Source organism: Gracilibacillus halotolerans (assembly GCF_014206945.1).
Classification (GTDB): Bacteria; Bacillota; Bacilli; order Bacillales; family Amphibacillaceae; genus Gracilibacillus; species Gracilibacillus halotolerans.
The window spans coordinates 1-57,671 of record NZ_JACHON010000016.1 but is presented as its reverse complement, the minus strand read 5'-3'; the positions used below and the strand labels follow the sequence as shown (position 1 = coordinate 57,671).

49 protein-coding genes, 1 tRNA gene, 1 other RNA gene, 1 pseudogene and 1 riboswitch (1 of these 53 running past the window's edge) are annotated in these 57,671 nt (G+C 37.4%); of the genes and pseudogenes, 11 read left to right on the top strand and 41 right to left on the bottom strand.

What is annotated here, in order from left to right:
* The 4 genes from GGQ92_RS12755 to GGQ92_RS12740 form a co-directional block, all read right to left on the bottom strand.
* A protein-coding gene (locus tag GGQ92_RS12755; protein WP_184249539.1) for an ABC transporter substrate-binding protein crosses the window boundary here: on the bottom strand, positions 1-250 show its start. The gene continues 1,079 nt to the left of window position 1, outside the view; only the first 250 of its 1,329 coding nucleotides appear in the window; the start codon lies at positions 248-250; its stop codon lies beyond the left edge, outside the window.
* A gap of 205 nt (positions 251-455) precedes the next feature.
* The gene (locus tag GGQ92_RS12750) at positions 456-1,970 is read right to left on the bottom strand and encodes a response regulator (RefSeq protein ID WP_184249537.1); all 1,515 of its coding nucleotides are present in this window, start codon (positions 1,968-1,970) and stop codon (positions 456-458) included.
* Positions 1,945-3,726 carry a sensor histidine kinase gene (locus GGQ92_RS12745; RefSeq protein WP_246384433.1) on the bottom strand — a complete coding sequence of 594 codons (1,782 nt, stop codon included), beginning with the start codon at positions 3,724-3,726 and terminating at the stop codon, positions 1,945-1,947. Before GGQ92_RS12745 ends, GGQ92_RS12750 begins: the two co-directional genes overlap by 26 nt.
* 166 nt (positions 3,727-3,892) lie before the next feature.
* Positions 3,893-4,042, bottom strand: coding sequence for a hypothetical protein (locus GGQ92_RS12740; protein ID WP_184249535.1), 150 nt, complete (start codon positions 4,040-4,042; stop codon positions 3,893-3,895).
* A gap of 301 nt (positions 4,043-4,343) precedes the next feature.
* On the opposite strand from GGQ92_RS12740, the gene GGQ92_RS12735 reads away from it, so the two are divergent.
* The gene (locus tag GGQ92_RS12735; RefSeq protein ID WP_184249533.1) at positions 4,344-4,676 is read left to right on the top strand and encodes a hypothetical protein; all 333 of its coding nucleotides are present in this window, start codon (positions 4,344-4,346) and stop codon (positions 4,674-4,676) included.
* A 111-nt stretch (positions 4,677-4,787) separates the two neighbouring features.
* On the opposite strand, the gene ssrA is transcribed toward GGQ92_RS12735, so the two are convergent.
* From ssrA to GGQ92_RS12720, 3 genes are all read right to left on the bottom strand, one after another.
* Positions 4,788-5,150, bottom strand: a transfer-messenger RNA (tmRNA) gene (ssrA, locus tag GGQ92_RS12730).
* Positions 5,151-5,372: 222 nt separating this feature from the next.
* Entirely contained in the window at positions 5,373-6,005 is a 633-nt protein-coding gene (locus GGQ92_RS12725) for a hypothetical protein (RefSeq protein ID WP_184249531.1), read from the bottom strand.
* 125 nt (positions 6,006-6,130) lie between these two features.
* On the bottom strand, positions 6,131-6,994 hold the full coding sequence (locus GGQ92_RS12720) for a TetR/AcrR family transcriptional regulator (protein ID WP_184249529.1): 864 nt from the start codon (positions 6,992-6,994) through the stop codon (positions 6,131-6,133).
* A 264-nt stretch (positions 6,995-7,258) separates the two neighbouring features.
* Here GGQ92_RS12720 and GGQ92_RS12715 point away from each other — a divergent pair, with 264 nt between their 5' ends.
* On the top strand, positions 7,259-8,791 hold the full coding sequence (locus GGQ92_RS12715) for an MDR family MFS transporter (RefSeq protein ID WP_184249527.1): 1,533 nt from the start codon (positions 7,259-7,261) through the stop codon (positions 8,789-8,791).
* A gap of 49 nt (positions 8,792-8,840) precedes the next feature.
* On the opposite strand, the gene smpB is transcribed toward GGQ92_RS12715, so the two are convergent.
* The 4 genes from smpB to secG all read right to left on the bottom strand — a co-directional run bounded on the left by smpB (position 8,841) and on the right by secG (position 12,815).
* Positions 8,841-9,299 carry an SsrA-binding protein SmpB gene (gene smpB, locus GGQ92_RS12710; RefSeq protein ID WP_184249524.1) on the bottom strand — a complete coding sequence of 153 codons (459 nt, stop codon included), beginning with the start codon at positions 9,297-9,299 and terminating at the stop codon, positions 8,841-8,843.
* 61 nt (positions 9,300-9,360) lie between these two features.
* Complete coding sequence (gene rnr / locus GGQ92_RS12705) at positions 9,361-11,625, bottom strand: ribonuclease R (RefSeq protein ID WP_184249521.1); 2,265 nt, start codon at positions 11,623-11,625, stop codon at positions 9,361-9,363.
* A 30-nt stretch (positions 11,626-11,655) separates the two neighbouring features.
* Complete coding sequence (locus tag GGQ92_RS12700) at positions 11,656-12,396, bottom strand: alpha/beta hydrolase (RefSeq protein ID WP_184249518.1); 741 nt, start codon at positions 12,394-12,396, stop codon at positions 11,656-11,658.
* A gap of 188 nt (positions 12,397-12,584) precedes the next feature.
* Positions 12,585-12,815: a preprotein translocase subunit SecG gene (secG, locus tag GGQ92_RS12695; RefSeq protein WP_184249516.1), complete on the bottom strand. Its 231-nt coding sequence runs from the start codon at positions 12,813-12,815 to the stop codon at positions 12,585-12,587.
* A gap of 124 nt (positions 12,816-12,939) precedes the next feature.
* On the opposite strand from secG, the gene GGQ92_RS12690 reads away from it, so the two are divergent.
* From GGQ92_RS12690 to ptsP, 3 genes are all read left to right on the top strand, one after another.
* A complete protein-coding gene (locus GGQ92_RS12690) occupies positions 12,940-13,833 on the top strand; it encodes an alpha/beta hydrolase (protein WP_184249513.1) in 894 nt (297 codons plus the stop codon).
* 109 nt (positions 13,834-13,942) lie between these two features.
* Positions 13,943-14,212 carry a phosphocarrier protein HPr gene (locus tag GGQ92_RS12685; RefSeq protein WP_184249510.1) on the top strand — a complete coding sequence of 90 codons (270 nt, stop codon included), beginning with the start codon at positions 13,943-13,945 and terminating at the stop codon, positions 14,210-14,212.
* Between the two features lie 6 nt (positions 14,213-14,218).
* A complete protein-coding gene (ptsP, locus tag GGQ92_RS12680; RefSeq protein WP_184249507.1) occupies positions 14,219-15,934 on the top strand; it encodes a phosphoenolpyruvate--protein phosphotransferase in 1,716 nt (571 codons plus the stop codon).
* A 325-nt stretch (positions 15,935-16,259) separates the two neighbouring features.
* On the opposite strand, the pseudogene tnpA reads toward ptsP, so the two are convergent.
* Positions 16,260-16,598: pseudogene (gene tnpA / locus GGQ92_RS16435) on the bottom strand (IS200/IS605 family transposase); the annotation flags it as partial.
* A 494-nt stretch (positions 16,599-17,092) separates the two neighbouring features.
* Here tnpA and GGQ92_RS12670 point away from each other — a divergent pair.
* Together GGQ92_RS12670 and GGQ92_RS12665 are read left to right on the top strand one after the other, a co-directional pair.
* The gene (locus tag GGQ92_RS12670) at positions 17,093-19,042 is read left to right on the top strand and encodes an aconitate hydratase (protein ID WP_184249505.1); all 1,950 of its coding nucleotides are present in this window, start codon (positions 17,093-17,095) and stop codon (positions 19,040-19,042) included.
* A complete protein-coding gene (locus GGQ92_RS12665) occupies positions 19,042-19,212 on the top strand; it encodes a hypothetical protein (RefSeq protein WP_184249502.1) in 171 nt (56 codons plus the stop codon). Before GGQ92_RS12670 ends, GGQ92_RS12665 begins: the two co-directional genes overlap by 1 nt.
* A gap of 620 nt (positions 19,213-19,832) precedes the next feature.
* Here GGQ92_RS12665 and modA read toward each other — a convergent pair.
* The 8 genes from modA to GGQ92_RS12625 form a co-directional block, all read right to left on the bottom strand.
* Complete coding sequence (gene modA / locus GGQ92_RS12660; RefSeq protein WP_184249499.1) at positions 19,833-20,591, bottom strand: molybdate ABC transporter substrate-binding protein; 759 nt, start codon at positions 20,589-20,591, stop codon at positions 19,833-19,835.
* Between the two features lie 122 nt (positions 20,592-20,713).
* Positions 20,714-22,000, bottom strand: coding sequence for a phosphopyruvate hydratase (gene eno / locus GGQ92_RS12655; RefSeq protein ID WP_184249496.1), 1,287 nt, complete (start codon positions 21,998-22,000; stop codon positions 20,714-20,716).
* A 28-nt stretch (positions 22,001-22,028) separates the two neighbouring features.
* A complete protein-coding gene (gene gpmI / locus GGQ92_RS12650) occupies positions 22,029-23,567 on the bottom strand; it encodes a 2,3-bisphosphoglycerate-independent phosphoglycerate mutase (protein WP_184249493.1) in 1,539 nt (512 codons plus the stop codon).
* Positions 23,564-24,322 (bottom strand): triose-phosphate isomerase, encoded by a 759-nt coding sequence (tpiA, locus tag GGQ92_RS12645; RefSeq protein WP_184249490.1) that lies wholly within the window; start codon positions 24,320-24,322, stop codon positions 23,564-23,566. Before tpiA ends, gpmI begins: the two co-directional genes overlap by 4 nt.
* Positions 24,323-24,340: 18 nt before the next feature.
* Positions 24,341-25,522 (bottom strand): phosphoglycerate kinase, encoded by a 1,182-nt coding sequence (locus tag GGQ92_RS12640; protein WP_184249487.1) that lies wholly within the window; start codon positions 25,520-25,522, stop codon positions 24,341-24,343.
* A gap of 71 nt (positions 25,523-25,593) precedes the next feature.
* Complete coding sequence (gene gap / locus GGQ92_RS12635; RefSeq protein WP_184249485.1) at positions 25,594-26,601, bottom strand: type I glyceraldehyde-3-phosphate dehydrogenase; 1,008 nt, start codon at positions 26,599-26,601, stop codon at positions 25,594-25,596.
* Between the two features lie 49 nt (positions 26,602-26,650).
* The gene (locus GGQ92_RS12630; RefSeq protein ID WP_281380463.1) at positions 26,651-27,670 is read right to left on the bottom strand and encodes a sugar-binding transcriptional regulator; all 1,020 of its coding nucleotides are present in this window, start codon (positions 27,668-27,670) and stop codon (positions 26,651-26,653) included.
* Between the two features lie 115 nt (positions 27,671-27,785).
* Positions 27,786-28,046, bottom strand: a complete 261-nt coding sequence (locus GGQ92_RS12625) for a glutaredoxin family protein (protein ID WP_184249482.1) — start codon at positions 28,044-28,046, stop codon at positions 27,786-27,788.
* Between the two features lie 143 nt (positions 28,047-28,189).
* Between GGQ92_RS12625 and GGQ92_RS12620 the strand changes: the two genes are divergently transcribed.
* The gene (locus GGQ92_RS12620) at positions 28,190-29,146 is read left to right on the top strand and encodes an L-lactate dehydrogenase (protein WP_425486411.1); all 957 of its coding nucleotides are present in this window, start codon (positions 28,190-28,192) and stop codon (positions 29,144-29,146) included.
* Between the two features lie 419 nt (positions 29,147-29,565).
* On the opposite strand, the gene acsA is transcribed toward GGQ92_RS12620, so the two are convergent.
* The 5 genes from acsA to GGQ92_RS12595 all read right to left on the bottom strand — a co-directional run bounded on the left by acsA (position 29,566) and on the right by GGQ92_RS12595 (position 35,795).
* The gene (acsA, locus tag GGQ92_RS12615; protein ID WP_184249480.1) at positions 29,566-31,254 is read right to left on the bottom strand and encodes an acetate--CoA ligase; all 1,689 of its coding nucleotides are present in this window, start codon (positions 31,252-31,254) and stop codon (positions 29,566-29,568) included.
* 17 nt (positions 31,255-31,271) lie between these two features.
* A complete protein-coding gene (locus GGQ92_RS12610) occupies positions 31,272-32,009 on the bottom strand; it encodes an ABC transporter ATP-binding protein (protein ID WP_184249478.1) in 738 nt (245 codons plus the stop codon).
* Between the two features lie 14 nt (positions 32,010-32,023).
* On the bottom strand, positions 32,024-32,854 hold the full coding sequence (locus tag GGQ92_RS12605; RefSeq protein ID WP_184249475.1) for an ABC transporter permease: 831 nt from the start codon (positions 32,852-32,854) through the stop codon (positions 32,024-32,026).
* 12 nt (positions 32,855-32,866) lie between these two features.
* A complete protein-coding gene (locus GGQ92_RS12600) occupies positions 32,867-33,874 on the bottom strand; it encodes an aliphatic sulfonate ABC transporter substrate-binding protein (RefSeq protein ID WP_184249472.1) in 1,008 nt (335 codons plus the stop codon).
* Positions 33,875-33,998: 124 nt separating this feature from the next.
* A complete protein-coding gene (locus GGQ92_RS12595; protein WP_184249470.1) occupies positions 33,999-35,795 on the bottom strand; it encodes a PLP-dependent aspartate aminotransferase family protein in 1,797 nt (598 codons plus the stop codon).
* A 172-nt stretch (positions 35,796-35,967) separates the two neighbouring features.
* Positions 35,968-36,079: riboswitch (SAM riboswitch) on the bottom strand.
* A 257-nt stretch (positions 36,080-36,336) separates the two neighbouring features.
* Between GGQ92_RS12595 and GGQ92_RS12590 the strand changes: the two genes are divergently transcribed.
* Positions 36,337-36,409: transfer RNA gene (locus GGQ92_RS12590), tRNA-Arg, on the top strand.
* A 253-nt stretch (positions 36,410-36,662) separates the two neighbouring features.
* A complete protein-coding gene (clpP, locus tag GGQ92_RS12585) occupies positions 36,663-37,259 on the top strand; it encodes an ATP-dependent Clp endopeptidase proteolytic subunit ClpP (RefSeq protein ID WP_184249467.1) in 597 nt (198 codons plus the stop codon).
* 51 nt (positions 37,260-37,310) lie between these two features.
* Here the strand turns inward: clpP and GGQ92_RS12580 are convergent, their stop codons facing one another.
* The 6 genes from GGQ92_RS12580 to GGQ92_RS12555 form a co-directional block, all read right to left on the bottom strand.
* On the bottom strand, positions 37,311-37,562 hold the full coding sequence (locus GGQ92_RS12580; protein WP_184249464.1) for an HPr family phosphocarrier protein: 252 nt from the start codon (positions 37,560-37,562) through the stop codon (positions 37,311-37,313).
* 134 nt (positions 37,563-37,696) lie between these two features.
* Positions 37,697-38,644 (bottom strand): DNA-binding protein WhiA, encoded by a 948-nt coding sequence (whiA, locus tag GGQ92_RS12575; RefSeq protein ID WP_184249461.1) that lies wholly within the window; start codon positions 38,642-38,644, stop codon positions 37,697-37,699.
* Positions 38,645-38,678: 34 nt separating this feature from the next.
* Complete coding sequence (locus tag GGQ92_RS12570; RefSeq protein WP_184249458.1) at positions 38,679-39,638, bottom strand: gluconeogenesis factor YvcK family protein; 960 nt, start codon at positions 39,636-39,638, stop codon at positions 38,679-38,681.
* A gap of 5 nt (positions 39,639-39,643) precedes the next feature.
* Positions 39,644-40,525, bottom strand: a complete 882-nt coding sequence (rapZ, locus tag GGQ92_RS12565) for an RNase adapter RapZ (protein WP_184249456.1) — start codon at positions 40,523-40,525, stop codon at positions 39,644-39,646.
* A 333-nt stretch (positions 40,526-40,858) separates the two neighbouring features.
* On the bottom strand, positions 40,859-41,803 hold the full coding sequence (gene trxB / locus GGQ92_RS12560) for a thioredoxin-disulfide reductase (protein WP_184249453.1): 945 nt from the start codon (positions 41,801-41,803) through the stop codon (positions 40,859-40,861).
* A gap of 75 nt (positions 41,804-41,878) precedes the next feature.
* Complete coding sequence (locus GGQ92_RS12555; RefSeq protein ID WP_343068829.1) at positions 41,879-42,898, bottom strand: tetratricopeptide repeat protein; 1,020 nt, start codon at positions 42,896-42,898, stop codon at positions 41,879-41,881.
* Positions 42,899-43,096: 198 nt separating this feature from the next.
* On the opposite strand from GGQ92_RS12555, the gene GGQ92_RS12550 reads away from it, so the two are divergent.
* Complete coding sequence (locus GGQ92_RS12550; RefSeq protein WP_184249447.1) at positions 43,097-44,014, top strand: ketopantoate reductase family protein; 918 nt, start codon at positions 43,097-43,099, stop codon at positions 44,012-44,014.
* A gap of 123 nt (positions 44,015-44,137) precedes the next feature.
* Here GGQ92_RS12550 and GGQ92_RS12545 read toward each other — a convergent pair whose 3' ends face one another.
* From GGQ92_RS12545 to uvrB, 10 genes are all read right to left on the bottom strand, one after another.
* The gene (locus tag GGQ92_RS12545; RefSeq protein ID WP_184249445.1) at positions 44,138-46,780 is read right to left on the bottom strand and encodes a cation-translocating P-type ATPase; all 2,643 of its coding nucleotides are present in this window, start codon (positions 46,778-46,780) and stop codon (positions 44,138-44,140) included.
* Positions 46,781-47,046: 266 nt separating this feature from the next.
* Positions 47,047-47,562, bottom strand: coding sequence for an acyltransferase (locus GGQ92_RS12540; protein ID WP_184249442.1), 516 nt, complete (start codon positions 47,560-47,562; stop codon positions 47,047-47,049).
* 1 nt (position 47,563) lies between these two features.
* A complete protein-coding gene (gene ppaX / locus GGQ92_RS12535) occupies positions 47,564-48,205 on the bottom strand; it encodes a pyrophosphatase PpaX (RefSeq protein WP_184249439.1) in 642 nt (213 codons plus the stop codon).
* 54 nt (positions 48,206-48,259) lie between these two features.
* Positions 48,260-49,111, bottom strand: a complete 852-nt coding sequence (lgt, locus tag GGQ92_RS12530) for a prolipoprotein diacylglyceryl transferase (protein ID WP_184249436.1) — start codon at positions 49,109-49,111, stop codon at positions 48,260-48,262.
* 124 nt (positions 49,112-49,235) lie between these two features.
* Complete coding sequence (gene hprK, locus GGQ92_RS12525) at positions 49,236-50,192, bottom strand: HPr(Ser) kinase/phosphatase (RefSeq protein ID WP_184249433.1); 957 nt, start codon at positions 50,190-50,192, stop codon at positions 49,236-49,238.
* 151 nt (positions 50,193-50,343) lie between these two features.
* Positions 50,344-50,685, bottom strand: a complete 342-nt coding sequence (locus tag GGQ92_RS12520; protein ID WP_184249430.1) for a phage holin family protein — start codon at positions 50,683-50,685, stop codon at positions 50,344-50,346.
* 110 nt (positions 50,686-50,795) lie between these two features.
* Positions 50,796-51,455 carry a bacillithiol biosynthesis deacetylase BshB2 gene (bshB2, locus tag GGQ92_RS12515; protein WP_184249427.1) on the bottom strand — a complete coding sequence of 220 codons (660 nt, stop codon included), beginning with the start codon at positions 51,453-51,455 and terminating at the stop codon, positions 50,796-50,798.
* An 18-nt stretch (positions 51,456-51,473) separates the two neighbouring features.
* Complete coding sequence (locus tag GGQ92_RS12510; RefSeq protein ID WP_184249423.1) at positions 51,474-51,827, bottom strand: YojF family protein; 354 nt, start codon at positions 51,825-51,827, stop codon at positions 51,474-51,476.
* Positions 51,828-51,976: 149 nt separating this feature from the next.
* Positions 51,977-54,832 (bottom strand): excinuclease ABC subunit UvrA, encoded by a 2,856-nt coding sequence (gene uvrA / locus GGQ92_RS12505; RefSeq protein ID WP_184249420.1) that lies wholly within the window; start codon positions 54,830-54,832, stop codon positions 51,977-51,979.
* A gap of 5 nt (positions 54,833-54,837) precedes the next feature.
* A complete protein-coding gene (gene uvrB / locus GGQ92_RS12500; protein ID WP_184249417.1) occupies positions 54,838-56,826 on the bottom strand; it encodes an excinuclease ABC subunit UvrB in 1,989 nt (662 codons plus the stop codon).
* Positions 56,827-57,671: the final 845 nt, after the last annotated feature.

Here is a 57,671-nt window from a genome sequence, read left to right as displayed (position 1 = left end):
TGACATGAGGATTTTGTTCCTCATACATTTTGATTACTTCCATTGTGTAATCATGACGTGGTTGATTTCCCCACCACGCTACACGAATCGTAACATCTTCACCAGATGCCTCTTCGCCAGTTCCTTCATTATTACTGCTTGTTTCATCTGTATTCGCATCTCCATCACTTGAGCTGTTATCATCCCCGCCACAAGCGGCTAAGAATAAAACAGTCATCATTGTAAGTAAAACAAGTAAGAATTTTTTCATCGCTTTCAACCCCTCTTTTATAGTAGTAAGCGTTTACACATTTAATATATCATGTAACCGCTTTACATCATGATAGAAAAAACAGTGTTGAATGTTTAAAAAGCAGAGTTATTTAAACATCCTAAGTAACGAATTAATAAAAATCTTAAACTCAGATAACAATTGAACAAAAAAATGCACCCTACTCAAAGGGTGACAGAATTTATTAATTCGGCTGAATGATTTGAGATGGTGTAAAACCTTTTATCCTTTTAAATAGCTGACTGAAATATTGTGGGTTATTACCAAATCCAATTCGTTCTGCAAGCTCAAACACTTTAATATCTTGCTCCTTTTCAGCAATTTCTACTGCTTTGTCAATTCGATAATTTGTTACAAATGTTGAAAACCGCTGTCCCATTTCTTTCTTAAAGATTTTACCTAAATAATCCGCATTCATAAATAATCGATTAGATGCAAGCCACTGTAGAGATAAATCAGGATTACCGAATTCTTCTTCAATATAATCTAGCATATCCTGCACAACAGGAGACAGCTTTCGTTCCTCCTTACCATGATGAATCAAACGATCAAATAGTTGTTCGAAATAGATGACAAAGGATTCGATATGAATAAATTGTTCCATTTGACTAACTACTTGAAGTCGATCTTCTACTTCACGGTGAGGAAACTTACTCATTAACAGTAAGAATAATTGTATCAAATACCCTTTTGCAAGCTTTGGAGTTACCGTATTTTCAGCCATTTGGTGGCATACTTTCTTCACACAATTTAGCGCCTCGATGGATTGGCGTTTTTTAAGGTGTATGACTATTTCTTCTACCGGTAACATATTGCTACTAGAAGTTTGGAACTCAACCCATTCAGTTGGCGGTAAGAAGGATTGTTTTGATTGATAAAATAACTGATCTAAAAGTTGGTGTAAGCTGAGCCTTTCCTCACCATCCCGCTTTTGCTCCGATAAGACAATAGAAAAGGATAATGTTTTATTATGTGCTTTATGAAACAACCGACTTTGTTCTATAAGCTCGTCACTATAACGAGCAAACCCGACGATATGGTTTTCGATAACAACTGTAAGCGGATGAAATTCTTTTAAGCTCTTCTCGATAAGTAAGGAAAACTCATTGATTTTATTAAACTCTTTTTCCTCTTCTACCGTAAATAGAAGAAAAGCGAACGAATTTCGATAGTTTTGTTTTGTCATTTCCTTCATTGCCTGTACGGTATCTTTCGAAAGGTTCTGATACATAAAGTATTGCTTTAGCATATTTTCGAATTGAAGCATTGTTGATTTAGTTGCTTTCTCTTCAATTAAATGAATATATTCTTCAGCTGCTTGTTCTTTCTTAATTTCCTTAATCACTTCCAAGATCGCTTCGCTTATTTGTTCCTCGTTACATGGCTTGAGCAAGTAATGCTTTACCCCATATCGCATCGCTTGTTGTGCATAATCAAACTCACTATAGCCTGATAAGAAAATCCATTTTACGTTTGGGTATTTTTCTTTTGCCTTTGCTACTAGGCCAATTCCATCCAATCCAGGCATGGTAATATCGGTTATAACGATATCAGGAGTGTTCTTGTCCATTAACTCTAATGCTTCTAGACCATTCATCGCTTTGCCAATTAATTCTGTTTCTAGCTTATGCCATTCTACAATGGAGGATATGCCATCAAGAATCATTCGTTCATCATCGACTAACAAAACTTTGAACATACTCTTTCTCCCCCTCGATAGGAATCCGAATTGTAATAAAGGTCCCTACGCCTTTTTCACTGTTTATTGTGAGTCCATATTCTTCCCCGAATAAAATCTTAATTCTATCATTAATGTTTCTCAAACCTAATCCTGTCCCCTTAGGTTCATAATTTCCTTGTTTAATTTGCTGTAGATAACTTGCATCCATACCAGGACCATTATCCGTAAGTCGTAATTCCAATATTCCGGCTTCTTTCTCACCAGTAAGTGAAATTTTACATATACCGACCATCTCTTGTAGACCGTAGCGGATTGAATTCTCTATAATCGGCTGTAAGATAAACTTCGGTACATGAATGCTGAGTAATTCATCTGGTACATTCTTAGAAAATTGTAGCCTATCTTCAAAACGATAGCTTTGAATCGTAATGTAATGCTCAACAATGGAAAGCTCTTCTTCTAGTGTGATTAACGTATCCGTCATATTTATCGATGACCGCAATACATACCCTAATGACTCAGCCATTTGTGAAATTTTCTTTTCCCCTGCTATTTTTGCAGTCCAGTTAATGGATTCTAATGTGTTATACAAAAAATGTGGGTTCACTTGTGCTTGCAATGTTTTGTATTCTGACTCTTTAATCAACAACTGCTTTTTATAGTTTTCACCGATTAAATATTGGATCTGTTGCATCATTTTTTGAAAGTTTGCATGCATCTCTCCTGCTTCATCTTTTGGAAAGTCCGTTTCCTCTTGAATATCTATTTGTTCCAAATTGCCTGTTTGAACCTTCTTCATTTTTCGATTTAAACTTTCAATGGGATTTACAATCGAACCAGTAAACTTGGAACCTAGAAATATCATCATAAAAAACAAAAGAAGATACGTTATAAAGACTGCTGTTCTAGCCTTTGTAATGACTGTAAACAAATTATCGTAAGGCACTAATATGACATATGTCCACCCTAAATTATTCGCTTCAGAATGAGTTGCAAAATATGGATGATTATCCCACTCGATAATTTGATAACCTTGATGTTCGTTGCTTAATTGCTCTGGGGAAAAATCATATAAGCTGTCATCACTTTCATAAATCTTTTGACCACTATCATCGTAAATTAAAAATACTGTATCTTGTTCAGCAAGACTTCTCGTTAAATCACTCACCATTGTATCCATATCAACACGTATGCTAACGCTTCCAATTCTATCAAACTTTAAATCTAGATAGTTACGAATATCCCGAACTGCCGCAAGACTTTTATCTGTTTCATGAGGCAGTAACCAATTAACACCACCCTTTTTCTCATTTGCACGCTGTTTCAATTCTTGAAGTCGTTCATCTGTAATCTGAATCATTGAATTTCCACTAGCATACTCTCTATTCTGCTTATCATAAACCTGGATAGATAGTACATATTTATTCAATGCACCAACATGCAATAAACGTGTTCTCAGATCGCTACCAATCATATATGTATCGTAATTTGTTTCAGCTTCGGTTAAGTTCTCTAGATAGGATTGGACATATGTGTCAGTAGCAACTTGATAGGATAAGCGTTCCATTTTCTTTAATTCTGCTTCAATGGAATCCGAGCTAACTTGTATAGCTTGTGCATATTGGCGATAAATCTCTTTATTATACAACTGAAAAGCATACTGCAAAATAAATAATCCACCTATACTAAACGCTAAGAGTACGAGTGAAGTTAGTAACACCATTTTATGCTTTAAACGGAGGTCCATGAACCACCTTTTCCACTTTCGGAACAAAAAACCTCACTCCTTAAGTAAACGCTATCAATGTTTTTATTATAAAGTAATCAAAATAGCTGGTCAATGTAACGAGCCAGATGCTAAATATTTTTACTATTCTATCTACCAAAATCACAAACAAAAAACATCACCGAATTGTGATGATGTATTAAATGATACTTATTTATTTTGTTTTTAACTCTTCAATTTCTTTCTTTAATTCAATCGTTATTTCTTGCCATTTTTTATTATCCTTCTTTAGCTTTTGCACCTCAGAAATAGTGAACAACAATGCAGATAAAGTTAATAATATTAAAATTAATTCAAAACTCATGTAATGAACCTCCTATACTTCCCTTTACTTTAAGTATACTAAATCTACAGAAAAAAATTTATGTAAATTTAGCAAGTTTAGGATTTTGGTGTCATTTTGTTAAGATTCTATTGATTAGAGTAATGGCAATAATAGATGTAAGAATGCCTAAAAGATTGCTGTTTAGATAAAGAATCTATCTACAGATAATCGTTTTTTATCTCTAATCTAAATTTTTTATTTTATAATACGTTTTCATTAGATATATGGTATATTTTAACTTATTCTATTGTTCCTATTTCGTACACTGGAGGATTTAACTTTGAAGAAGACTAAACAATTTAAAGTGACTTCTATAACATTGGGTGTTTTACTGCTTGCTAGTATATTTTTTTCAATAACACTGTATTTTTCTACCGTTTCTAAACAAGAGGTAATAGAGAGAATAGAACTTTTAACTATATCTTTAGAGCATTTATATAATGCAAACCATACTATTAGCATTGGAGAGATTGAGGAAATTAAAGTACTAAAAGCTAAAGCAGGCGCACCACCAATGAATTATAACGTAGCTCTTAATATGAAAAACAGAGACCAAATTCTTTATAGTTGGTTAGATGATAGGAAATCAGGAGTAACTCATAATGCAAATTAAAAAGAAGTCGTCTCTAATGGAAGACGACTTCAAACCTGCTAAAATGATTTAATTTAGATAAAATGTTACTATTCTTTCAAAAACCTTATCACACCAATATAAATTATGTATTGGTGGAGACGGTGGGAGTCGAACCCACGTCCAAAGGTATCGGCACTTAGGCGTCTACACGTGTAGTTGGTATACTCGCGATTCGCTAGCTTTTATGCCTACCAACAGGCGTCCAAGCAGCTAGTCTGATTAATCTCTTCTGTCGGTCCCCAGACGGAGGATAACAGCGTAGCCCACTGATAAGTGAGACCCTTCTATCTACCACATGGGCGATGGTAGGAAGGATCCTTTAGCATTGCTTACGCAGCTGCTAAAGAGTAATTGTTTTCTTTGCCAGTTATTATTGGCAGTAACGTTTTACGAGCCGTAACCTCGACGCGCAGCCTAAGCTCGACCTACCCCTGTCGAATCCGTAACGTCCCCATGTATAAACATAGAGTACGGATAAATACCGTATTAAATTGTATATTTATTATAACATATTACGCATGTAAATCAAGCTATGACCACTGGTAATATTTAGTGTTGTCATAGCTTCAACAGATATCTTTGCGAACATGAAAGATGACCCCGGGATAGCTAGTTGGTATTGGTAAAAAACAACCTTCAAATCCTACCCCTTGAAATCATCTATATACTAATACTTTATTGTTCTAGTTCTTCTGTATTTAAATCCTCAGGGAATTTAATCGTATCAAATACTTCTCCTGTTTCTGCATCTTCAATATCAATCAATATATTGAAATCATCGGATGGTGTTTGTCCATCAAATACGATGTACATTGCACCAGCCATACCTAACGTAATGGAAGCAAATCCATCGAAACTCTCTTCATATAAATTCTTATCTACAACCATTGTAAACTCTGTGAAATCTTTATTTGGCTGTATATCTTGAATAGATGGGAATTCTTCACTATTTACAAACTCATTAAAGGTTTCCTCAAAGTTGGTTCTCATATCTGTCATCAACTCTTTGTGTCTCGATTTAGACATTTTATACGTAAGACTTCCATCATCATTCTCTGTAATTTCAAAACCTTCTTCTTCACCTTGTGCAATCGTGGTTTCAATATCATCTACCATGTTGGCTGGAATATCGATTTCAACGCTCAGTAGATTTTTATCTACTTCAATGTCAGAAGCTTCCTCTTCTTCAGTTGATTCTACAGCTGTTTTCTCTTCTTCTTGTTCCGTTTCGCTACTGCTTGACTCCTCAGTTGATCCACATGCTGCAACAAAAATTAGGCTCAACAAGATAAATAGTATTTTTTTCATAAATTTGAAATCCCCCTTCTGTATGTTATCTTATCTTTGTTTAAGTTTTCGATAATAAGACAACAATTAAGATTTTAACATTTCATATAGGTGGTTCCAAACAATTTCCCTTGTACTACCTTTATTTAATGGTTTTTCCACTTCCAGAATAATTGGATAATATGACGAACATCCTCTTGATATCTATCTGAATCCAATATTTTTTTCAGTGACTCACTAACGCTTTCCATTACATACAGCTGCGGATTTTCATTGGATAGCTCGTCCAATAAGAATTGGATATATTCCTCTGCTCGTGAATCCACTTCATTTTCTTTTACATTAGACAGCAATTGATTCAAATGATTTTGTAGTTCTTCCTTCACACTTTTATCATTTGTCTGTTGAAATAATATCGGGCTAAAGAACACCTCCTCGTTCATAGGTTGATTTTTAATAATGAGTTTTAATCGTTGCAATGAGTATTTGATCACTTCTTCAATCTTTACTTGTTCATTTAATAATTTAGCAACATGCAAAAAATGATGGTTAATACTTAATAATATAATAGCTAAATCTACTGAATTCTTTTCTGTACAATTTTCATACATGTCACATAACCGCTTGCTAACCCAGTTTATTTCCAATAAATATTGATTTTTCATAAAGTTATTAAAGGTTTCATCTGATGAGAAAGCAACTGATTCAAATAATGAAAGTAAATTATATTCTCGATTCATATTCATCCGAACTGCTACTTGATGTATAAACACTTCCTCGTCCGTTTTCTTCTTCCCTATCGCTAATTCTACACGTCTTTTATCACCTTTTTCTTGTACATATTCCATGATTGCCATTAAGCATTCATTCTTTGACTTAAAGTAATTATAAAATGTCCCCTTTGCTACATTTGCCATATCAATAATATCTTGAATAGAGGTTTGTCTAAATCCTTTATTTACAAAAAGATGTAGTGCAGCATTTACTATTTGCTCCTTTTTCGCGTTCATCTGTGTTCATCCTCTTCATTTTATACTTTTGTTCTAGTTGATAAAACCTTATATATCAAGTTTTACAATTATTTAAAATGTTATTATTGCATATTTTAGACTAACGGTATAAAATATGTAAAGTGTCTAGAGATACTAGCTTTTTGTTTTGCATATGGATGAGTGACTAGCCAATCGTTTAAAACTGCGGTCCAGCATCTAACGTAATACTACCAAACAAGATAACAATTATATAGCTTGATGATATAGAAAGAAGGTTATATTATGACAGAAACACATTCAATACAAGCAAAACCACCTTATGGTATGATTGCTATTTTATTTATCGGGGCTTTTGTAGCTATTTTAAATGAGACATTACTTAATGTCGCTTTACCGTCCATCATGAAAGAATTTCAGGTAGGACCGACAGAGGTACAATGGCTAACTACAAGCTATATGCTGATCAACGGTATCTTAATCCCAGCAAGTGCGTTTTTAATTCAACGATTTACGAATAGAACTCTATTTATATCTGCTATGGCACTTTTTACAATCGGTACTGTATTAGCTAGTTTTTCACCAACTTTTTCCGTGCTAGTTGCTGCTAGAATGATCCAAGCATCTGGCTCTGCTGTCATGATGCCATTGTTAATGAATATTATGCTCGTATCTTTTCCGATTGAAAAAAGAGGTACAGCAATGGGTTTCTTCGGCCTAGTTATGGTAGTTGCACCTGCATTAGGACCTACCCTTTCTGGTTATATCGTAGAACATTATAGTTGGAGAACGTTATTCGATATTGTAATACCATTTGGAATTCTGACACTTCTTTATTCTGTTTTCCGTTTGAAAAACTTAACACCACAACGTGAAATAAAATTAGATGTCTTATCTATTATTTTATCAAGTGCAGGTTTTGGCGGATTATTATACGGGTTTAGTATAGCTGGTGATAAAGGTTGGGGAGATCCATTTGTATATGGAACGATTATAATAGGGGCAATTTCATTAACTTGGATGATTTTCCGTCAATTCAAATTAGAAGAACCAATTTTGGAATTCCGGATCTTTAAATATCCTATGTTTGCTTTATCGCAAACCATTGCGATAGTACTCGCTATTGCTTTATTTTCGGCTATGATTTTACTTCCTATTTATGTGCAAAATATTCGTGGATTCACTCCAATAGAAGCCGGTCTATTAATGTTACCAGGAGCTCTAGTGATGGGGCTTATGTCGCCAATCACCGGAAGATTGTTTGATAAATATGGACCGAAAAAACTTGCTGTTACAGGACTTTCCATTACAATTATCACTTCCTTCATGTTTAGTCGATTGGATATGGAGATCGCCTTTTCTAGTCTTGTTATCTTATTTGCTATCCGAGCATTAGGAATGTCAATGGTGTTTATGCCAATCATGACAAATGGTCTAAATGAGTTACCTGCCAAGTTCTATCCGCATGGTACTGCCATGAATAATACAATGCAGCAAGTAGCAGGAGCAATCGGATCTGCATTGTTAATTTCTATTATGAACGCACGTGCAGAGAGTAAAGCGATAGAGCTTTCTGAAGAAGCGATGGCCAGCAGTACTGGATTAAGTGAAGATGAACTAGCAATGCTACAAATGCAAATCGAAAATGAAGCAACATTAAATGGGATTAATTTTGCTTTTTTTACGTCCACCTTCATTATTATGCTAGCTTTAATCTTAACGATATTTATGAGAAGAATCACAGCTGAGGATGCGAAGAAATCTGAAGCAAATAATCCATCAGAAGAACCACAATTTGATTCTTCAACAAAATCATAAGGATAAACTAAAAAATCTCACAGGATATTTTTTCCGTGAGATTTTTTTATTATCTATCTTTAAGTGCGCGTTCCATATCACGCTTAGCTTGCTTCTGTTTCAAATCTTCTCGTTTATCAAACTTCTTCTTCCCTTTACCTAACCCAATAAGCACTTTAGCAAAGCCATTTTTAATATATACCTTAATTGGTACTAATGCATATCCGGCTTGCTGAGTTTCTCCAATCAATCGATCAATTTGCTTACGATGAAGCAATAACTTTCGTGCTCTTGTTGGCTCATGATTGTAACGATTCCCTTGTTCATAAGGGGAAATATGCATATTGTTAATATACACTTCCCCTTGCTTAACCGTTGCAAAGCTATCTCTTAAGTTCACTTTTCCCGCTCGAATTGACTTAATTTCCGTTCCTTGTAACACAATTCCCGCTTCAAACGTCTCTTCGATGAAGTAATCGTGGTTAGCTTTTTTATTTTGTGCAACGAGTTTTCCATTGTGCTTCGCCATTTCCCGTTCCTCCCCTACTTACTTCTGAACGTTTTAGTGGTTTCTCCTCTATGCACACGCCTTACTTCTTGCCTTTTTTCTTCCGTGAACGGCTTTTCTGTGCCTTTTTAGCAGTGCGTTTTAGTCCACTTTTATCTTTTTTAGGTTTATCAAATGTTGCTTGAGTTGTTAGCTCTCTTCTTTTCCGAGGACGCATTCCGACAATTTCAAAATCGATGGCTCTTTCTTCTATATTTACTTGTGCTACCTTAACTGTGATTGTATCACCTACTTGATAAACCGTTCCCGTTCGTTCACCTATCATAGCATAGGCACGTTCATCAAAGTGATAAAAATCATCCGTCATGTAACTAACGTGTACCAATCCTTCCACAGTGTTTGGTAGCTCAACAAATAAGCCAAAATTTGTAACCGAGCTAATGACTCCCTCGAATTCTTCTCCGATTTTATCTTGCATAAATTCTGCTTTTTTCAAATCATCAACTTCACGTTCCGCATCTACTGCTGTTCTTTCTTTCATCGAAGCTTGTTGCGCTATTTCAGGCATTTTTTCCTTCCATGTGGCACGTGTTTCCTCGTCAAGCTTACCTTCAAATAGATACGTCCTAATTAAGCGATGGACAATCAAATCCGGATATCGACGAATTGGAGAAGTAAAATGCGTATAAAATTCGGTTGCTAGTCCAAAGTGTCCAATTCCTTGAGGATCATACTTCGCTTGTTTCATTGAACGAAGCATTAACTTTGAAATAATTAAGTCTTCGTCTGTTCCTTTAACCTCTTCTAACACCTTTTGCAAAGCTTGTGGATGTATTTCGTTAGCAGTACCTTTAACAATATATCCAAATCTCGCGATAAATTCAAAAAATGCTTGTAGTTTTTCTGGATTAGGATCCTCGTGAATTCGATGGATAAATGGTACGTCTAACCAATGAAAGTGCTGTGCAATTGTTTCATTGGCACAAAGCATAAATTCCTCAATTAATTTTTCAGCAATAGATCGTTCCCGAATCACTACATCTGTTGCTTTACCTGCATCATCCACTAGGACTTTCGCTTCTTTGAAATCAAAGTCTATTGCTCCACGCCCGAATCGTTTTGCTCTTATTATTTCAGCCAAGTCTTCCATACTCTCAAACATCGGGACTAACGATTCGTATTTACTTTTTATTTCCTCGTCTTTATCCACAAGAATCTGATTGACTTCCTTGTACGTCATTCTTGCTTTTGATTGAATCACACCTTCAAAAATTTCATGGCTTACGACAGCTCCATTTTTATCGATTTCCATTTCGCATCCGATAACTAGTCTGTCAACCGCTGGGTGTAAGGAACAAATACCATTCGATAATTTGTGAGGAAGCATAGGGATGACTCGATCTACTAGATAAACACTTGTCGCTCGTTCAAACGCTTCTCTACCAATTGGTGAATTTTCTTTCACATAATACGATACATCCGCAATATAGACGCCAAGCTTAAAGTTTCCGTTAGAAAGCTGTATAACCGATACAGCATCGTCTAAGTCTTTCGCATCTGCTCCATCAATGGTTACGATAACTTCGTCTCTAAGATCTCTTCTACCAGCTATATCTTCCTTAGATACGGTTTTCGGAATATTTTCTGTTTGTTCCAAAACGTCTTCTGGGAAGTCAATTGTAATTCCATTTTTGTAGATGATCGATAAGATGTCCATTCCAGGATCATTTTTATGACCAAGAATTTGTAAGACATTTCCTTCTGCACTCATTCTACCTTCTGGATATTTTGTGATTTCCACAATTACTTTATGGCCAGTTACTGCACCTTTCGTTTGCCCTTTAGGTACGAAGATGTCATGAGGAATTCGTTTGTCATCTGCAATCACGAAACCAAAGGCACCGTTGTCTTCAAAGGTACCAACAATTTCAGTAATATGACGTTCAATAATTCGGACGACTACACCTTCTGCCCGCTTTCCATTTTCGTCTCTATTATCTACGCGAACAAATACGATATCTCCATTCATAGCAGAAGCTAGGTCTGACTGGTTTATATAGACGTCCTCCATCCCTTCCTCATCCGGTATTAGGAAGGCAAAACCTTTTTGGTGCATTTGGATTCTTCCGCGGGTTAGATTCATTTTTTCAGGCAAACCGTATCGATTTTTCCGTGTCCGAATTAGTTGTCCACTTTCTTCTAGAGCATTTAATGATTTCATTAAAACAGGGAAATCTTCCGCCTCTTCTATCTCTAAAGCTTCCTCTAGTTCGTTTACAGATAATGGTTTATCTGCATGTGTTTCGATAAAAGTTACGATTTCTTTTTCCATTGTTTTTTGATCCATGGGCTCACCCCCAATATTTAGTATGACCTTTTACCAGTCGAGTGATTCTAAAAAATGCTCAATATCTTCGTGCAATTCATCTTTTTTTCTACTAAATGTTATCGCATGACCTGTTCCTTCGTACCACTTGATTTCTTTCTTATCTGTTTCCACATTTTCGTAAATGTAATCAGCACTTTTTGGGTTAATCATTTTATCCTCAACAGATTGAATGACAAGTGTTGGAGTGTAAAGCATATCCACCGATTGTTTTACTTTATCAATGGATTCTTTAATCTCTTGAAACAAGTCGGATGACTTTGTTAGTAAACTCTCAAGCTCTTTGTTAATTGTTTCCTCGTCTTTCTTTTCTAACTGCTTGTAATCCTTCACAAACTGTCGGAAACCACTTGTTAGCTGTTTTTCGTTATCAAAAAACATCGGTGAACACATCGTAATGACCGCTTGGACAGGATTGTTCGTAGCTAAACGTAAACCAAGAACTCCACCTAATGACAATCCTGCTACTGCTATTTTTTCATAGCCTTTCTTCTGTAGAAATTGATAGGCCTCTTGCACGTCCTCCCACCATTCCTCCGCAGTAGCATCGATAAGTTCTTCTGGTGTTTTTCCATGACCTCGGTAGATTGGTGCATAACACGTATATCCTTTACTATTTAAATATCTTCCTAACATACGCACATCTGCTGAATGTCCTGTAAATCCATGTAGTAAAAGTACCGCTCGTTCTCCACCTTCAAAGAAAAAAGGCTCCGGTTGTTTAATTTGCATCATTTGTTGCTCCTTTTCTATCATACATCTATATCTATACCCTCTATTTTACCCGTAGTTTTCATTTGCAAGCAAATTATACGAAAAAAATTGGAAATTCTTCAGTTATGCCTATATAAAATATTCATTGCTCGTAAAAAAGAAAGCATCCTTTGCACAACTGCAAAGGATGCTTTTTGTCTTATTTATTATATAATATACGCAATGGCAAAAGTGAGAACAAAAAACAGGACACCTGTTATGATAGTTCCACGGTGTAAAACTAAATCAAGACCTCTCGCTTTTTGCTTCCCAAATAATTGCTCAGCACCACCAGAAATCGCGCCTGACAATCCAGCACTCTTTCCAGATTGTAATAATACAAAGACAATTAAGATAATAGCATCAATAATAAGTAATGTAATAGCAACTCCTAACACTTGCTTTAACCCCCTTCAGGACGAACAAATACATATTAACAATGTAGCAAAATTCTCTTCTTTTAGCAAGAAAAATTAGAAAAAAGAGGTGATTCTCATTCAAATAAAAACTAAATGGTTGAAAATGTCGGATGGAGTTTCGGTTTTTATAAAAATTTGGGAACCAACAAGTACAATTAAAGCGATTGTTCAATTGTCCCATGGGATGGCTGAACATATCAATCGTTACGATGATTTTGCATCTTATTTAGTTGAAAGAGGAATTCTTGTTATCGGGAACGATCATCGCGGACATGGTCAAACAGGAGCGAAAAATCTTGGGTTTATTGCCGAGTCAGATGGTAGTAACCGCATGGTAGAAGATATAATCGCTATCACTACGTATATTCAAAAATCATACCCTACTCTTCCAATATTTCTTATTGGTCATAGCATGGGTTCTTTTATCGTGAGATCTTATTTAACGAAAGAAAGTAAGCGACTGAGCGGAGCGATATTAATAGGAACTGGTACAATGCCTAGTACCGTATTGAAGCCTGGTATCCAATTAGCGAAGTTTATTAGTAGGATAAGAGGGAAAAGACAAAAAGGAACCTTTTTAAATAAGGTTAGTTTTTTCGGTTACAATAAACGTACTCGTAAGAAATCAGATTTTGATTGGCTGTCTGTTAATGAAGATAATGTACAAGCTTATTTAGAGGATCCTTATTGTGGTTTTATACCTAGCAATCAGTTCTTTGTCGACTTATATCAGTTATATTTATCTGCGCAGGATAAAGTAAAAGCAGACAACATTTCAAAATCGTTTCCTATCCTACTGTTAGCTGGTGAAGAGGATCCAGTCGGAAATTACGGAAAAGGTATCAATAAGGCTGCCTCTTTTTACCAATCCAAAGGGTTGACCAATGTCCAAACAAAGTTATATCCAAACATGAGTCACGAAGTTTTGAACGAAAAAATGAATGTAAGTGTTTACGATGATATTTATCATTGGTTAAAGGGCGAAACGCTTGAATAAGTAAGGAAAAGCGCATATAATTTTCTTGTTTGATATGGTTTATTGAAAACCATATAGCTTTCATAGTACAATTATAAATAAGTACAAACAATTTTAGGAGGTTTTATAAATGGCAGTAAATCAAACTGTAACAATTACAGACGAAACAGGAGTACACGCACGTCCTGCAACAGTATTAGTAAATAAGGCTGGGAGCTACACTTCCGACATGACAATCGAATATAATGGCAAGTCAATCAACTTAAAATCCATTATGGGCGTTATGTCTTTAGGTATCCCTCAAGGTGCTTCTATTACAATCAGCGCAGATGGTCCAGACGAAGAAGAAGCATTAGCAGGAGTTGTTGAAGTAATTAAATCTGAAGGCTTAGGAGAGTAATTATTAATGAAGCAACTTAGTGGAATTGCTGCATCAAATGGAATCGCAATTGCAAAAGCTTTTAAGTTAGCTGTGCCTGATTTATCTTTTGAGCAACGCAAAATCGAAAATCCATCAGATGAAATCAGTCGATTACATGATGCAATCAATACATCAAAGACAGAACTAGAGAAAATTAAAGAGCATGCTCGTAAAACTCTTGGGGACGAGCATGCAGAAATTTTTTCTGCTCACTTACTCGTATTAAGTGATCCAGAGCTAATTAATCCAATGACAGATAAAATTGAATCCGAAAAAGTGAATGCAGAAGTTGCGTTAGATGCAGTTGCACAAACATTTATTCAAATGTTTGAAAGTATGGACAATGAATATATGAGAGAACGTGCTGCTGACATCAAAGACGTAACGAAACGAATTATGGCTCATTTATTAAATGTGACATTTCCAAATCCTGCATTAATTGATGAGGAAGTTATCGTTATTGCTGATGATTTGACCCCTTCTGATACTGCTCAATTAAATAAGCAGTTTGTAAAGGGTTTTACCACGAACATAGGTGGCCGTACATCCCACTCAGCTATTATGGCTCGTTCTCTAGAAATTCCAGCTGTTGTTGGAACGAAGACTATTACAGCAGAAGTGAACGAAGGAGATATGATTATCGTTGATGGCATGGATGGTACAGTAATTATCAATCCAACTTCTGACGAAATCAGCCAATATACATCAAAACAAGAACAATTTGAACAACAGAAACAAGAATGGGCGAAATTAAAAGATGAGCCAACTGTTTCAAGTGATGGTGTTCATGTTGAACTTGCTGCAAACATTGGTACACCGGATGATATTGAGGGTGTTATTAATAATGGCGGTGAAGGTGTCGGTCTATATCGTACAGAATTCCTTTATATGGGTAAAAATGAGTTACCAACCGAAGACGAACAATATGAATCATACAAAAGCGTACTTGAACAAATGGGAGACAAACCAGTTGTTGTTCGTACATTAGACATTGGTGGAGATAAAGAGCTTCCTTATCTTGATCTACCAGAAGAAATGAACCCATTTTTAGGGTATCGAGCGATTCGACTATGTCTCGACCGCGATGATATATTCCGAACGCAGCTTCGTGCATTATTACGAGCTAGTGTATATGGTAACTTGAAAATTATGTTCCCAATGATTGCTACTTTAGATGAATTCCGTCAAGCTAAAGCTCTTCTATTAGAAGAAAAAGATAAGCTTGTACAAGAAGGAACAAAAGTAAATGACGATATTGAAATTGGTATTATGGTAGAGATTCCTTCTACTGCAGTTATCGCTCGTCAATTTGCTAAAGAGGTAGACTTCTTCAGCATTGGAACAAACGACTTAATTCAATATACAATGGCAGCTGACCGGATGAATGAACAGGTAAGTTATCTGTATCAACCATACCACCCTGCTATCCTGAATTTAGTCAATAATGTTATTGAAGCTGCACATGCAGAAGGCAAATGGGCTGGTATGTGTGGTGAAATGGCTGGAGATTCCATCGCTATCCCTATCTTATTAGGGTTAGGATTAGATGAATTTAGTATGAGTGCAACTTCCATTTTACCTGCTCGTACACAAATCAAACAGCTTTCGAAAGAAGAATTAGCTTCATACAAAGATCAGCTACTTTCCATGAGTACAGCGGATGAAGTTGAAGCATTTATTCGTGAAAAAACGAATCAGTAAAATTCGAGACTAGACAGAAGTAATTTTCTTAATACAAAATCCGAATGTTAGACTAACGCCAAGTCAAAATACTTCGCTTTCCGCAGACAACGCCTCAACTAATTACAAAAGTTATATAAAAACTTTTGTAATGGATTTTCGGCTGTTGCTTTTCCTGCAGGAGTCTTGTATTTTGACTTGGCTATTTATATTCTTTCCATGATTTGGTTGGATTTTTGTGCTATTTTTTTGTACTCGACCTCTTTGCTCTGCGGCTGAAAGCCTCTTTTACCGGTCTCGGCCTGAATGGCCTATCGAATGGTTCTCCCTCTTGCACCACATTTACTCACTGATTCCAAAAGAATCCCTTATTGTATATTGTTTTTTGCCCTGTAAACGGGTCAAACTCTTCGAATATTGTTAAATGGCCCGTCATGTAATCTTCTTTTAGCTAATTCCTAATATATTCTTGTATTTTCTTTTTATTTCTACCCACTGTATCTACGTAGAAACCACAGCAACAAAACTTGCGATTTCCGTATTTATATTTGAGATTGGCGTGACGATTAAATATCATCAAACTACTTTTTCCTTTTAAATATCCCATAAATTGAAATACGCTGAATTTAGGTGGGATACTAACTAACATGCGGATATGATTCCTACATGCGTTTGCCTCATATATAGTGCTTTGCGTTCGCATAAATCGAAAAGCGGAGAAATAACTAAATCATACAATATTAAAGGCGAACAATTAAATAATGAAATATAAATTACGCAGCAAAAACACGTAGACTCCTGCAGGAAAGCAACAGCCGAGGGATTACAGGATGTAATTCAGTTCGTCGTTGCAACAGGACGTTGCGTTATTCGCCGAACATCACAAACAAAAGTTCAATTGAACTTTTGAAATTAGTTGAGGCGTTGCCTGCGGAAAGCGAAGTGTTTTAGCGAAGTAATTATAAAAAGCATACAAACAGAATTGATTCTAACGAATCGTTCTGTTTGTATTATGATTAAATAATTCTGTCCCAGCTCCTTTTTTTATTCTCTCCATCTCTATTTGTATAGCGCCTCTCTTAAAATCCTCTCCGATAACATTAAAGTGCAAAATTAGATTATTTTTTATATAAAAGGGAAAAGTACACTATACAAGCTAGTGATTTTGGAGGTTTTGCCATGAAAAAAAATGTAACTCAAAAATTAATCGAATCCCATTTAGTGCATGGTACACTGCAACCTGGAGAAGAGATTGGATTAAAAATTGATCAAACACTTACACAGGATGCAACAGGTACCATGGTTATGTTAGAACTAGAAGCAATGGATTTAGACCGCGCAAAAACAGAGGTGTCTGCACAATATGTGGATCATAACTTAATTCAAGAAGATTACCGGAATGCGGATGATCATTTGTTTTTACGAAGTGCCGCACAAAAATTCGGTATTTTTTATAGTAGACCTGGTAACGGTGTAAGTCACCCCGTTCATATGCAACGTTTAGCAGTATCAGGGAAAACATTACTCGGCTCAGATAGTCACACATGTGCAAATGGTTCAATGGGGATGCTTGCGATGGGAGCTGGTGGAATCGACGTTGCTATGGCCATTGCAGGTGAACCTTATTATATTAAGATGCCACAAATCATGGGTGTTAAACTTACAGGTAAACTGCAAGACTGGGTTAGTGCTAAAGACGTTATCTTAGAAATGCTTCGCCGGTACGACGTAAAAGGTGGAGTAGGTAAAATAATTGAATATTATGGTCCTGGTCTAAAGCATTTATCCGCAATGGATCGTCATGTAATTGCCAATATGGGTGCGGAATTAGGTGCTACTACAACCGTATTCCCTTCCGATCAAGTAGTAAAAGAGTTTTTAAAAGACCAAAATCGTGAAAAAGATTGGGTCGAACTAACTGCTGATCGAGGAGCTCAATATGATATTGATGTAGAACTGGACTTATCGAAGATTGAACCATTAATCGCTAAACCGTCTAGTCCCGGCAATGTAGTACCAGTTAGTGAGGTCGAGGGCGAACCAATTTATCAGTCGTATATTGGATCTTCTGCTAACCCAGGGTATCGTGACTTTGCAATTGCTGCGGAAATTGTGAAAGGTAAAAGAGTCGCGCCAGGTCTTTCCTTCGATATTAATCCATCATCACGTCAGTTACTCATTCAGCTTAGTCAGGATGGACATATTGCATCCCTACTTTCTGCTGGTGGTAGAATGCATCAAGCAGGCTGTAACGGTTGTATCGGGATGGGACAAGCACCAGCATCAGGAAGAAATAGTTTACGTACGACACCTAGAAACTTTCCTGGTCGATCTGGAACTCGTGAAGATAGTGTCTTCTTATGTAGTCCAGAAACAGCAGCGGCTTCAGCTCTAACAGGCGTCATTACAGATCCTCGTAAATTAGAAATGCCTTATCCTAAGTTGAAAGAGTCTAAACCGATTATCGACGACGCTTTACTTGAAGCACCACTTGAAAACAATCAAGATGTTACATTAGAAAAAGGTCCGAATATAACAGCTATCCCTAATTTTGACCCTATAAAGGATAACTTCGAAGTCCCTGTTTTATTAAAAATGGGAGATAACATCTCGACAGATGAAATCCTTGCAGGTGGGGCAAGAGTCTTGCCGTTCCGTAGTAATATCCAGAGAATAAGCACGTATGCGTTTGAGATTGTAGATGATACCTATTATGAACGAGCAATGAAATCTCGCGATAAGGAAGGACATGCGATTGTTGCAGGCTATAACTATGGCCAAGGTTCAAGTAGAGAACACGCTGCACTAGCTCCTCGCTATTTAGGCTTAAAAGTCGTGTTAGTTAAAGACTTTGCTCGTATACATTTACAAAACTTAATTAACTTCGGTATTGTCCCTATTCGATTCTTAGAGGAAAATGACTATAATAAACTAGAACAAGAAACCATTTTAGTATTTAAGGATTTACGAAATAATTTATTAAAGAAGGAACCGTTTGACATATATATCAAGTCTACAAATGAACCAATAAAAGTCGTTCATGATCTCACGGATCGTCATTTAGAGCTTATTTTAAGAGGTGGAATCATTAACTGGATTAAATATCGTCAAGGGGTGAATAAAGCATAATGGGATCACAAGAAATGCGTTGTAAAGCCTGTGAAGGAACTGGCATGTTACGAGACGACGAAGAGTGGAACTATACGTGTACCGTTTGTAATGGGAATGGTTTCGTGTCTAAGTATGAGCAAAAGAAAGACCATTTAGAAACCGATTTAAACAATCGTTATATGGAATAGTGAAAAACATACTAAGATTAAGGGGTAAAATCATCGACGGATGATTTTACCCACTATTTTATTTTAAGAGTTATAGTGAGAAATGAAAGAAAGCTCGACCACAGCCTACGGGATTGAATCCGAATAAAAAACCGAGCTTCTTCACTTTCATTTTCGAAGGACATTGTGGAGCTGGAAAACAGACAAGCATGATACACATAAATTGGCATAAGTGCATCAACAAAATGTTCGAATAGAAACAATAAGTAACCTGATATCTATCATGAAATGCGTGACTTATCTCGGTTTAAACAAGAGAGTGAGGTTGACATTAAACGCACAAGGAGGTATCTGCATAATGCGATGCAGTTGATAATTATTTTTTTCAATATATAGCGAACTAGTAAAAAAATGAGATATAAATTACGTAGCCAAAACACGTAGACTCCTGCAGGAAAAGCAACAGCTGAAAATCCATTACAAAAGTTCAATTGAACTTTTGTAATTAGTTGAGGCGTTGCCTGCGGAAAGCGAAGTGTTTTAGCGAAGTAATTATAAAAAGTGCACAAAACGAACTGATTCTATCGAATCGTTCGTTTTGTACCATGATTAAATACTTTTGTTCTAGACTCGCTAAAGTTTTATTCTGTTATAAATCCATATTCCTCAAGTACTTCTTGACCTTTTTCAGATAAAAACCATTCTTTTAATTCAAGGACTTTTTCATTATCCTTCGCTTCTTCACTAATCGCTAACATGTAAGGAATTGTAAGTTGCTCGTCCATTTCTACATACGGATATTGATAAAAACGTGCATCTGAACCATAGACAAAACCAATTTCTGCATCTCCCCCATTGACCTGATCAAAAGCCTTAGGAGCACTCTCCGCAAAAATCAATTGTTCCTGCTCTTCCCAGTCATCCCATAGGTTTTTATTTATTAATAAATCTTTCGTATATGACCCCAACGTGACAGCCTCTGGATCAGCTACGGAAATAAAGCGGACTCTTTCATCAAGGTTGTCAAAGTCACAATTTACCCCAGCATCATTATAATAATTAATACAAACGATATCATTGTATGTAAATTGTTGTACGGAACCCTCGCTTAAATGCCCTGATTTCAACAATTCATCAATATCTGCTTGACTAGGCGTTAAAAATAAGTCAAAAGGTCCTTCATCCTTCACATCCTCAATGAGCTGTGCAGACGTTCTTAAATGTAATATAAGCTTTATTTGAAATTCATCTTCTAGTTCTTTTTCTATGTTTGTAAGCATATTACTCAGGCTAGATGATGCATATAATTTCACTTCTTGTTTTTGCGATTCATCATTACTACAAGCAGTAAAAAGTAGCAAGCAGAGAGCAATTACAGTATATGTTTTCCAGTACTTCAATGTTAGTTCTCCCCTTCTATTCAACGTAGCTTCTTTCAAATTTACTTATTCAGTATAACATTTTTAACACAAAAAAGGTATGCACACAAGCTAGTGGCATACCTTTCGTATAATGCTTACTATTATTTATTTAAGTTGTAGAATGCAGCTTTTCCAGCATATTCAGCTGTTTCCCCTAATTCTTCTTCGATACGTAATAGTTGATTGTATTTCGCAACGCGGTCTGTACGAGACGGTGCACCAGTCTTGATTTGACCAGCATTCGTAGCTACTGCAATATCAGCAATTGTAGCATCTTCTGTTTCACCAGAACGGTGCGAGATAACTGCTGTATATCCTGCACGATTTGCCATTTCAATTGCTTCAAACGTTTCTGTAAGTGTACCGATTTGGTTCACTTTTACAAGGATAGAGTTACCTACACCTTTTTCAATACCGTCCGCTAGACGCTCTGTATTTGTAACGAATAAGTCATCACCTACAAGCTGTACACGGTCGCCAATACGGTCTGTTAATAGCTTGTGGCCATCCCAGTCGTTTTCATCTAGACCATCTTCGATAGAGATAATTGGATATTTGTTAACCATTTCTTCATACCAGTCAACCATTTCTGCAGCAGTACGTACAACACCTTCACCTTTCAAGTTGTACTTACCATCTTCGTAAAACTCAGAAGATGCTACGTCCATTGCAAGTTTAACTTCTTCACCTGGCTTATAACCAGCTGCTTCGATCGCTTCAATAATAGTAGATAAAGCTTCTTCGTTAGATTTTAGGTTAGGTGCAAATCCACCTTCATCACCTACAGATGTGTTATGTCCTTTAGAGCTAAGAACATTTTTCAAGCTGTGGAAGATTTCTGTACCCATACGAAGTGCTTCACGGAATGTTTCAGCACCTACAGGCATAATCATGAATTCTTGAATGTCCACGTTGTTGTCAGCGTGCTCTCCACCATTAAGGATGTTCATCATTGGTGTAGGTAATACTTTAGAGTTAAATCCTCCAAGATACTGATACAATGGTAGACCTAAATAATCTGCCGCTGCGTGTGCTGCTGCCATCGAAACACCAAGAATAGCGTTAGCTCCTAATTTAGCTTTGTTGTCTGTTCCATCTAATTCAACTAGAATTTGATCGATAACAACTTGACGAGTTACGTCGATACCGATTAGTTCAGGTGCAATAACTTCGTTCACGTTTTGAACTGCTTTAAGCACACCTTTACCTAAATAACGCTCTTTGTCTCCGTCACGAAGTTCTACTGCTTCATATTCACCAGTAGAAGCACCACTTGGAACTAATGCAGAACCGAAACCACCGGATTCTGTGTAAATTTCTACCTCTACTGTTGGGTTACCACGTGAATCTAATACTTCACGAGCAAGCATGTCTGTAATGTATGGCATAATTAATACTCTCCTTTTATACGTAAAATTATTTTTTAATCAGGCTTGTGCCTGTCATTTCTTCAGGTTTTTCTACTTGTAACATATCGAGTAACGTTGGTGCTAAATCAGCTAAAATCCCACCGTCTCGTAGTTCTGCTCCAGCTCTTGTAACAATTACTGGGACAGGATTTGTCGTATGAGCTGTCATCGGTCTACCGTCGGGTGTAATCACTTCATCAGAATTTCCATGATCTGCTGTGATAATGGCTTCTCCGCCTTTTTCTAGAATCTTATCTACAACTTTACCGAGACATTCATCAACTGCTTCAATTGCTTTAATTGTAGGCTCCAGCATTCCTGAATGACCAACCATATCAGGGTTAGCGAAGTTTAGAATAATAGCATTATGTTCGTCTTTATCTAATTCAGCTAACAATGCATCTGTTACTTCGTATGCACTCATTTCTGGCTTTAAATCATACGTAGCTACTTTTGGAGAATCAATCAACACACGAGTCTCTCCCGGAAACTCTTGTTCACGTCCCCCACTCATAAAGAACGTAACGTGTGGATATTTTTCTGTCTCTGCAATTCGTAACTGTTTTAAATTATTTTGTGCTAACACTTCACCAACTGTGTTATCTAGGTTTGTTGGCTCATATGCAACTACGCCGTCTACAGTTTCACTAAACAATGTTAAACAGACAAAGTAAATGTCTTTCGGTGATTTCTCTCCACGGTCAAAATCACGAAAGTCTTCATTCGCAAACGTTCTTGCGATTTGTATTGCACGGTCTGGACGGAAATTACAGAATACAATAGAATCTTCATCTTGAACCGTTGCAATAGGATTACCACTCGCGTCAGTCATGACGGATGGAAGCACAAATTCATCATAAATTTCATTTGCATAAGAATCTTCCACAACATCCATTGGATCCGTGTATTTAGGTCCTTCTCCATAAACCATCGCATCATAAGACTTCTTAACACGATCCCAACGCTTATCGCGGTCCATGGAGTAATATCTTCCAGATAGTGTGGCAATTTTCCCTACGCCATATTCATTCATTTTATTATTTAGTTCTCTTAGATAAGTAGCTGCTGATTTTTGTCCAACATCTCTACCATCTAAAAATCCATGAAGGTATACTTCTTTTAAGCCATAGTCTGCAGCAAGCTTCAATGTAGCGAAAATGTGTTCAATATGGCTATGAACACCGCCATCAGAAAGTAAACCAAAGATATGTAGGGCTTTATTCTTTTCTTTGGCACGTTTAATAGCATTAATGATTACTTCGTTTTGGAAAAACTCACCGTTTTTAATTGATAAGTTAACACGTGTTAAGCTTTGGTATACAATCCGACCTGCTCCAATATTTAAGTGACCTACTTCTGAGTTACCCATTTGTCCTTCTGGAAGGCCAACCGCTTCCCCACTTGCTGTTAATTGATTGTGTGGGAAAGAGTTCCAGTAACGGTCGAAGTTCGGCGTATTTGCTTGCTGTACAGCATTCCCCATTTTTTCATCACGGAGAGCAAAACCATCTAAGATGATTAGAGCAGCTAATTTCTTATTTGTCATTTTGTACCTGCCTCCACAAGTTGCACGAATGAGTCTGCTTCTAAGCTTGCACCACCAACTAACGCTCCATCAATATCAGATTGCGCTAATAATTCATCTACATTAGAAGGTTTTACACTTCCACCGTATTGAATACGAAGTGCTTCACTTGCAGCTTCAGAAACGGATGCAGCTACAGTTTTACGAATATGTGTACAAACTTCATTTGCCTGTTCTGAGGTAGCTGTTTTACCAGTACCGATTGCCCAAATAGGCTCATATGCAACGATTGATTGTTTCACTTGCTCTTCACTTAATCCAGCAAGAGCAGCTTTCACCTGGTCTTCTACGATAGTCATTGTTTCATTTGCTTCTCTTTGTTCTAATGTTTCACCTACACAAATAATTGGAACAAGTCCATGCTTAAATGCAGCATGTGCTTTTTTATTCACTGTTTCATCTGTTTCAGCAAACATCTCGCGTCGTTCTGAATGTCCAAGGACTACGTAAGTAACGCCAATATCTTTTAGCATTTCCGGACTTACTTCACCAGTATAAGCACCATTATCTTCGAAATGCATATTTTGTGCGGCGATTCGTACGTCAGTATTTTTAGCTTTTTCTACTAAAGTTGTTAAATAAGGAAATGGAGCACAAACAACGGATTCCACTTTATCGTTAGAAGGCACACGATCTTTTACATCTTCCACAAACTGAACAGCTTCTCCCATTAGTTTGTTCATTTTCCAGTTTCCTGCAATTACGTTTTTACGCATGAATAACTCCCCTTTCATTTATTTGTCTGTTAATGCTGATACACCAGGAAGATCTTTACCTTCCATAAACTCTAAGGAAGCTCCACCACCAGTAGAGATATGGCTCATCTTATCTGCTAAACCGAATTTTTCTACTGCCGCTGCGGAGTCACCACCGCCAATAACAGAGTATCCATTTGAGTCTGCAAGAGCTTCTCCAACTGCTTTCGTACCATTTGCAAAAACATTTAATTCAAATACACCCATTGGTCCATTCCAAATAATTAATTTGGAATCCGCTATTATTTTAGCATATTTTTCGCGTGTTTTTGGTCCAATATCTAATGCTTCCAAATCAGCTGGAATTTCTTCAATAGAAACAACTTTTGTGTTCGCATCTTCAGAAAAATCGTCTGCAACGATGACGTCTTCAGGCATAACGAACTGAACACCTTTTTCTTTTGCCTTTTCCATATATTCTTTTGCTAATTCGATTTTATCTTCTTCTAGTAGTGATTTCCCAATCTCATGTCCGAGTGCTTTTACAAATGTATAAGCTAAACCTCCACCGATAATTAAGTTATCCACTTTATCTAAAAGGTTATCAATAACACCGATTTTATCTTTTACTTTTGCTCCACCAATGATAGCTGTGAATGGTCTTTCTGGGTTAGAAAGAGCCTTACCTAATACTTCTAGCTCTTTTTCTAATAAGAATCCTGCAGCAGAAGTTACATGTTCTGCAATACCTGCAGTGGACGCATGCGCGCGGTGTGCCGCTCCAAACGCATCATTCACAAAATAATCAGCAATATTAGCAAATTCTTTTGCTAATGCAGGGTCGTTTTTTGTTTCTCCAGCTTCGAAACGTACGTTTTCAATTAAAACAATATCTCCATCATTCATGTTACCTACTGCTTCGTTTACTTCAGCACCATAAACTTGGTCTGTTTTGGTTACTTCTTTATTTAAAAGCTCGCTTAGACGTTGTGCAACCGGATCAAGGCGTAGTTCTTCAACCACTTCTCCACCTGGACGGCCTAAGTGGCTCGCTAAGATTACTTTTGCACCTTGTTCAGATAAGTATTGAATCGTTGGTAGTGCTGCTTGAATACGGGTTTCATCTGTAATGTTACCATCTTTCATTGGCACGTTAAAATCAACGCGACAAAAGACTCTTTTGCCTTTCACATCTAGATCTTTAATCGTAAGCTTATTCATCTATGACGCCTCCTTGACATATGCTTAAAATGGAAATGGGAGGAGGACATATCCCCCTCCCTAAATATTTCTTATAGTCCTTTTTCGTTTAGGTAGATAGCTAAGTCAACACAACGGGAAGAATAACCCATTTCGTTATCATACCAAGAAACTACTTTTACCATGTTACCTTCCATTACCATTGTAGAAAGAGCATCAATAGTAGAAGAATGAGTATCTCCAACGTAATCTGCAGATACTAAAGGCTCTTCAGAGTAACCAAGAATTCCTTTTAGGTTTCCTTCTGCAGCTTCTTTGAATGCATTGTTTACTTCATCTACAGTAACGTCTTTATCTAGCTCAGCAACTAAGTCTACAAGTGAACCGTCTGGAGTAGGAACACGCATAGCCATACCGTTTAATTTACCTTCTAATTCAGGTAATACAAGAGATACCGCTTTTGCAGCTCCTGTTGTAGTAGGAATAATGTTTTCTGCTGCTGCACGAGCACGACGGTAATCTTTATGAGGTAAATCAAGAATTTGCTGATCGTTCGTGTAAGAGTGAACAGTTGTCATCATTCCACGCTTAACGCCAAATTTGTCGTTAAGTACTTTAGCAAATGGTGCTAAGCAGTTCGTTGTACAAGATGCGTTTGAGATAACATCATGACTTGCTGGATCGTATTTGTCTTCGTTAACACCCATAACTACAGTAATATCTTCATCTGTTGCAGGTGCAGAGATGATTACTTTTTTCGCGCCAGCTTCTAAGTGTTTTGCAGCTGCGTCACGTTTAGTGAAAATACCTGTAGATTCAATAACAACCTGTACTCCAAGGTCACCCCATGTTAAGTTAGCAGGATCACGCTCAGAAAGTACTTGAATTTCTTTTCCGCCTACAACTAGGTTGTTTCCATTAACAGAAACCTCCTCTTCTAATTTGCCATGAACAGAGTCATATTTAAGCAAATGTGCAAGCATATTCGCATCTGTTAAATCATTAACAGCCACTACTTCTACTTCGTTATTTTTTAGCGCTTGACGGAAAACGTTACGGCCGATACGACCAAATCCATTGATACCTATTTTTACTGCCATGCTATATTCCTCCTTAGATTATAAAACTTATATATTTAAAGGGTGTTATTTATCCCTTTAATAACTCTTCTGCAGTTTCCTCATCTGTAATAAGGACGTTACTCATGCCTTGTCGGAGATAAGAACGAATGGCTTTTGCCTTCGATTTACCTCCAGCTATCGCGATGACATATTTAGGATGTGTCAAATCTTCTAATTGCATTCCTACTGTTCGCACCTTGTGAACGACTTCGCCTTCTTCATCGAGATAGTAACCAAAAGCTTCACTTACTGCATGTTCCTTTTTGAGCTTTTCAATTACTCGTTCAGGAGCTTTACGTCGTTTAGCCATCGTAATTGCATCACCAATTCCATGTAAGACGATATCTGCTTTACGTATTGTCTCTAGTGTATCTTTAATGGCTGGTTCTTCAATAATCGAATAATAGGTTTCTTCACTTAGTGGATCTGGCACATAAAGCATACGATAATTACCATTTGCTTTTTTTGCCATCTCTGCACAAATTGTATTCGCCTGGTTTTCTACTTGCTCACCAAGCCCCCCACGAGCTGGGACAAATGTACAATTTTCTGCGTGCTCGACTCTTTTCATATGCTTCGCTACGAGCGCCATCGTGGTTCCACCTGTTATAGCTACGGTTTGATTAGCAGTTAATATACCTTTTAGAAATTGGACACATGCTATTCCTAAATCTTCTTTAATAGATAGCTGATTATCACTGTTACCTGGGACGATAATTACATGTTCTAAATGTAATCTTTCCTTAATTTGAGATTCTAAAACATGAAAGCTGGAAATTCCATTAATGAAATTGGCCAATTTGTCTACGATGTTACTTCCTTCTACAGTTAAGGACATTCCTTTTGCTGTTACATGCAAGAATCCTTGTCTGTTCAGGAAGTCTATTTCACTTCGTATAAGACGTTCCTTCATGTTCATGTGATCTGCTAAACTTCTTCGGCCTATAGGCTCCATCATCTTTATGTAATGCATGATGCGGTAACGGCGTTCCATAACTGCTAACAGATCTGGGAACAACTTTTCTTGTAGATCAATTAATTCCTTCAATCGGAAACGCTCCTTTAGTTACTGGGAATATTTTGTCCCTCCTAGTCACTTTTCGTCCCACTTAGAACAAAAAAATATGTCCCTGTAATTATTTTATCAAAACAATCGACATGTCTCAACTATTTTCTGATAATTTATTATTTCGCAAAAAATTTTCCACAACAAAATAGTCGATATTTCCTTCGTCAACAACGTGATTCCGATACTCTAGAACAGGGATTGAAAGATGATATTTTTCTAATAACTCTTCATCAGTATAAATATCTTTTTCCCTATATTCAAAAAGATATTCGTTCTTTAATAAATCGAGGACCACTTTCGCATCCTCACATAGCGAGCAATTTTCTTTCATATACAAAACGAATTCCACAATCATCCGCCTATCCTCATTTTACTTCTATCTTAAATCACAATTAAAAATATATCGAATATTTTGTACCGAAAATGGATTGTTAATAGGTTCTTATTGCCAAATAGTGTATAGTATTAGGTAAATAATCTTAACTAGGGGGAATTAAAGTGAAAGAGACAAAACTTAGAAAAGTAGTTATCATCGGCACAGGCTTTGTTGGTACAAGCTATGCCTATGCATTACTCAATCAAGGCTTGGTTAATGAATTAGTGCTCATTGATGTAAATAAAGATAAAGCAGAAGGTGAGGCTTTCGATTTAAACCATGGTATGGCTTTTGGTGCACCAATGAAAATCAAAGCTGGTGATTATTATGATTGCCATAATGCTGACCTTGTTGTAATTACTGCAGGCGCAAATCAAAAGCCTGGTGAAACTCGCTTAGATCTTGTCACAAAGAACGCCAAGATTTTCAAAGAGATTGTTACCCAAGTAATGGCTTCGAAATTTAATGGTATTTTCCTCGTTGCAACAAATCCCGTTGACATCATGACATATATTACACAAAAAGTTTCTGGACTACCGAAGGAGCGTGTAATTGGTACTGGAACAATACTGGATACAGCAAGATTCCGTTACCTGCTTGGAGAGTATTTTCATATCGATATCCGTAATGTTCATGGATATATTATCGGGGAACACGGAGATTCAGAATTACCTGTATGGAGTCATACTCAAGTAGGAGCAATTCCTATGGACAGATATGCTGGAATGAAGGACATTGCGAACCATCCAGATATGAAACATATCGTGGAGCGTGTTAAAAATGCAGCATATGAAATAATTGATCGTAAAGGGGCTACTTATTATGGAATCGGGCTAGGAATGGTTCGTTTAACTCGTGCCATTTTGAATAATGAAAACTCCATACTAACTGTTTCCGCCTCACTAGAAGGTCAATATGCTACAGACGATATCTATATCGGTGTTCCAGCAATTATAAACGAGGAAGGAATACGAGAGATTATCGAACTCCCTTTAAACAAGCTGGAGCAAGAGAAATTTAACGAGTCTGCTGCGATTATAAAAGAAATGACTAATACCGCTTTAGAAGCGATTGAATAAGTATTGTGGTTAGCGGGTTTAAAATCGGATTGTATTCCACTAAGATTGGATTGAGGAATTTAAGATTTGATAACCTGTTGCCAACACGCGATTTCTCCATGTAACATCAGATAGTGGCAAGCCAATGTTGGATTCTCCATTTTAATATCGGATTACATATGCTCAATATTAGATACTCAATATTAGTAATAGGTTCAAGTAGTTTATCCGATTTTGATAGGTACTTATCTAATGTTGAAACAACATATCTCATATTAACTAGAGTTATCTAATCTTTGTAAGTAGTTATCTAATATTAAGGAGAGTTATCCGATTTTGATGCACATGTATCTAATGTTGATGCGTTCTTCATCAATAAAATGCCCATAAAGTAAGAAAATCCGAGCGTTTCACTGGAAACGTCCGGATTTTCTTCTTCATTACTCCGTATTTTCTTGCCTTTGTATTTCTAATCTTTTCAGTTCTCGTCGAAGTATTTTACCGCTTATTTTTGTTTTTGGAAGTTCTGCCATTACTTCTAGTTCACGAGGAGCTGAATGTGCAGCAAGCTCATTTCGTACAAATAGTCGAATTTCCTCTAGAAGCTGCTCGGACTCTTCATATCCTTCTTGCAAGGTAATAAAAGCTTTTACGATCTCTCCACGAATGGCATCAGGTTTTCCTATTACGCCTGCTTCTCGGACTGCTGGATGTTCGATCAATTTACTTTCGACCTCAAACGGGCCGATTTGTTCACCAGCAGATTGTATCATATCATCATCTCTACCTTGGAAAAACACGTAGCCTTCCTCGTCCTGATAAGCTAAATCACCAGATACATACCATCCATCGTACGGAAAATAAGAATCGTATTTCTCCTTATTCCCCCAGATTTCCTGCATGATACCAGGCCAAGGTGCTTTTATTGCTAGTTGACCTAGTTCTCCTCGAGGCAATTCATTACCATTCGTATCTAATATACCAACCTGAATCCCGGGGAATGGTCTTCCCATTGAACCCGGTTTAATTGGAGCAGACGGGAAATTAACAATTAAATGTCCGCCTGTTTCTGTCATCCACCATGTATCATGAATACGTACTCGCCAATTTTCCCATGCCCAGTGAATAACTTCTGGATTTAAAGGTTCGCCAACACTTAATATATGTCGGAGAGAAGAAAGATTATATTCCTTGTGTAAATCTCCTTTTGACACAAGCATACGAAAGGCTGTTGGAGCACTATACCATATTGTTACTTGGAACGTTTCAATAATTTTATACCAGTCTTCCGCAAGAAAACGCCCACCATGAATGACAACTGTTGCACGATTAAGTAATGGTGCAAATAATCCATAGACACTACCTGTTACCCAGCCAGGATGGGATGTACACCAGTAAACATCTTCATCATGAATATCTAAAACATATTTCCCTGTAATAGCATGATGTTTAATCGCTCGATTAGCATGGAGTACCCCTTTTGGTTTACCAGTAGATCCGCTTGTATAATGAATCAGAAATCCATCTTCCTCATCCATCCATTCTGTAACAGATGCTTTAATATCGGATGGAGAAAATTGAATTTTTTCGATATCTTCAACTAGCAAAATTGTCTCTAAACAAGGAAGTTCTGAAGTTGGCACTCTTTTACTTAATGTTTCATCTGAGATTAAGAGACTTCCTTGGCAGTCTTCTACTCTATCCTTGATAGCGTCTTCCATAAATGCTTCAAATAATGGGACAGCAATCGCACCTACTTTAATGGCAGCAAATATCGCTACATAACATTCCACACTTTTTGGAAGAAAGATAAATACTCGATCACCTTTTTGCACATTATAATGTTGTTTCAACACACGTGCGTAGTGATTCACTTTTTCTTGTAAATCTTTATACGTGTAGGACTCTGTTTCCTCATCCGAAATATAATGGATAGCAATTTTATCGCCATACCCTTCATCAACATGTCGATCAATCGCTTCATACGCGGCGTTAATTTTCCCAGCTTTTTTCCCCGAGAGAAGCTTCGTCGCTTCTTCCCACTGGAACGATGAATAGAGCTCTTCGTAATTCTCTAAATGATGCTTACCTGGTAGTGCTGGGAGTATGTTATCTATCAATGATGTCATAGTAAACCTCTCCTCTCTCAATAAACGGACTGTTTATTTAAATCTAGAGCCGTTAGAATATCTGATTTCAATTGCGCTAATTGTTCACTTCCACGATTTCGAGGTCGCGCTTCTTCTACTTTTAATTCTTCTACAATTTCACCTGGTTGGCCTCTTAAAATAACAACACGATCACATAAATAAAGTGCTTCATCAATGTCATGGGTAACTAAAATCATCGTTGTATGATACTTCTTCCATACATCTAACAAGAAATCTTGTAACTGCATTTTTGTAAAAGCATCAAGTGCACTAAAAGGTTCATCTAATAATAAAATTTCAGGGGAAGTGACGAGAGATCGTGCAATAGCCACACGTTGAGCCATACCACCAGATAACTCTTTCGGATAAAGGTTTTCTTTTCCTGCCAATCCTACGCTTTGAAGAATGTGGTTTGCTTTATCTAGTTTTTCTGCTCGTTTTCCTTCTAAACCGAACATGACATTTTCCAACACATTTAACCATGGTAATAAACGAGGTTCTTGAAAAATGAATCCTGTTTCTTCATTCACTTGTTTAGATGTTTTCTCATTTATTTCAATAACCCCATCATAACCAGTATCTAGACCAGAAATCGTACGTAAAAGTGTACTCTTTCCACAGCCACTTGTACCGAGTAGGCCAACAATTTCCCCTTTTTCGACCTTTAAGTGAACATCCTTCACCGCAGCCACCCCATCAAAGGATCGACTAACTTTATTTAAAACGAGTGTCATTTTTTCACCACTTTCTAATCCTGAATGCGATCTTGCCATTGAAGCGATCGTTGTTCTAGTAATTTTAATAACCAATCTGTTAGCTTTCCGATAAGTGCAAATAATATAATACTTGCTAAAATAACATCTGGCTGTGACATATTTTGACCAAACGTTAATAGAAATCCTAAACCTTGACTCGCTCCCATTAATTCAGCAGCTACAACAAACATCCAGCCAAGACCTAACCCACTTCGTAACCCTACTAAAAAAGAAGGAAGCGAAGCTGGTAATATAATTCTTCTAATTAACTGAAAGGTCGATAAGCCATACATTTTTCCTACCTCTATTAGCTTACGATCCACTCCATGAATCCCGCTAACAATGTTTAAATAGACAGGGAAAAATACACCGACAGCAATCATTGTAATTTTGGACGGTTCACCAATCCCCATCCATAAAATAAATAACGGAACCCAAGCTAGCGATGGAATCGAGCGAAAAGCCTGGATTAGTGGATCAAAAAGCCTTTCCGCTCGTTGATAAAACCCAATAAAACTTCCCAATACTACGGCTATACCAGTACCGATAAGAAAGCCTGCGAATACACGATAAGTAGTAACACCAATGTGGGACCATAACGTGCCATCCAGACCCATCTCATAAATCGTATTAAGAATTGTAGTAGGAGCTGGTAACTGATACGAAGGAAAGACTCCGATTCTACTCAATAGCTCCCATACAGTTATTAATAGAATGGGAATGATGCTCCCTATTAAAATCGTATTTAATTTTTCTATAACTACTTTATTTTTTCTGAATATTCCGACTTTTTTGTTTGTAATTTCTGCCTCAATTTTAGCCATTCGTCTCTCTCCCTATTGTCCTCCAATAACTTCTTCGGAGAATTTCGGTTCTATTAAGTTATTTGCCGTTTCCTCCACGTCTACATCATCATTAAGTACGTCTGCCTCTTGAAGCACTCGACCAGCTTCTTTAATAGATTCTAAATGTACGTCTCCTGGGATAGCATTAGAAAAATCATTTCTCTCCATCTGAATTTTCGCTACTTCTAAATCGATGCCCGCCTCTTCAGCTAAAAGTTCTGCTGCTTCTTCAGGGTTATCTAGTACCCACTGTCTTGCTTTTTCGTATAATTCAATAATTCTTTTCACATGTTCCGGGTGCTTCTCCGCAAATTCTTCTCTTACATTCAGAAAACCATACGTATTAAAATCGATATTTCTAAAAAATAACGGTGTATTATTCTCTACTTCATATTTCGCCATATGTGGATCAAGTCCTGACCAAGCGTCTACATCTCCGTTCACTAACGCTGTCGCTCCGTCTGCATGCTGGAGATTTGTTACCGTAATGTCATTTACACTAAGACCTTCTTCAGCTAGTGCACGCACTAAGAAAATATATGGATCTGTACCTAGTGTCGCTGCAACTTGTTTACCTTTTAAGTCCGCAACCGTCTTAATATCACTATCTTCTGTTGTTACTAGTGCCGTCCACTCTGGTTTTGAGTAGATATAGACATTTTGAATTGGAGCTCCATTTGCTTTAGAAATAAGTGCTGCGGCTCCAGCTGTTGAACCGAAATCGACACTATTACTGTTTAAATACTCCAATGCTTTGTTACTTCCTTGACTTAATGTCCAAACAACTTCTGTTCCCTCTTCTTCATACGCTTCTTCTACCCAACCGAATTTCTTTAGCACTAGACTTGTAGGTGAATAATAAGCATAATCTAAACGAATTTCTGATAATTCCTCTTCCGCACTCGTTTCAGTGCCACATCCTGCAGTAAAAATAATAATAATTCCTAGTAATAAAATAACGATAAAACTACGCCAGTCAATTAAAGGTATTCTTTCCATTATATTGTCCTCCTTGAAATTAATTACTTCTATATGTATAGAGATAGCGGGAAGCCTTTCCTACTTTTTAAAAAGGTTTTACTGTACTCCCCGCCTAATCTCTGCTGTGTTAATTTGTTAAAGTTTAGATTTCACAAGCGTATGTTGTAATTGTTCCACGTAAACGTTGTGCTTCTTTATAAGTACAACGGTTGTGTACAACTTGTAAGCCTGCTTCTCTAGCTACTCTTTCTGCTTCTGGAGAAATTACACCTTCTTGTAACCAGAACACTTTTGGATTTACTTCGATTGCTTCTTTTGCTACTTCTATCGCAGCTTCTGGACTTCTAAACACTTGAACAATATCGATTGGTTCTGGAACACTCTTTAAATCCGGATACGCTTTTTCTCCTAGAATCTCCGTTTCTCTCGGATTAACTGGAATAATCTTATAACCTAATCGTTGCATTTTTCTTGCTAATCGATAACTCGGACGTGCTTCTTTTCCACTTAATCCAACAATAGCTAATGTTTTAGGGCGGGTTGTTTCGTTTCCATCCTCAACTACTCGCTCAACTGACGAGTTAAGAGCCCAACGAATGACTCCTTCGTCGTTTACAACTGTTTCGCCAGTTTCGCCTATTCCCGTTGCTTTCGCTAATGCTTGATCTAAGTCATTTCGAATATCGCGTAAGGATTCAATACCTACAGATAGGCGTACTAATTCTTCTGATACTCCTTGCTCTTCTAGCTGCTCTTTTGTCAATTGCTGATGTGTAGTAGAGCCTGGATGGATAATTAGTGATTTAGCGTCCCCTACGTTTGCAACATGGGACCATAGTGACACATTATTAATCAATTGTTTTCCAGCTTCTCTTCCACCTTTAATTCCAAAAATAATGATGGAACCTGAAAACCCATTTTGGAAGTTTTTCTTCGCTAAATCGTGTGTTGGATGATCTTCTAGTCCAGGATACGTTACCCATTCTACTGCCTCATGGTTTGCTAAATACTCAGCAAGCTCTTGAGCGTTTTTGTTATGGCGCTCCATTCGTACATGCAATGTCTCTAACCCTTGTAATAACTGAAACGCATTAAATGGACTTAACGATGCACCGAAGTCACGTAATAGTTGAACACGTACTTTTGTAATGAATGCTAATGTCCCGAAGTCTACAGCATAGCGAATTCCATTGTAACTCGGGTCAGGTTCTGTAAATGTTGGAAACTTTCCATTATTCCAATTAAAACGTCCCCCATCTACAATTACACCACCGATAGATGTACCATGACCACCAATCCATTTTGTCGCTGAGTGAACAACAATGTCTGCGCCTAGTTGAATTGGTTTACAGCCATAAGGAGTTGCAAACGTGTTATCAATAATAAGCGGAACTCCTGCTTCATGGGCAATTTCTGAAACTTTTTCTACATCTAATACTTGTAGGCCTGGATTACCGATAATTTCTCCGAATATCGCTTTTGTATTTTCTGTTATCGCGGCACGGAAGTTTTCGGGTTCAGTAGGATCCACAAATTTCACATTAATTCCGTAACGTGGCAATGTTACAGCGAACAAATTATACGTTCCACCGTAAAGGTTTGTTCCTGCGATGATTTCATCCCCAGCACTTGCCACATTCAAGATTGATAGTGTGATAGCTGACATACCTGAAGAGGTTCCTACTGCAGCGACACCATCTTCTAATAAAGCCATTCTTTTCTCAAAAACATCTACTGTTGGGTTACCGATACGTGAATAAATATTACCCGGTTCATCTAACGCAAATAATCTTTCTGCGTGCTCTGTATCATGGAATACAAATGAAGTAGATTGATAGATTGGCACAGCTCGCGAACCCGTTGTTGGATCTGGCGCTTGACCTCCGTGTACATTTAATGTCTCTAAATCATATGTGCTATTTTTGAATTCTTCTGACATTTTTTTCTCCCCCTGTTGTATTAGTAAGTTATTCACAAGCCAATTTTTTAGGCTGTATCCGTTTGCTAAGTTTGATCGGCTCATACAAGAAAATTTAAAAACTTTCGCCAAACAAAAAATCTCCCTATCTGTGTAAGATAGAGAGACATACTTATATGTAAAAGTGTGCTCTCTCTCATCTCTCCAGACATTTGTCTAGTGGAATTGGCACCTGTATTAAGCACGATTGCTTAATGGTTGCCGAGGTTTCATAGGGCCAGTCCCTCCACCTCTCTTGATAAGAAAGAAAATCATTCCTAGCTATTCACTTGTATTTAAAACGTTATATTCACTGTATCATTGCACTATTAGAATGTCAACAATATTTTTAAAAAGTGTATGAGAATTGTTTTTTATGAGTAGGCTCCTTCAAATAAATCTCTTAGCTAGCATGCTATAGTTGCATATTCACCCTTCGAAAAGCGGTACACTCTTCAACGACAAAATGGAATGAAGTTTGAATTTATATTATTGTTACGCTATAATAGAGCATGTCGTTTATGCGCCCGTAGCTCAGGGGATAGAGCAATGGTTTCCGGTACCATGAGTCGGGGGTTCGAATCCCTCCGGGCGTGTTTATATTTTTCTCCTACACAACGAGCTCCTCGACATACAGACTCCACTCCTAGATAAAATAGTTACCACCCTTTGAACATCTTACATAAAAAAGACATTCCTTTCTTTTAACAACATATACATATTACGTGTTTAAAAACAGACCGAATTGGGAACGATGTCTCTAGATAATCATATCGTTTGACCTTTATTGACCATTTAGTTAAGATAAGATTTACAGAGGTTAACCAATAGAGAAGGAGGATTTTTTATATGAATTTAATTCCAACAGTTATTGAACAAACAAATCGTGGAGAACGTGCTTATGATATTTATTCCCGATTATTAAAAGATCGTATTATTATGCTTGGTAGCGCAATTGATGATAATGTAGCGAATAGCATTGTTGCACAATTACTATTCTTAGCTGCAGAAGATCCAGATAAGGATATCTCATTATATATTAACTCTCCAGGTGGATCGATTACGGCTGGAATGGCTATCTATGATACGATGCAATTTATTAAGCCAAATGTTTCAACTATTTGTATTGGTATGGCTGCTTCCATGGGAGCATTTTTATTAGCTGCTGGTGAGCCTGGTAAGCGTTATGCGTTACCGAATAGTGAAGTAATGATTCACCAACCATTAGGTGGAACTCAAGGTCAAGCTTCAGATATTCAAATTCATGCAAATCGAATTATCGAGATGCGTAAAAAATTAAACACGATTCTTTCTGAAAGAACTGGACAACCATACGAAGTAATTGAGCGAGATACAGATCGTGATAACTTTATGCCAGCTGACAAAGCGAAAGAATACGGTCTAATTGATCAAGTAATGGAAAAGAAACCAAAAGATTTAAATTAATATCCTATTCAAAAAATGTACCCCGAACATCTTGGGGTACATTTTTAATATTCATTCACCTGATACAAACCGGGCTAACTCCTCTATTGCTTGAACTTCGTCAGGCCCATTTGCTATAAGGGTCACTTCCGTTCCTTTTACTAATGCCAGACTCATTAACCCCATAATACTCTTTGCATTTATCCGTCTATTTTCTACCTCAATAAAAATTTCTGATACGAATGCATTTGCCTTTTGAACAAATTGTGCAGCTGGACGAGCTTGCAATCCAGGTTCCACTTGAATCATAAGGGATTTCTTCATTTTTACTAACCTCCTCCCGTTTAGAAAGCGCTATCATTTGTACATACTAATAGAAAGGCTGCTTCCTGTTCGAGGTGTTGAGTTAATCTTTTCTACTAAACGAAAGCAACCTTCTGACTTAATTAATATATGCATTATCTCACTGGTTCATACTCTTTCCTTAATTGATCAGCAAATTGATCTATCTTCTTTAAACGATGATTAATCCCTGACTTACTGATTTTCCCGCCACTTACCATCTCACCAAGTTCTTTCAAGGTAACATCTTGATGCTCGAGTCTCAGCATCGCGATTTCTCTTAGTTTCTCAGGTAAAGCATCTAGCCCTACCGTTTGATTAATGAACCGAATATTTTCAACTTGACGAAATGCAGCACTAATCGTCTTATTTAAATTAGCTGTTTCGCAATTCACAAGTCGATTTACTGAGTTACGCATATCGCGGACAATACGAACATCCTCAAATTTAAACAGTGCTTGGTGTGCACCAATATAATTCAGAAACTCTGTAATCTTCTCCGCCTCTTTTATATACGTGATATAGCCTTTTTTTCGTTCCAAAACCTTTGCACGTAATTCATAATCATTCAATAAATCACACAATGCTTGATTATGTTCTTCACTTGAGTTATAAATTTCTAGATGATAAGAGGATGTTTCGGGATTGTTAACTGATCCCCCCGCTAAAAATGCTCCTCGTAAATAGGCACGTCTACAGCACTGTTTTTCCAAGATAGTAGGTGAAATAGTCCGAATAATTTGAAAAGGATCTTTAATCATTTCCAAATCAAGCAACATCTTACGAGCACTATCTGTCATTCGAACGATATAAACATTATTTTTCTTTAATTTCATTTTTTTACGTACGAGTAACTCTACAGGATAACCATAAACTGCCTTAATTAGCGTATAAATTCTACGCGCAATTGCTGCATTTTCGGTCTGTATATCTAGTGTATGATGATTTCTAGAAAAAGAAATAGAACCGTTCATTCGGACCATCGCTGTTAACTCCGCACGTTGGCAACATGCTTCATTTTCTATAGTTGTTAATTCTTTTTTTATTTCAGATGCAAATGACACTTTCTCTCCCCCCTCCTAGCTTTATTCGATATTGTTACTTATCTAATAACGATAGAAGTACATCCGCTACTTTATGCGTATCATGGCGCAAGGAATTATTCTGTTCAACAACAATGTCTTCTTCAATAACTTCTAAATTCATACTCTTCAAACGTTCTATATCATATCGTACTGGTTCTGCATTTTCCTCTGCGTACACTAACTTCACTTCTGGATCGATCGTCTTATTATGTACAACTACAGCTTGTAAGCAATCTTCCCCGATATGATCAATAATTGCTTGAACGTGATCTGAAGCGGTATAGTAACTCGTTTCTCCAGCTTGAGTCATCACATTACATACATAAACAACTTTTGCCTTCGTTGTTTTTAAAGCATCAACGATTTGAGGTACGATTAAATTCGGCAAAATACTTGTATATAAGCTACCCGGCGAAATCACAACTAAGTCTGCTTCAAGCACTGCGTTCACTGCTTCCGGGAGAGGGAAAACTGGGTTAGGCTTAAGAAATACACGCTTAATTCTCTTTCCTTTTTGAGGAATTTGAGATTCACCAACTCCGATATCTCCATCTTCATATTCAGCATGTAAAAACATATCCTGATTCGCAATCGGATAAATATTACCTTTCACGTTCAATACGCGCGAAATTTCTTTAATACCTGTATAAAAGTCACCTGTTACGGATGTCATGGCTGCTAATAATAAATTTCCCATCGAGTGTCCAGATAGTCCGTTACCTTTAACGAACCGATGCTGAAACAATTCCATCAGCATCGGCTCAACATCTGATAATGCAGCAATCACATTTCGAATATCTCCTGGAGCAGGCATATGCATTTCGCTACGAAGCCTTCCTGAACTTCCTCCATCATCGGCTACGGTAACAATCGCAGACAAATCAATTGGTTTTTCCTTTAACCCTCGTAGAATTACTGGCATCCCTGTTCCGCCGCCGATAACCACTACTTTTTTTTCGTTCGATTGCGTCATATGCTTTATTCCTTTCGCTTATCGATATCTCGATGAGTAACATGTGTCACATAATTTTTTTGAAAATGCTTTGCTAGGTATTCTGCAAGTGCCACAGAACGATGTTGTCCACCTGTACAACCTATTGCAATTACTAATTGACTCTTACCTTCACGCTTATACTGAGGTAGCATGAAACGTAATAGATCGGTAATTTTCTCTAAAAACTTCTGTGTATCCGACCATTTAAAAACATAGGAGGACACGTCAGGGTTCAATCCTGTTAAAGGTTGAAGTTGGTCAACATAATGAGGATTCGGAAGGAAACGCACATCAAAAACTAGATCTGCATCAATCGGAATTCCGTACTTAAAACCGAAAGAAACGGTGTGAACAGAAAAGACTTCTTGATCCTGTTTTCCATAACGATCAACAATTTTTTCTCTCAATACTTTCGGCTTCAAATCAGACGTGTCGATAAAGTGCTGCGCTCTACCACGTAATTCATCTAATATCCTTCTTTCCGCACGAATCCCTTCAAGTGGAAGGCCTTCCTGTGCTAAAGGATGCGATCGTCTTGACTCTTTATATCGAGACACGAGAACACTGTCATTTGCATCTAGAAATAGAATATGCTCTTCCAACCAGTCCTCTTGTGCTAATCTGTCCAATGCTTCAAATAATGTGTCGAAAAATTCCCGTCCTCGTAAATCCATAACGAGTGCAACTTTCTGAATAGTGTTGGAAGCATCTTTCATTAATTCTAAAAACTTAGGTAGGAGTGCTGGTGGTAGGTTGTCCACACAATAATAACCTAAATCTTCGAAACTCTGGACAGCTACAGTTTTTCCTGCACCTGACATTCCAGTAATAATCACCAATTTAATTTCTTCTGATTTACGCTCCATATAAGCACTCCTTTCAAAATCTATCTTAACTCATTATATGATACGTAACTTTTTCCTATACTATTATTATACACTTTATCAACACTTGCGACCACCTCTTTGCTGAGAATAGACAAAACCGACTGGAGTTAATTTTTGGTTATTCACAGGAAAACGAATGGTGTTTAAAAAATGCAAAAAAATAGGTATAGGTGCAATACCTATACCTCAAGTCCTTGTATATTAAAAAAGGGGGTCAATTAGTTAACTATATTGTACCCTATATATATTTCGTCCGTGTTACAACCACGTTAATTTCTATTAACGTTAGATGTCGAATTGATTACATTACAATTAATTGCTAACTTCTTCTTTCATGTTTTCGATGAAGTGTTGAGCAGATTGTGCTGCAATACTACCGTCTCCTGTAGCTGTTACAATTTGACGTAGTTCTTTCTCACGAATATCACCAGCGGCAAAAATTCCTGGCACACTTGTTTCCATGTTTTCATTAGTTGGAATATACCCTTCTTCGTTCGTAATTCCAAGACTCTTAAATGGTTCACTTAATGGAACCATACCAATATATACAAACACGCCGTCTGTCTCAAATTCATACTCTTCATTCGTTTTCTTGTCTAGTAATGTAACACTGCCAACTTTACCGTCTTTGCTATTCACTTCTTTAACAATCGTGTCCCATATAAATTCTACTTTATCGTTTTTAAAGGCACGGTCTTGTAAAATTTTCTGAGCACGCAACTCATCTCGACGGTGAATAATCGTTACTTTACTAGCAAAACGTGTCAGGTAAACTCCTTCTTCAACCGCAGAGTCTCCCCCACCTACCACAACAAGTTCTCTTTCTTTAAAGAAAGCACCATCACAAACTGCACAATAGGATACTCCACGTCCACCAAGCTCTTCTTCACCTGGAATTCCAAGCTTTTTATATTGCGCACCAGTTGCAATAATAAGCGTTCTTGTTTTATATTCTTTCGATCCTGCAATAACCGTTTTATATTCTTTACCATCGATTACTTCTTTAATATCTCCATATGCATATTCAGCACCAAATTTCTTCGCATGGTCGAACATTTTGTTGGAGAGATCCGGACCTAAAATATGATCATATCCAGGGTAGTTTTCTACATCCTCTGTGTTCGCAACTTGACCACCTGGAATACCACGTTCCAACATTAATGTATCTAAATTAGCACGAGAAGCATATACAGCTGCAGTCATACCTGCAGGCCCCGCGCCAGCAATAATTACGTCATAAATTTTTTCTTCTGCCATACGTAACATCCTTTCACTTTCTCATTCGTTTATAATTATTATCCTACGCATTGCTTGAGAGGTCTAATATTCTGCTCATTTTGTCTGGTTGACGATATCCGTCCACGGTGGTAAATCTTGCTTTAAAACATGTCGGTGTTGTCGACAGCCTTCTTTCCATAGCTCCTGAGCCAAATCTTGCTTATTAAGGATATAGGCGGTCATACTATACCACTTATAAAAAGAAGGATGACCTTTTACTTGAGATTTTCGCAGGACTTTAAATCTATTCCATGCTTCTTCGTACGACCCTGCCTGTGCAAAAGTAATGGCCATTTTTAATTTTTGTTGTTCTACGAGCGGGTAAATATTTTGTAGCATATTTAAATAATCTGTCATTTCCTTTATATTCTGCTCATATTTATGAAAAATAACTAAATTCATTAAACTGTATAATGATTTAGGGTTTTCAATAAAATGATTTGTTTCTAATTCAATAGCACGTTGTCTATCGCCATGGAAGAACAGAGCATAACGATACTCATGATGTGCTTGTATAAAATCCGGATAAAGAGCAATCATTTCTTCTAATAGAACTAATGCTTCTTCCCATTCCTGTCTTTCCAGATGATAAAAAACACTTTCCTGATAAATGAGAAGGTCATCCTCCTCGTCCATCATCCAATCTTCTTCCTCATCCTCTATTTCTGTAAAATCAAGTATATCCAGCAAATCTTCGGCATCTTCTGAAAAGTCCCCATCTGGTGCTTTTTCGAGGTAAAGGGTAGCATATTTTACGGCATCTTGAAGTAATCCTAAGTGCGCATAATTGTTAGCAAGCAAATAATAGCAATCTACGTAATGGTCACCATCATTGGATAGGACTCTTGTTAGTAACTGATTTGCTAAGTGATAGGCACCTGTTTCTGTATGAACTACGGATGCTTGGCACATATACAATGGATTTTTAGGATTCTCCTCCATCGCCTTATGCAACCATTTTAAAGAAAGGTCGAATTTTCTCTTTTTGAAGGCTTCTATGCCTTTTGAGAAATAAAAATCACCTTCTGGAATAAAGGGAATAATTTTATTCTCGCGTTGATTCTGTTTTGACACCAAATTATTCTCCTTCCTTGTAACGAATACTCCCTTAGTAATTACACTATATTTTTTATATCTAATATTGTCGATAGCTTCATTTTCCCTATAACTCATGCATTATACCATACTTTCAGCGCGAGAAATACCCCTATTTTGTTTTGCTTAAAAACGATGTAGAAAAGATGTATGATGAAGTGGGAGGTGTCATAGACAATGAAGATAGTAATTGTAGGAGCAGGAGCTGTTGGAGGCTATTTCGGAACGAGACTCCATGAAGCTGGGGCAAATGTTACATTTTTAGTTCGAGAGAGAAGAGCAAAGCAATTAAAACATAACGGATTACATATTGAAAGTGTAAAGGGTAACACAACTTGGGAACAACCAAGCTATATTACAAATCCTAAAGAAATAAACAATGTAGACTTGGTTATACTTGCTACGAAAGGATATCATCTAGAAGATTCCATCGAAAATTGGATCGGTCTGATTGGTGATCAAACATTCCTATTACCTTTATTAAATGGTGTACGACATTATCACGTGCTTACTAAATTAGTCGGACAAGAAAAAGTAATCGGAGGATTAGCTAACATTGTTGCGACATTAAACGATATCGGCCATATTGTTCATACAAGTAAAGTTGATTTAATGACCTTCGGAGCATTACATAAACGGCAAGAACAAATTTGTCAGCATTTAGCAGAGTGGACAAGTAAAGCAAATATGCAGTTTACGCATACGGATACGGTTACAGAGGCTATTTGGAATAAGTATATGTTTATTACTGCTTTTTCGGGTGTGACTACTGCCTCAGACGTTACAACTGGGCCAATCCGTCAAGAGCAAGCGACGAAGGGTATATTTATTCAATTACTTCAAGAGATGAAATCCATCGCAAATGCAGAAGGAGTGTCTCTAACCGACGAGCATATTGATCGTGCATGGGAGACAATGGAGGTTCTACCAAAAGATTCAACTTCATCCATGCATCAAGATTTCCGTAAAGGTTTACCGATTGAGTTGGACCACTTACAAGGATATGCATTAGATTTAGCAAACAAACATCAACTGGAAGTACCTGTTCTTCAAACCATATACGGAATCATCAAAGCAAAAAGCTCCGATGCTTAGAATAAAGAATAACTAGGAAATAGATATTAATAAACTAAAACTTCCAAAAAAAGTGCCGAGTCAAAATACTCTGCTTTTACCTACAAGGTATGAGAGACGTATTTTAACTCGGCTTTCTTCTAGTTATTCCTGTTCTCTTAGTTTTTGTTTTCTTACGACTTTCACAAACTCCATAAGAATCATACTCGCTAACGCTAATCCGAATGCAATAAGACCTTCATTCCAACCAAATTCGGCCGGGATGTGAAAGATGTCTCTAGCGAATGGCATAATCGTTAAGCCATAAAGTACAAACCCAATAGCAACAGCTCCTAACACATACTTGTTTTGGAAAAATCCTGCTCCGATAGCTGTTTGTTCATTCGATCTAGCAGGAAACGTTTGTAGCGTCCTAGCTAGAATTAACGTTGTAAATGCCATTGCAACTCCCATTTCTGCCGAATGCTGCAAACCGATAAAGTGTGAAGTAATAACCGCTATACCGATTAATATACCACGTGTAATAACAGAAGTTAGTGTTCCACCAGCAAAAATACCTTCCTCAATTTTTCGTGGTTTTCGCTTCATTACATTCGGTTCCGATTTTTCCATTCCGAGCGCAATTGCCGGCAGTGAATCATTCACTAAGTTAATAAATAATAGCTGCAGAGCAGTGAATGGATTTGCCCAATTCATAATAACTGCAAACAAGATGGCAATGATTGCACCTAAATTACCCGCGAATAAATACGCTATAGACTTCTTAATATTATCAAAAACCGTTCTTCCAACACTAACTGCTTGGACAATCGAAACGAAGTTATCATCGGTCAGTATCATCGCAGCAGAGTCTTTGGCAACGTCTGTTCCACTTCCCATAGCAATTCCGATATCAGCTTGCTTTAAAGCAGGCGCATCGTTTACTCCGTCCCCAGTCATCGCGGTAATTTGATGTTTTCGTTGCCAAGCTTTCACGATCCGAATTTTATTTTCTGGGGAAACTCGAGCATAGACAGAGATTTTTTCCAGCTTTTCGTCAAGTTCTTCATCGGTAATTTTGTCGAGCTCTTTACCAGTTAAAGCTAAGTCCCCTTCTTCCATCAATCCAATTTCTTTCCCAATCGCCTCTGCTGTCGTTTTATGGTCACCTGTAATCATTACAGGCTTGATACCTGCTTTTTTCGCCTCTGCAATTGAACCATAAACCGCTTCACGTGGTGGATCGATCATTGCTGTGAACCCGATAATCGTAAAATCCTTTTCATCGTCTAATGTTATATCTTGTTTATCGCCGATTTTTTTATAAGCAAATGCAAGAACTCGTAATGCTTGTTTAGAAAAGTTCTCATTGGCTTCTTCTAACTTCTGTACCCATTCATTTGTAAGAGCTACTTCTTCTCCATTTACTAGAATAGAACTGGCTCGTTGTAACATGACATCAGGGCCACCTTTGATGAGCATCATTTTTTCCCCATCAATTGTATGAACGGTTGACATCATTTTTCGATCCGAGTCAAATGGAAGCTCACCTTCCCGGTTATATTGATTTCGTAGGTCACTATATGGTTTACCCTTTTCATTCGCTAAGTGAATAAGCGCAATTTCCGTTGGATCTCCTATTTCTTTCTTATCTTTATTAATATACGAGTCATTACATAATGCGGCTGCTAGGACGAGTAATTCTTCTCCCTCTGACCATTCCTTCTGTTCTAATGGATTCGTTACTTCAGGTACATATACTTTCGTTACAGTCATTTTATTTTTTGTTAACGTACCTGTTTTATCGGAACAAATCACACTCGTGGACCCTAATGTTTCCACTGCAGGTAAACGGCGAATAATTGCGTTCTTCTTCGCCATTTTATTCGTTCCGACGGATAGAACAATCGTAACGATTGATTGGAGAGCTTCAGGGATTGCAGCTACAGCAATCGCAACTGAGAACATTAAGGCATCTAATACAGCCTTTGTCATATCAACATCGCCATCTCCAAACCAAATACGTCCTACTTGAACAAGGAAGATAACCACACAGATTAGTAAAATAGCGATACCTAGTTTTTTACTAAAGGAATCCAGCTTTCTTTGTAGTGGGGTTTGCTTCTTCTCAGCTGTTTCGATCATCTCGGCTATTTTCCCGATTTCCGTTTTTTCTCCAGTCCCAGTTACGACGAATTTTCCTCGCCCATTTACAACAAACGAACTTGAGAAAACCATGTTTAGCTGGTCTCCTAAAGTAACCTCCTCTACTATCGGGGTCGTAAATTTGTCTACTGCCTCTGATTCACCTGTTAACATTCCCTCATTAATTTTTAATGATTCTGCATCTAGAAGCCTACCGTCAGCTGGTATGTAATCTCCTGCCTCCAATAAAACGATATCACCCGGAACTAGTTCTCGTGCCATTATCATTTGTGTATTACCACTGCGAATTACTTTTGCCTCAGGTGCTGACATATCTCGTAGTGCGTCTAGTGAACTTTCCGCTTTTTTTGTTTGCACAACACTAATAACAGAGTTTAGTAAGATAACGATAAAGATAATAATCGATTCGATTACTTCTCCTAGAAGCAACTGTACAATAGCTGCAATGAGAAGCACGACCACCATGGCGTCCTTAAAGGTTTCCAAGAAGAGTTTCCATATTGGGACTTTTTCTTTATCCGCGATTTCATTATATCCTTCTTGCTCTAATCGTTGATTCGCTTCTTGATCAGACAAACCTTTATCGGAAGATACTTCCCACTTATCTAATACGTCTTGCTTCGATTTTTGATAGGTCTTCAATGGCATTCCCCTCCATTTGGTGTAAGAAAATTCCTTTTAATGTAATTTTAATTGTAGCATAATTCATAAATATCTTGTCATTATATGATAACCGAACTAGCAGGATAATAAACAAATAGAGATGGTGTATATGTCGAACCATAATAGAATTTCTTTAAGGAGACTCAAACAATTTCTAAAGTTTTCCGAACCGCCAAATGAAATTTAAAAACGAAATAAAAAATGCTCTTTCCCAACCTTTGTTGAGAAGAGCATCGAAATTATGCTTAATGATGTTGTTGTTTTCGTTTATCCATTTCTTCTTTCGTGTAGATTACCCTCATTGGATTTCCGCCTACGAAGGTTCCTGCCTCGACATTCTTGTGTACGACAGTTCCAGCTGCAATTACAGCATTATCACCTATCGTAATCCCTGGCAAAATGGTACTGTTCGCTCCAATCATAACTTCACTGCCAATATGTACTTCCCCAACTCGATATTCGTTAATTAAATATTCGTGCGCGAGGATTGTACTGTTATATCCAATAATGGAATTGTCACCAATTTTAATTTTTTCAGGAAACATAATATCGACCATTACCATAAATGCGAATGCAGTATGCTTTCCGACTTCCATCTTTAGCAGTTTACGATACAAGCCATTTTTCAAACCAAAAAAAGGAATATAACGACCGATAAGTATGACGATAACATTCTTTAAAACTTTCCAAAACGAAACGGTCTTATACACTTGCCAAAGCGAATTCGTATCCTTCACCGGATATCGTTTTGTGTTTCTCATTTTATTCGTCTCCGATAATCGTGAATAGGTCCGTAATTTTTTCTAACATATAATCGGGACGATATTTTTCTAAGCTTTCTCGGCCTTTTATCGCCCATGCAACACCTGCAGTTTGTACACCTGCATTTTGACCAGCTTCAATATCATGGTAGTTGTCCCCTACCATTAACGTTGTCATTGGATTTGCTTTTAATTGATCAATCGCCGATAAGACAGGCTCAGGGTGTGGCTTTGCATTTTCTACATCATCTAAACCAATAATAACGTCAAAAATACCTTCCATTCCAGCAATTTTTAGACCAAGCTCTGCTGTATGGTGAATTTTTGTCGTTACGATCGCTAGTTTATAGCCTTTTTCTTTTAATACCTTCATTGTCTCAACAACTTCTGGGTAGGCTTTCACATATTTATCATGGTTCGCATAATTATGCTCGCGATATGCTTCAACCATTTCATCGATTTTATTTGGATTAACAAGACCAAGACTATCCACTAATGGCGGACCAATAAAATTAAGAATTTCTTCTCTTGTATACGGACGATCGCCAAATTTCTCTAGTGTGTGGGTAAAGGATGCGATAATTAATTCGTTTGTGTCAATTAAAGTTCCGTCCAAATCAAATAAGATTGTTTCGATTTTCATTGATTATAACCTCCAATTAAATCGGCTTTTGCTATAGAAGCAAAAGCCGCCTACTTAACGTTTTGATTTCTTCGATGTATTTCCAATCTTTTTACCTTGATAGGTTCGATCCGCTAATCCTGTTATCCTGCGATAAATCATGATAACGATAGAAGCGACAATCAAAACTAAGGATAGTAAAACTGCGGTACGAAGACCTAGAACGTAAAGACTGTCTGTACGCATTGTTTCGATAAAAGCACGACCGATAGAGTAAAGAATTACATAAGATAAGAAAATCTCACCGCGTCGTAATGGATACTTACGCAGTACTAATAATAACACGAAAACAAGTACGTTCCATAGTGATTCATATAAAAATGTCGGATGATACATGACGCCGTCAATACACATTTGGTTCATTATAAAATCCGGTAAGTATTGATGAAAACTTTCGTATGTACTTTGGCTAATTGGTCCACCATGCGCTTCTTGGTTCATAAAATTACCCCAGCGACCAATTGCTTGTCCAAGTATAATACTTGGTGCAGTTATATCCGCCAGTTGCCAGAAGGAAATCTTTTTCACTCTAGCAAAAATAATCGCTGTTAAGACAGCACCTATTAATGCACCATGGATTGCAATACCGCCTTCCCATACAGCAAATACTTTCCACCATGGTCCACCCTTATACTGATCCCATTCAAATATAACATAATAAATTCTTGCACTCAGGATTGCAATCGGGATTGCAAACATTACTAAATCTAGAACATAATCCTTATTTAAGCCCCTTCGATCTGCTTCTTTCATGGCTAGCCATAAAGCAAGCAATACTCCTGTTGCGATAATTACACCATACCAATAAACAGAAAGTGATCCGAGCTTAAAAAATACAGGATCTAATGCCGGAGCGGAGCACGACAAATAGAATCTCCTCCTACTAAGTAAACTGTCTTATTATTTCATGATACTAGTAAAACTCAAAAATACTTTAACATGGTTCCATCGTTATGTAAAAGGAGATGTCTATCTCCTCCGTAATTTGTTTTTAAAAGTCTAAATCATAATCATGATCTTCTTCATGTTCTCCTTGTTGAATCATTTTCGACAGTCGCTCAGAAAATTCCTCTGCTGCATTTACACCCATTCTTTTTAATCGAAAATTCATTGCTGCAACTTCAATAATGACAGCAAGGTTACGTCCAGGTCGAACAGGAAGTATTGCTTTAGGAACGTTCACATCGATAATCCTCATTGTCTCTTCCTCTAAACCAAGACGATCATATTGTTTCTTCTGATCCCATGTTTCAAGATTAATAACTAAAGAGATTCGTTTATGTGTTAGAACAGAACCTGCTCCAAAGAGAGTCATAACGTTAATAATTCCTAGACCACGAATTTCAAGTAAGTGTTCAATAAGTGGTGGAGCCGAGCCTATCAGACGGTCATAGTCTTCTTGACGAATCTCAACACTATCATCAGCAACTAAACGGTGACCTCTTTTCACTAACTCTAATGCGGTTTCACTTTTACCAACACCACTTTGACCAGTAATTAATACACCAATACCATAAACGTCCACGAGTACACCGTGTACAGCAGTAAATGGTGCAAATTTAGCCTCTAAGAAGTTTGTAATTCGGCTAATTACTCTAGATGTCTTATAGGGGGAGCGCATTAAAGGTACACCAGATTGGTTACACGCCTCTATCAATTCTTCTGGTGCGTCCATCCCTCTAGTAATTAAAATACCCGGTGTAATATCGGTACATAAATGGTATGCACGGTCTTTTTTCTGTTCCTTCGTTAATTCTGCGAAATAAGATAATTCTGTTTTTCCTAAAAGTTGAATTCGATCTTTTGCATAATATTTAAAATACCCGGTTAATTCAATTCCAGGTCGTGATACTTCACTCATAGAGATTTCACGATGAACTCCTTCTTCTCCTGCAAGCAGTTCAATACGAAAACGTTCTAGCATATCTTGTGTTCGGACTTTTGCCACGTAAATCCCTCCTCGCTCCCTATTTTAGCATTTTTTCAATCAAATGCGTATTAAAAATAAATCATATATACATACAGTTAGCTTATATGTGATAAAAAGCCCTGTTAATTAGATACTTCTCTAATTTCAGGGCTTTCGTTTTTTATCAAATTCAATCTCTTGTTAACTTGTTAATTACTACATTTAAAATCGACAATACGACAGCTGCAATGATTGCTACAAACCAACCTTCTATTACAAAATGTTCACCAAGTAATGCTTGAGTAAACATCAATGTGATTGCATTAATCACAAACAGAAAGAGTCCTAAGGTCAACACGGTAATCGGGAGAGTTAAAAGCACTAAAATCGGTTTTACAATGGTATTTAATACAGCTAAAATGACACTTGCTAGTAAAGCAATCCAAAAACCATTGATTGTAAACCCTTCAAATAAATAATCAACAAGCATTAAAGCTAACGCGTTTAAAACTAATGATGCAATCCATCGCATTTCAACACAGCTCCTTTTTATAAGGCTTGGTTTAATCGGCATGACGATATTACTAGGTTATGCTTTTACCTCATCTGTGTCTCTAGCATACTATATGACAAAATGTTTGGTTAATATTCCCATATATAAAATGATTCCATACCGAGCCACATCTTTGCGGCTTGTTCAATGTCATCTGCATCATTTTTCACTGTCGATAGCATCCCATCCGCTTGTGATTTATGCGCCATAATTGCTGCTAATTTTTTCTTAAACAGCGGTGTAACATCGTTTTGAATATCAGGTTCTCCTAGCTTTTCTACACTGTCGTTACTAATTGCTTGTGCCCAAACAGTCGGTCGATCGGATTCAGGCAACATTTCCACTGCACGAATAGCAGCTGCACCTAATGCATCATGATCTGGATGAACAGCATGCTCTGGATAATGGGTAATAACGAGAGAAGGCTTAATTTTTTTCAAATAGCTATAAAGATGATCCGCTACTTCTTCTCTTGATTCGAATTCAAGTGTTTTATCACGGTAACCAAGCATTTCTAACTCTACATCTAATACGTTGCATGCTTCTATTAATTCTTTTTTACGTATTTCACGTAATGACTCTCTTGTTGCAAACGTCGGATTCCCCATATTCCTTCCCATTTCACCTAGCGTGCCACATAGATACGTAACAGGGATGCCTTTCTCACGAAATTGAGCAATCGTTCCTGAAGCACCAAATGCCTCATCGTCTGGGTGTGGATAAATAACTACAACATGTTCTTTACTCATCATTGTTTCCTCCTCTCTTTAATAATGAAAAGGTTGCTCACTTATTTGTAGTGCGACCATTAATCGTCCTTCTCGATCGTGACCTGCCATCAATAAAGCATTGTTTTCATCTATTTCAAATTGACTTATTCCTTCAGCGTATATCCAGCCGATATCCATTTTTAATCCGACACGAAACGCATTTTCTGTCCCAACGATTTTTCCTCGTTCGTATGTAACTTTTGCATTCCGAATAAACGCACCTACATTATATGCCTCTTTATTAAAATGACTCGCATAGGCACCATTTGTCGTTTCTAAATGAATGTATACTTCTTTGTTCGCTCGCTTTTCGATTTCCTGTTGTACTTGCTCTACATCTATTGGTTGCATCCATTCATGCCTCCTCTCTATCACTGAACAATCTTGGTATTTATCATAACATAGAATAATTAGCTAAAGGAACATTCTTACACGTTCATTCTGAAAGTAAGAGGACCAAGAGGCATATAGTAGCATCTTGGTCGTTAGCATATACCTTTTTATCTAGCTATTTTGACTTCCATCCGTTTTTTATCTCGTTCAATTACTGGTTTTAAATAACGTCCTGTATGAGATTCTTCTACAGTTGCAATTTCTTCTGGTGAACCAGTAGCAATAATCGTTCCCCCACCATCTCCACCTTCTGGACCTAAGTCAATAATGTAGTCAGAGGCTTTAATTACGTCTAAGTTGTGTTCAATGATAACAACTGTGTCCCCGTTATCTACTAACCGTTGAATGACTTGAAGGAGTCGTGCTATATCATCAGTATGCAAGCCTGTTGTCGGCTCATCCAATATATATAAAGACTTTCCATTAGAACGACGATGTAATTCACTTGCTAGTTTGACACGTTGTGCTTCTCCACCAGATAGTGTTGTGGCTGGTTGACCAAGTCTTACATAACCTAGACCAACATCAAAGATCGTTTGAATTTTTCGTTGGATTTTCGGGATATTTTCAAAGAATTTCAATGCTTCTTCGACTGTCATATCTAGTATTTCAGAAATGTTCTTACCTTTGTATTTAACTTCAAGCGTTTCACGATTATATCGTTTTCCATGACAAATCTCGCATGGTACATATACATCTGGGAGGAAATGCATCTCAATTTTGATAATTCCATCGCCTCGACATGCTTCACAGCGTCCACCTTTTACATTAAAACTAAAACGGCCTTTTTTATAGCCTCTAATTTTCGCTTCATTTGTTTGTGCGAATAAATCTCGAATGTCATCAAATACTCCAGTATACGTGGCAGGATTTGATCGTGGAGTTCTTCCAATTGGCGATTGGTCGATATCAATTACTTTTTCTAAATGTTGGATCCCTTTAATTTCCTTATGCTTTCCTGGTTTCAGTTTGCTTCGGTTTAATTTTGAAGACAAACTCTTATGAAGTATTTCGTTTACGAGTGTACTCTTTCCAGACCCTGACACCCCAGTTACAGTGGTAAATAAGCCAATCGGAATTTTCACGCTCACATTTTTCAAATTATTTTCAGCTGCTCCGATAATTTCTAACCACTGTTTAGAAGGCTTACGACGTTCTGCTGGGATTGGAATGAATTTCTCTCCAGATAAATATTGTCCCGTCAGTGATGATTTTTTCCTCATCACCTGCTTTGGTGTCCCAGCTGCGATAATTTCCCCGCCATGTTCTCCAGCACCTGGACCAATATCGATTAAATAATCTGCAGCTAACATCGTATCCTCATCGTGTTCTACGACAATTAATGTATTACCTAGATCACGCATTTTTTCTAAAGTGGAAATTAAACGATCGTTATCTCGTTGATGCAATCCAATTGATGGTTCATCTAACACATAAAGAACTCCAGTTAATGCAGAGCCTATTTGTGTCGCTAGACGGATACGTTGCGCCTCTCCACCTGATAAAGTTCCAGAAGAGCGAGAAAGAGTTAGATAGTCTAAACCGACGTTAACTAAGAAGTTTAATCGGTCATCCAATTCGCGAACGATCATTTGAGCAATTTTCTTCTCTTTCTCTGTTAAGTCCATGGATGTGAAAAATTGGTGTGCTTCTTTCACCGCTTTTTCCGTTACCTCTCCGATATGAAGTCCGTTAATTTTAACAGCTAGAGCCTCTTCTTTTAATCGGTAACCATCACACGTTGGACAAGCTTTATTCGTCATATATTTTTCCATTTGTTCACGAATAAAATCGGAAGAGGTTTCCCGATACCTTCTAGCAATGTTATTTAAAACTCCTTCAAAGAAAATATTCGTGTCCCGCATCATGCCATAATCATTTTCATAACGGAATCTAATTTTTTCTTTTCCACTACCAAATAAAATCTTTTTTAAATGATCTTTCGGTAAATCTTTAACAGGTATGTTCATGTCAATACCATAATGATCACAAACACTCTGGAGAAGTTGAGGATAATATTGAGAGCTCGTCGGTTGCCATGCCGCAATAGCTCCCTCTTTTAATGTTAAATCTTTATTCGGGATAACAAGATCAACATCTACTTCTAATTGAGATCCTAAGCCATCACACGTTGCACAAGCTCCGAACGGGTTATTAAATGAGAACAATCTTGGCTCGATATCGTCAATAGAAAAACCACAAATAGGACATGCATGGTGTTCACTAAATAATAATTCTTCTGAACCAATCACGTCCACGATAGCTTTTCCATCGCCTAGTTTTAATGCAGCTTCTAGGGAATCAGATAATCTTCCAGAAACTCCTTCTTTCACAACAACTCGGTCAACGACTACTTCGATAGAATGTTTTTTAGTTTTATCTAGTTGAATATCATCGGTAATTTCTCGCATTTCACCGTTTATTCGCAAACGGATATACCCCTCTTTTTGAAGGTCTTCCAACGTTTTAACGTGAGTCCCCTTTCTCCCGCTTACTACTGGTGCTAAAATTTGTAATTTAGATCGTTCAGGTAGCTCCAATACTCGATCCACCATTTGTTGAACAGATTGAGATTGAATTTCGACTCCATGGTTTGGACAAATAGGATGTCCGATTCGTGCAAATAAAAGTCGCATATAATCATAAATTTCCGTCACAGTTGCTACGGTAGATCGTGGGTTATTACTTGTTGTCTTTTGATCAATAGAAATAGCCGGTGACAACCCTTCAATCGTATCAACGTCTGGTTTGTCCATTTGACCTAAAAATTGTCGAGCATAGGCAGACAAAGACTCTACATAACGTCTTTGTCCCTCTGCATAAATCGTATCAAAAGCAAGCGACGACTTTCCTGAACCGGATAAACCCGTCAAAACGACCAATTTATCTTTCGGTATGTCTACAGATATATTTTTTAAATTATGGGTTCTTGCCCCTTTAATAGATATGTGCTTTTTTGCCATCCATGTCACCCTTCTTCTGCTTTCAATTCAAGAACAAGATCACGAAGTTCCGCGGCACGCTCGAAATCTAATTCTCGTGCAGCTTGTTTCATTTCTTTTTCCATCTTTTCAATTAACTTTTCTCTTTCCTTCTTAGACATTTCTGATATTTTAACAGCAGCTTCTGCGTATTCTCCTTCATCTTCTGCAACGAGTGTAGCTCTTATTACGTCACGTACCGCTTTATTAATTGTTTTAGGAGTAATACCGTGCTTCTGATTATAAGCTTCCTGCTTTTCACGACGACGAGTCGTTTCATCAATTGCCGTTCTCATCGAATCTGTAATCCGATCCGCATACATAATAACCATACCATTTTCGTTACGTGCCGCTCGTCCCATTGTTTGGATAAGGGAGCGTTCTGAACGAAGGAAGCCTTCTTTATCGGCATCTAATATCGTAACGAGTGAAACTTCTGGAATATCTAACCCTTCCCTTAATAGGTTAATCCCTACAAGTACATCATATTTACCAACTCGTAGGTCCCGAATGACTTCAATTCGTTCCAGGGTTTTTATTTCTGAATGTAAATAAGCTACCTTTAAACCTATTTCTTTTAAATAATCCGTTAAGTCTTCAGACATTTTTTTCGTTAATGTCGTAACAAGCACTCGTTCATCTCTTTCAACTCGTTTATTAATCTCTCCGATTAAATCATCAACTTGTCCTTCAATTGGACGTATCTCTACAATCGGATCTAATAAACCAGTTGGACGGATAATTTGCTCAATCATTTTCGGTGTATGTTCCAGCTCAAACGGACCTGGTGTAGCGGAAACAAAGATAGCTTGATTTACTTTCTTTTCAAATTCTTCAAATCGTAACGGCCGGTTATCAAGTGCAGACGGTAAACGGAAACCGTGGTCTACTAATACTTGTTTCCTAGCCTGGTCCCCATTAAACATTCCACGGATTTGCGGTAAAGTTACGTGTGATTCATCGACAACAATCAATGAATCATCTGGAAAGTAGTCTAATAGTGTATAAGGGGTAGCACCCGCTTCTCGTAACGTTAAATGGCGAGAATAGTTTTCAATCCCCGAACAAAATCCCATCTCGTCCATCATCTCTAAATCATAGTTTGTACGTTGTTCTAATCGTTGGGCTTCTAACAACTTTCCTTCACTACGAAACTTTTCTAATTGTTCCTTTAACTCTGCACGAATATTCTCCATTGCTTTTCTCAACTTATCTTCTCTTGTTACGAAGTGAGAAGCTGGGAAAATAGCAATATGTTCACGATCACCGATTATTTCTCCTGTTAAGGCGTCTACTTCACGAATCCGATCAATCTCATCACCAAAGAACTCTACGCGAACACAATGCTCCTCACGGGAAGCAGGAATGATTTCAACAGAATCTCCTCGGACTCGGAATGTACCACGTTGAAAATCAATATCGTTACGCGCATACTGAATATCAACTAAATCTCTCAGTAGGTCATCACGTTCTTTTTCCATCCCCGTTCGTAGAGAAACTACTTGGCTACGATATTCTTCTGGAGAACCTAAACCATAAATACACGACACACTCGCTACTATTAAGACATCCCGACGTTCAAATAAAGAAGATGTTGCAGAGTGTCGTAGTTTATCAATTTCATCGTTTACACTCGCGTCTTTTTCGATGTAGGTGTCTGACGATGGAACATACGCCTCTGGCTGATAGTAATCATAGTAACTTACGAAGTATTCCACCGCATTATTCGGGAAAAACTCCTTAAATTCACTATATAATTGTCCTGCTAATGTTTTATTATGTGCAATGACCAAAGTTGGTCGATTAATTTCTTTTACCACATTCGAGATTGTAAAAGTTTTCCCTGTTCCTGTTGCTCCTAACAATGTTTGATATTTCTTTTCTTCTTTCAATCCAGCAACTAATTCTTTTATCGCCCGCGGTTGATCACCTTGTGGCTCATAAGGAGCAGTAAGCTGGAATATCTGGTCTTCCATAGCTATACCTCCGTTTTGATTTGTCTTTTTTTATTATAGTATAAACTTTTTTAAAAAGCGAACAAATATTCGTTTTAATTTGTAAAATATTTTCCTATCTTTATATTATATCGAACGTGTACAAGATAGAAAAATAATCGATTCGAATATGAACAGCTTACTTAATAAACTATTCCCGAATCTTTGTTATTTAAAAGGGTAAGCTAATAATTTGTATGTTCTCACTCCAGATAGAGTCCGCGACACTAAGATAGAGCGGCGTCACTGTGGATAGAGCGTCGTCGACTCGAGATAGAACTACTTCACTCCAGATAGAGTGTGCTCCACTCGAGATAGAACTACTTCACTCCAGATAGAGCTGCGTTGACTCAAGATACAACTGCTTCACTACAGATAGAATGTGCTCCACTCAAGATAGAACGGCTTCACTCCAGATAGAGCATCGTCGACTCGAGATAGAACTACTTCACTGCGGATAGAGTGTGCTCCACTCGGGATAGAACTGCTTCACTCCAGATAGAGCATCGTCAACTCGAGATAGAACTACTTCACTCCAGATAGAGCATCGTCGACTCGAGATAGAGCTGCTTCACTCCAGATAGAGCATCGTCGACTCGAGATAGAGCTGCTTCACTCCAGATAGAGCATCGTCGACTCGAGATAGAACTACTTCACTGCGGATAGAGTGTGCTCCACTCGGGATAGAACTGCTTAACTCCAGATAGAGCGGCATTGACTCGAGATACAACTTGGATAGGTTACACTTGATTGGACAGATTCGTTAAGGTCATATAAACTTGATTCATAAAAAGTCGGGAGAGAATTAATTATGGCCAAAAGAGAAA

Coding starts and splice junctions, on each gene's coding strand:
- GGQ92_RS12625 (WP_184249482.1), bottom strand. CDS start 28,046: ATGATTGTGGAATTCGTTTTGTATATGAAAGAAAATTGCTCGCTATGT.
- GGQ92_RS12740 (WP_184249535.1), bottom strand. CDS start 4,042: ATGAGTTTTGAATTAATTTTAATATTATTAACTTTATCTGCATTGTTG.
- GGQ92_RS12570 (WP_184249458.1), bottom strand. CDS start 39,638: ATGACGCAATCGAACGAAAAAAAAGTAGTGGTTATCGGCGGCGGAACA.
- eno (WP_184249496.1), bottom strand. CDS start 22,000: ATGCCATACATTACAGACATGCTTGCTCGTGAAGTATTAGATTCACGT.
- gap (WP_184249485.1), bottom strand. CDS start 26,601: ATGGCAGTAAAAATAGGTATCAATGGATTTGGTCGTATCGGCCGTAAC.
- GGQ92_RS12665 (WP_184249502.1), top strand. CDS start 19,042: ATGGGATCACAAGAAATGCGTTGTAAAGCCTGTGAAGGAACTGGCATG.
- GGQ92_RS12595 (WP_184249470.1), bottom strand. CDS start 35,795: ATGTCAGAAGAATTCAAAAATAGCACATATGATTTAGAGACATTAAAT.
- GGQ92_RS12725 (WP_184249531.1), bottom strand. CDS start 6,005: ATGAAAAAAATACTATTTATCTTGTTGAGCCTAATTTTTGTTGCAGCA.
- clpP (WP_184249467.1), top strand. CDS start 36,663: ATGAATTTAATTCCAACAGTTATTGAACAAACAAATCGTGGAGAACGT.
- acsA (WP_184249480.1), bottom strand. CDS start 31,254: ATGACATCATTGATAGATAACATACTCCCAGCACTACCAGGTAAGCAT.
- GGQ92_RS12605 (WP_184249475.1), bottom strand. CDS start 32,854: ATGGCTAAAATTGAGGCAGAAATTACAAACAAAAAAGTCGGAATATTC.
- GGQ92_RS12690 (WP_184249513.1), top strand. CDS start 12,940: ATGTCGGATGGAGTTTCGGTTTTTATAAAAATTTGGGAACCAACAAGT.
- GGQ92_RS12540 (WP_184249442.1), bottom strand. CDS start 47,562: ATGAGAAACACAAAACGATATCCGGTGAAGGATACGAATTCGCTTTGG.
- GGQ92_RS12510 (WP_184249423.1), bottom strand. CDS start 51,827: ATGCAACCAATAGATGTAGAGCAAGTACAACAGGAAATCGAAAAGCGA.
- rnr (WP_184249521.1), bottom strand. CDS start 11,625: ATGGATCAAAAAACAATGGAAAAAGAAATCGTAACTTTTATCGAAACA.
- GGQ92_RS12610 (WP_184249478.1), bottom strand. CDS start 32,009: ATGACACTCGTTTTAAATAAAGTTAGTCGATCCTTTGATGGGGTGGCT.
- GGQ92_RS12750 (WP_184249537.1), bottom strand. CDS start 1,970: ATGTTCAAAGTTTTGTTAGTCGATGATGAACGAATGATTCTTGATGGC.
- tpiA (WP_184249490.1), bottom strand. CDS start 24,322: ATGCGTAAAAACGTAATTGCAGGAAACTGGAAAATGAACAAACTAATG.
- GGQ92_RS12640 (WP_184249487.1), bottom strand. CDS start 25,522: ATGAATAAGCTTACGATTAAAGATCTAGATGTGAAAGGCAAAAGAGTC.
- bshB2 (WP_184249427.1), bottom strand. CDS start 51,455: ATGAGTAAAGAACATGTTGTAGTTATTTATCCACACCCAGACGATGAG.
- GGQ92_RS12700 (WP_184249518.1), bottom strand. CDS start 12,396: ATGCAAATTAAACAACCGGAGCCTTTTTTCTTTGAAGGTGGAGAACGA.
- ptsP (WP_184249507.1), top strand. CDS start 14,219: ATGAAGCAACTTAGTGGAATTGCTGCATCAAATGGAATCGCAATTGCA.
- GGQ92_RS12685 (WP_184249510.1), top strand. CDS start 13,943: ATGGCAGTAAATCAAACTGTAACAATTACAGACGAAACAGGAGTACAC.
- GGQ92_RS12715 (WP_184249527.1), top strand. CDS start 7,259: ATGACAGAAACACATTCAATACAAGCAAAACCACCTTATGGTATGATT.
- GGQ92_RS12550 (WP_184249447.1), top strand. CDS start 43,097: ATGAAGATAGTAATTGTAGGAGCAGGAGCTGTTGGAGGCTATTTCGGA.
- GGQ92_RS12720 (WP_184249529.1), bottom strand. CDS start 6,994: ATGAACGCGAAAAAGGAGCAAATAGTAAATGCTGCACTACATCTTTTT.
- ppaX (WP_184249439.1), bottom strand. CDS start 48,205: ATGAAAATCGAAACAATCTTATTTGATTTGGACGGAACTTTAATTGAC.
- GGQ92_RS12580 (WP_184249464.1), bottom strand. CDS start 37,562: ATGAAGAAATCCCTTATGATTCAAGTGGAACCTGGATTGCAAGCTCGT.
- smpB (WP_184249524.1), bottom strand. CDS start 9,299: ATGGCGAAGCACAATGGAAAACTCGTTGCACAAAATAAAAAAGCTAAC.
- uvrB (WP_184249417.1), bottom strand. CDS start 56,826: ATGGAAGACCAGATATTCCAGCTTACTGCTCCTTATGAGCCACAAGGT.
- trxB (WP_184249453.1), bottom strand. CDS start 41,803: ATGGCAGAAGAAAAAATTTATGACGTAATTATTGCTGGCGCGGGGCCT.
- GGQ92_RS12520 (WP_184249430.1), bottom strand. CDS start 50,685: ATGCGATGGATTGCATCATTAGTTTTAAACGCGTTAGCTTTAATGCTT.
- GGQ92_RS12670 (WP_184249505.1), top strand. CDS start 17,093: ATGAAAAAAAATGTAACTCAAAAATTAATCGAATCCCATTTAGTGCAT.
- uvrA (WP_184249420.1), bottom strand. CDS start 54,832: ATGGCAAAAAAGCACATATCTATTAAAGGGGCAAGAACCCATAATTTA.
- GGQ92_RS12600 (WP_184249472.1), bottom strand. CDS start 33,874: ATGGAAAGAATACCTTTAATTGACTGGCGTAGTTTTATCGTTATTTTA.
- gpmI (WP_184249493.1), bottom strand. CDS start 23,567: ATGACAAATAAGAAATTAGCTGCTCTAATCATCTTAGATGGTTTTGCT.
- rapZ (WP_184249456.1), bottom strand. CDS start 40,525: ATGGAGCGTAAATCAGAAGAAATTAAATTGGTGATTATTACTGGAATG.